This window comes from Streptomyces sp. IBSBF 2435 (assembly GCF_036815005.1).
Taxonomy (GTDB): domain Bacteria; phylum Actinomycetota; class Actinomycetes; order Streptomycetales; family Streptomycetaceae; genus Actinacidiphila.
In genome coordinates this window covers 1-56,457 of the sequence record NZ_JAJSYW010000014.1, presented here as the reverse complement: position 1 = coordinate 56,457, position 56,457 = coordinate 1, and the positions used below count along the sequence as shown (strand labels likewise).

Below are 56,457 nucleotides of genomic sequence, written 5' to 3'. Positions count from 1 at the left end.
CCCCCACCCCTACCCGTACCCCCGCCTCGCAGGCCGCGTACCCCGTACGCCCGAAAATCCGTGACCGCCGGAAGGAACAGGAAGGCGAGCATGCTGGACATCCCCGCACTGGGCCCGTCCGGGCCCTACCGCACGCGCAGGCGCGTCGCCGTGCCGGACGCCTCGGGCCTGGCCGCCCTCGAACTGGCGTCGGTTCCCGGGCTGGTCGTCTCCGACTGGATCCGCCGGCTGCGGGCCGCCGCCCCCCTGCCGGAGGCGGAGGTGCCGGGCGTCCTGCGGAAGGCGGCCGACGTCTTCGAGACCGAGGAGGTGCTCGGCGACGACCTCGCGGCCCACGAGCGGCGGGTGTCGGCGCTGACGGGCACGCCCGCCACGGTCGTCAGGGAGTGCGACGCGCTCATCGCGCGGACCCTGCGCGATGTGGCCCGGGCGCCGTCCGCCGCGCGGCCGGCGGGCTGCGCCCCGGCCGGCACCGCCCCCCGGGACGCGCCCGCGGCCGGCGCCGCGTGGTGCCGTACCGGGGACGTCTTCGCCGTGCACGCGGCGGGCAACAGCCCCGGGGTGCACGCCATGTGGCTGGAGGCACTGGCGCTGGGCTACCGGATCGTCGTCCGCCCCTCCAACCGGGACCCGCTGACCCCCTTCCGGCTCGTCACGGCATTGCGGCGGGCGGGCCTGCCGGACACGCAGGTGGTGCTGGCGCCCTGCGACCACGCGACGGCGGACGTGATCGTCGAGCGGGCGGACCGCGCCCTGGTCTACGGCGGCCAGGACGTCGTGGACAGGTACCGCAACCGCGCCGACGTGCGGGTCCAGGGCCCCGGCCGCTCGAAACTGGTCGTCGCCGCCGACGCGGAGCGGGACGCCGGGCTCGGCCTTGCCGTCGCCGGCGCGCTCCACCACGCGGGAACGGCGTGCACGGCGACCACCGGCGTGCTGGTCGAGGACGACCCCGCGGGCTTCGCCGCGGACCTGGCCGTCGCGCTGGGGAAGGCGGCGCCCGCGCGGCCCCAGGACCCGGACGCCCTGCTGCCGTGCATGCCGCGGGCCGTCGCGCAAGGGCTGGCGGCGGCGCTGCTGGAGCGGGCGGAGGGTGCGGGGGACGCGGTCGTGCACCTCGCGCCGAGGGCCGAACGGCTGCCCGGTGACGGCTCCCCGGCGGCTGTGACGCCCGCGGTGGTGGAACTGGCCTCCGCCCGGGACCCGCTGCTGTCGTACGAGATGCCCTTCCCGTGCGTATGGGTCGCCCCGTTCGAGCGCGACGCCGTGGACGTGCTCGACGGCTCGCTGGTGCTGTCGCTGCACACCGGGGACGTGGACCTGGTCGCCGAGGCGGCGGGGCTCACGGCGGTCTCCAACGTGTACATGGGCAGGCCGACGTCCTGGACGCATCCGGACGTCCCGCACGACGGCTTCCTCGGGGAGTTCCTGATGCGCGCCAAAGGGCTGGGCCACGGCGGCCGGCCGCCGGCGGCGCGCCCGTACCCCGGCTCGTCCGCCGCGACCGACGCGGCCAAGGAGAGGGAAAGGAGTGGCACATGAAGATCAACTCCCAGGCCGACCTGGACTTCATGGAGCGGATACAGGGGGAGGTGACCGCCCGCGGCGTGCGCTCCGGCGCCGGCGCCGGCACGGACTCCTACGCGGACTTCTACGCCGCGAAGCTGGCCGGCGTCTGGGACCGCGCGCGGCGGACCCGGGCCTACGCCTCGCTCGGCGCGTTCTCGACGCGGGCGTTCCTCGACCTGCCCGCGACGTCCAAGGACGGCCTCAAGGCCCGGCCGCTGGACTACGTGCGGGTGCCGGTCGGTGCGAGCCTGAAGTATTACCAGACCACGGGGACGACGGGGACCCCCACGCCCACACCGCGCACCGCCAGGGACATGATCGCCAACACCGTGTCCGTCGCCGAGGCGTGGCGCCCGATGCTGGCGGACCGCGGTCACCGCGCGCTGATCCTGCTGCCCTCGGACATCGTGCCGGTGGCCGACCTGATGGTCGGTGTGTGCGAGTTCCTGGACGTCCCGCACGCCAAGGCGTATCCGTACACCACCGGGATCTCCGACTGGGACCGCATCACCGGCCTGTGGGAGGTCTTCCGGCCCACCGCCGTGTTCGTGGCGCCCGGTGTGCTGCTGCAGTTCTCCCAGATCATGAAGAAGCGCGGCCTGCTTGACGGGCTGCGCGAACCGGTCGAACTCCTCATGCTGCTGGGGGAGGTGAGCACCCCGGAACTGCGGTCCATGGTCGGGGACTGGTGGAACGCGCGGGCCTTCGACGCGAGTTACGGCAGCACCGAGAGCGGCACGCTCGCCGCGTCCTGCGAGCGGGACCGGCTGCACCTGCTGCGCCGGGCCAACCACTTCGAGATCGCCGGTCCGGACGGCCTGGTGCCCGCGGAGGCGGGACGCGAGGGCCGGCTCGTCGTCACCCCGCTGAACAACGACGCCCGGCCGCTGCTGCGCCTCGACATGGGCGACGAGGTCACCCTGACCGGCGGCTGCCCCTGCGGCGGCGACGCCCCGGTGGTGACGGTCCACGGCCGCGGCACCGACGGCACCGAGATCAAGGGCAGCCGGGTGCGCACCCGCGACCTCGAAGGGATCGTCTACGCGAACCACGGCGTCATGGGCTACCTGATCGAGGTCGACCGGTACGGTACGTGGGCCCGGCTGCTGCTGGAGCGGGACCCCGGCGCCGACCGCGGGGCCGAGGCCGCCGGGAACGACTTCATCCAGCGGCGCACCGGCGAGCACCTGGGATTCCGCTGGGACGAGGTCCGGTTCGTCAACCGCCTGCCGGTGACGACGAAGAGCGGCGGCTCCCAGAAGAGCTGGAAGCGCTCCAACTTCCGGGTGGTCGACGAGGTGGTGCCGGTATGACGTACCAGGCGCTGCTCTCCTCGTCGGGGGTCGTCTCCGGGGAGTCCGACCTGTGGTGCACCTACGCGGCCGTACGCACCCTGGCCTGGCTCGGCCGCACCGGCGACCTGCCCTCGCCGGAGGGCGTCGCGGCCTACCTCGCCTCCCGGCAGAACGCCGACGGCGGGTTCGCGTGGTCGGCCGGCATGGCGTCCGACGCCTGGGCCACGTACTACTGCACGCAGGCGATGGCCGATCTGCCGGCCGGCAGCCGCGCCGCGACCGGCCGGCCCAGTTCCGCCTGGGTGTGGAGCACGGCGCACGCCGACGGCGGGTTCGCCATGACGCCCGGTCAGGCGTCGGACGTGTGGGCCACCTACTACGCCGTCCGCACCCTGGCCGAGATCCACGGCGAGCGGCCCCCGCCGGCGCTGTCCGACTGGCTGGCGGCGCTCCAGGCCGAGGACGGCGGGCTCGCCTGGAGCCCGGCCCACGCCAAGTCCGGCGCGTCCGACGTACGGGCCTGCTACTACGCCGTCACCGCCTGGAGCACGGCGACCGGCGGTGCGGAACCGCTGCCGTGGGACCGTGAGCGGCTCACCGGCTGGCTCAGGCGCCGGCAGAGCGCGGCGGGCGGGTTCACCTTCCAGGCGGGCGACGCCACCGACTGCCTGTGGGCGACGTTCCGGGCCACCAGCGCCCTGGCCCGGCTCGGCGAGGCCCCGCGGGACCCGGCGGGCTGCGTCGCCTGGATCCGGGCCCGGCTGGGGCCGGGGGGATCGTTCACCCGCTGGCCCGGTTACCCCGTGCCGGACGTGTGGGCCGCGTTCTGCGCGGTCGGAGCCCTGCGGGAGCTCGGCGCCGGCCTCGGCGACCTCGCCGACGGGGTGGTCGCGACGCTGCTGTCCTTCAGGACCGGGCAGGCGGGGTTCACCTACCGCGCCCCCGACGTGGCCTCGGACGTGCTCACCACCTCCGCCCACCTGCTGGCCGGCCGCCTGCCGGACGGCGGGGCGCGGGACGCCCTGCGGTGGACCGAGAGCTGCATGCTGCCGAACGAGAACGGCATCATGTACATGCCGGGTCGGGGCAGCGAGGTGCGCTGCACCCTGTGGGCACTGTCGGCCGGGGCGTTCGAGGACGACGCGACCGCCCGTACCGAGATCGCGCACTGGCTCGCCGGCGCCATCCAGAACCCCGACGGCGGATTCGGGTACTGGGAGGGCCGCGCCTCGGACATGGTCTCGACGTGCGCCGCCGCCGAGATCCTGCACCTCACCGGGGGCGACGCCGTCCCGGCCCGCATGCGCGGCATCGCCGGGTACGCGGCCTCCTGCGAGACCGCGCCCGGCCGGTACGCCAATGTGCCCGGCGGCCGGGACACGCTGCGGGCCACCCTCCAGGGGCTCAGGGCGCTGCGCCGGGCCGCCGCGGGAGCCGACAGCGCCCGCGTCCGAGACGCGCTGGACCGGCACCGGGTCCGCGGCGGCGGATACGCCAACGAGGGCAACCGGGTCCCCGACCTGCTGAGCACCTACGAGGCGGTGCTCGCCGCGGACGCCTTCGGCCTCGGCTGGGACCCCGGCCACCTGACCCGCTTCCTGGACAGTGTGCGCACGGCGGACGCCGGGTTCGCCTGGACCCCGCTGACCTCCGCGGGCGGCGGCCCGCTCGCCGACTGCCTGGGCCGGCGCCTGGAGATGCGCCTGTCGCCCGCACAGGACGCCCTGCCCCCGCTGGCCCTCTCGTGAAAGGTACGCCGCGATGCCGACCGTCGACGTGACCTCGAGTCCGCTCACCCCCTCGGCACGGCTCGGGGCCGCGCTGCGCCTCACCCGGTGGCTGGCCGCACACGGCTCCGACCCCGCGCACGTCGTGGTCTCCTTCCGTACGGCCGAGCCGATGGCGTACTACTCCGGCGGGGTGCCGCTGACGGCCTACCAGGACGTCGCGGGCGAGGAACGGCGCGCCCGGTGGGCGTACGTCGTCTGCCATGTCCACCCCGACCGCGACCACCGCTACCTGGCAGGGCTCGCCGAGGAGGTCCGGCAGACGCTCGGCCTCGACGCGGAGACCGCCCACCTGATGGTCCGGTTCGAACCCACCCGGCCCGACCAGGTGTTCTACCTGGAATCGGGATCCATGACGAACGCCGGCGCCTCGCCGGCCGGCCACGCCCAGCAGAAAGGTCCGCGCCATGCCCACCCTGCCCACCACTGACCCCACCGACATCGGCGGCCGGCTCCTGGCCGTCCTGGAGAAGCGCTTCGGCGACGCCGCCCGCGCGCTGGACCCGGAGGCGGCGCTGGCCACCGCGCTGCCGGGCTTCGACAGCCTGGCAGCCCTGGAGTACGTCAGCGCCGTCGAGGGCGAGTTCGGCATCGAGGTCGACTTCGTCGGCGACGACGTGCGCTACTGGTTCAGCACGCTGGACCGGACCGCCGGATACGTGCGCGAACGCGTCGAGGACCAGGTGGCATGACGCGCCCGGTACCCGGCACGCGCACGTCCCCGGCCGGGGCGGACGGCGGGATCCGCTTCGACACCTCCGGCAGTACCGGGGCCGCCCGCAGCTGGTTCCGGCACCCGCGGCAGATGGAGCGTGAGGTCCGGCTCATCGGCGGGTGCCTGGTCGGCCCGGTGGACCACGTGGTCACCTACGCGCCGCCGCGGCACCTCTTCGGCGCCCTGTTCGGCCAGTGGCTGCCGCGCATGGCACAGGTGCCCGTCCACGAGGCGTGGGCCGACCCCCTGCGACCGCTGCCGGTCCGCCCCGGCGAACGGGTCCTGGTCGTGTGCGTGCCGATGGCCTGGGACCTGCTGCGCCGGGGCTGGCCGGCGCTGGAGCGCGCGGGCTCGATCGTCGCCCTGCACAGCTCGGCGGTCCCGCCGCCCGCCGCCCGCGACCTCGTCCGCCGGGCCGGCCCGCTGCTGCGTGCCCACGAGATCCTGGGGTCGACCGAGACCGGGGGCATCGCCCACCGGCCCCTCGCCCGGCGGGGCGGCGCGGCGGACGACTGGCAGGGCTTTCCCGATGTGGCCTTCGTCCGGCGCGACGCGGCGCCCGCGGGCGCCGCGCAGGAACTGGTGGTCGCCGGCCCGCGGCTGGCGCGCCCGGAGAACCGGCGCCGCCCGCCCGCCCGTTGGGCCACCGGCGACCTGGTGGAATACACGGGCCCCGGGCGGTTCCGGCTGCTGGGGCGCGGCAGCCGCCTGGTCAAGGTCAACGGGATCAAAGTCCATCTGGCGAAGGTGGACGAACGGCTCGACGCCGCGCTGCCGCAGGCGGAATGCGTCGCGCTGCCGCTGTCGGGCGACGCGATCGCGGGTGAGGGGTACGCGGTCTTCTGGTCCGGCCGCGGCGGCGGAAGCGGCGGGACCGGTGTGGCCGATGTCAGGGCCGCCCTGCGGGACTTCCCGAGCCCGTCGGTGGTCGTACGGCTGGCGCGCATCCCCAGGACCGCCACCGGAAAACCGGACCGGGAGGCGCTGTTCGCGGCGCTCGGACGCCCGCCGGGGATCCCGTCCCCCCGCTCTCCTTCCACGACCTCCCGCACCGCCCCCGGACCTGCCACGTCCGGACCCGCCACCTCCGGACCCGCCACCTCCGGACCTTGCACGTCCGGACCTTCCATCCCCGGACCGAGAAAGCACGGTGACATGCCATGAACGCCCGCGAGCAGGCGGACGCGCACGTCCGCGCCATGATGCGCTGGCACTTCGGCCCGGCCACGGGCTCCCGGTACTGGCTGGAGCGCCGGAACCGGCTGGGCTTCGACCCGGTCGAGGACGTGCGCGGCGTCGATGACCTGCTGATGTTCCCCAACCTGGTGGACGAGCTGCGGGACGTCCCTGTCGAGGACCTGATCCCGCGCGGTCTGGACCCGGACGAGAAGGTGTTCGCCGTCTACGAGAGCGGCGGGACCTCGGGCGCGCCCAAGCGCTTCGTGATGTTCGAGAACTGGTTCGACCAGTACATGGCCTGGGAGAACGCCCACTACCCCGACGACGGCCAGGGGCACACCCTGGCCGTGGCGCCCAGCGGCCCGCACATGCTCGGCGAATACTCCCGGCGGATCGCCCGGGCCAGGGGTGGGATCAGGTTCGCCATCGACCTGGACCCGCGCTGGGTGAAGCGCCTGATCGCCGCGGGTGACACCGCTGGCGCGGCCGCTTACGTCGGCCATCTGGTCGAGCAGGCCGAACTGGTCCTGCGGTCGCAGAACATCGCGTTCCTCATCACCACACCCCCGCTGCTGGCCCGGATGGCCGAGCACGCCGGGGTCCGCGCGCTGATCCAGGAGAAGGTGCGCCTGGTGATCTGGACCGGGGCGCACATGGACCCCGACACCCAGGACTACCTGGCCGCCGAGTTCTTCCCCAAGGCGCAGTTCCGGGGGTCGTACGGCAGCACCTCCGTGCTCAGCGGCACGGTCCAGCGCGCCGACCCGGACGGCACCGGGGACACGGTCTTCGACTCGTACGCCCCCTTCGTCATCTACCGCGTGGTCGACCCCTCGACCGGCCTGCCGGTCGAGGAAGGCGCGCAGGGCGCGGTGGTCATGAACTACCTCACCCCGTACGGCCTGGTGCCCAACAGCCTCGAACGCGATCTGGCCACCAGGGTCCTCGGCCCCGAGGGCGTGGGTGACTCGCTGCGGTCCGTCCACCCGGTCGCCGAGGTGGACGGCCGGAAGATGATCGAAGGGGTCTACTAGCCATGCCGCGCCCACCCACGGTCCGGCACCTCGAACTCGACGGGACCGGCCTGACGCCCCGCGCGGTCGCCGCGGCCGCCCGCCGCCCCGGCGCCGACACCCGGGTCGGCCTCGCCGCCGACGCCGCCGGGCGGATGAACGCCTCGGTCGGCCTCAAGGACGCGCTGCTCGCCCAGGAGATCCCGGTCTACGGTGTGACCACCGGCTTCGGCGACAGCTGCGTCCGGCAGATCCCGCCGGAAAAGGCCCACGCGCTCCAGCGCAACCTCGTCCGCTACCACCTCAACGGGGTGGGGCCGCCCGCCGTACCGGCCGTCGCCCGCGCGACCATGCTCATCCGGGCCAACGCGCTGGCCAAGGGGGTCTCCGCGGTCCGGCCGCGCGTGGTGTCCACCCTGCTGGAGTGCCTGGACCGCGACGTCCTGCCGCTGATCCCCGAACGCGGGTCGGTCGGCGCCAGCGGTGACCTGGTGCCGCTGTGCTACCTGGCCGCGGCACTCATCGGCGAGGGGCAGGTCCTGCACCGCGGCGCCGTACGTCCGGCGCGCGACGCGCTGCGCGACGAGGGCATCGAGCCGCTGCGGCTCGCCCCCAAGGAGGGCATCGGGCTGGTCAACGGAACGTCCTTCGCCGCCGCGTACGCCGTCCTCGCCGCCTGGGACGCCAGGGAACTCGTCTGTGTCGCGGAACTCGCCACCGCCATGACGCTGGAGGCGCTGCGCGGCAACGCCTCCGCGCTGCACCCCTTCGTCCACGCGAACAAGCCGCACCCCGGGCAGGTCAGGTCCGCGGCGGCGATGCGGGCGGCGCTGGCCGGGTCCCGGCTCGCCACCTCCTTCGACGACATCCTCGTGCGGCGCGAAAGGCTGGACGGACGGGGCTGCCTCAGGCTCGCCGAACGGATCCAGGACACGTACTCGGTGCGGTGCGCCCCGCAGATCGTCGGGATCGTCCGCGACACCCTCGACTGGACGGAGGGCTGGCTCGGCACGGAGATCAACTCCGCCAGCGACAACCCGCTGTTCGACGCGGAGGAGTACGGGCTCCACCTCGGCGGGAACTTCTACGCCGGGCACGTCGGACAGGCCATGGACAGTCTGAAGACCGCGGTGGCGGGCCTGGCCAACCTCATGGACCGGCAGCTCGCGCTGGTCGTGGACGAGAAGTTCAGCCGGGGGCTGCCGCCCGACCTGATCGTCCCGCGCCGCCCAGACGATCCTGAGGCGGGACTCCACCACGGCTTCAAGGGGATGCAGATAGCGGCCTCGGCTGTCACGGCGGAAGCGCTCAAGCAGACCGGGCCGGTGTCGGTGTTCTCGCGCTCCACGGAGGCGCACAACCAGGACATCGTCAGCATGGGCACCATCTCGGCCCGTGACGCGCGCACCGTCAACGGCCTGGTGCGCGAGGTGGCGGCGATCCATCTGCTCGCCCTCGCCCAGGCGATCGACCTGCGGGGGGCCGGGCAGGCCTCGCCCGTTGTCCGCGGGGTGCACGGACTCCTCAGGGAGCACAGCGCCTTCGTCAGCCGCGACCGGCGGCTGGACGCGGACATCGAGGCGGTGACCGGACTGATCGAGACCGGCGCCCTGCGCCGCGCCGCGGGCCTCGGCGACGACGACTTCGCCGCCGGCCGTGACCTGTGCGATGTCGTCGGATCCCCGGCCGACACCGCGTTTCCCGAGCACGAGAAGGGCATCGCGGCGGGCGCGGTGCGTCACTGAGGAGGTTCATCGCATGCGGAAGAAGACCGTGGTCCTGGCCCAATCCGTCGCCGCCGCAGGGGGAGTGCTGGCGGTGGTGCTCTCCGTTGTGCCCGGAGGGTCCGCGCAGGCCGGGTCCGGCCGGATCATCGACCTGGCCGTCGGCAACGACGGCGTGGTGCACACCGACGTCGGCGACCCGGGGCTGAGCGTCGGGGACGAGTTCATCTACGCCGACAAGCTCTTCAGGAACGGCCGGCAGATCGGCCAGGACGGCAGTTCCTGCCAGGTGACCAGGCTGGTCGGCGAGGAGATCACCACCAACTGCGTGCTGTCGGTGCAGCTGCCGGACGGTCAGATCACCGCCCAGTCGCTGTGGGTCAAGGGCACCGCGTCGGTACGGATGGCCATCACCGGCGGATCGGGCGCCTACCGCGGCGCGTCGGGCGAGCTGACGTGCAACGACATCCAGACCCCGCACGAGACGTACCGCATCGTGCTGGACCGGTGAACGGCCGCCGTCCGGACGGCGGATGGACGCCCGCCGTCGCACCGACTGGTGAACGGCCCTCTTCCGGGCGCCAGCTGAACGCCCACCACTCGGAAGGCCGGTGAGCGGTCGGCGTGCCGACGACTCATGAACGGCCGCTGTCCCGAGCGGTGAACGGCCCGCGTGCGGCCCGGCGTGCGGTGCGCCGGGCCGCACGGCTGCGACCCGCCCGGTCCCGTTCCGGCGGGTGCGGGCCTCCCGCACCCGCCGGCCTCTCCCGCCCGCCGCGGACCGCCGCGAGGTGTCACCGGGTGGTGTAGGCGCCCCCGTTGACGTGGAGGGTCTGGCCGGTGATGTGCCGGGCGCCGGGCGACGCGAGGAAGTGCGCCGTCGCGGCGATGTCCTCGACCGCGCCCGGCCGCTTGTCGTGGGTCTCCTCCACGAGCGCTTGGTGGCGTTCGTCGGTCATCTTCCCCTGGAAGAAGTTGGTGCCGGCGATGTAGCCCGCGGAGATGACGTTGCACGTGACCCCGCGCGGGGCGAGCCCCGCGGACAGCGTGGCGTTCCAGGCGGCCAGGGCCGCCTTGGACGCCCCGTAGGCGCCGCCGCCCCGTTCGGCGCCGATCGAGCCGATGCTGATGACGGAGGCGCCGTCGGTGAACCGGTCCTGGACCGCGGCCGTGGTCAGTACCGCGGAGATCAGGTTCTGTGCCAGGTTGGCCTGCCACACGGCCAGCACTTCGTCCAGGGACGCACCCTCGGCGGGCGGCCTGGTCAGGCCCCCGGCGGCGTTGACCAGGACGTCCAGCGTGTCGAACCGGGCGGCGAGCGACGCGACCTGCCCGGCGTCGGTCCCGTCGCAGACGACGCCGTGCACCCCCAGTTCCTTGGCGGCCTGCCCGACGGTCTCGGGGCCGCGTCCGGTGACGAAGACCTCGGCCCCGTCCGCGGCGAACGCCGCGGCGATGGCACGGCCGATGCCGCTGGTGCCTCCGGTGACGAGAACGGTGTGAGTCAAGGAGTCCTCCTGCCGACTGCTACGTTTAGGTCTAAACATACAGCCCGCGCACCGCCACCGCTGACGGAGGATCACCCATGGCCGGTACCGTTGCCGCCTCGGGCAGGCCGGAGCCCGTCCATTCGCCGGCCGAGATCGCCGCCGCCTGGCGGCGGGAGCGCCCCGGCACCCCCACCGGGTCGATCGAGATCGTCACGCCGATCTGGTGGCTGGGCCAGCTGTTCGCCGACGACCGCGGAAGGGCCCTGCGGGAGGCCGGGATTGACGCGGCGACCCTCGACCTGCTGAGCGTCATACGCCGCTCCGGTCGGCCCTACACCCTCACCACCCGCGAACTCGCCCGGCGGACCCTGGTGACCGCGGGGGCGATCTCCCAGCGGGTCGCGCGCGCCGAACGCGAGGGGCTCGTCCGGCGCGCACCGGGGACCACCGGCCGCCGTACGGTCGTCGTGAGCCTCACCGGCGAGGGGCACGCGCTCATCGAGCGGTCCGTCGACACGGTGCTCGGCCGGGAGGCCCTGCTGGTCGGCGGCCTGTCGGCGGACGAACGCGCCTCGCTCATCGCGCTGCTGGACAAGCTGATGGCCGACGTGCGGCGCCGTACGGTCCACGAGGGCTGAACCGCGGCGCCGACGGGCCGCAGTCAGGCCGTCCCGAGGGTGGCGACGTCGATGACGTACCGGTAGCGGACGCCGGACAGGTTCTGCCACGCCTCGGGCACCCCGGCCGCCGGGATCGTCTCGATCTCCGCGGCGATGCCGTGCTCCGCGCAGAAGCCGAGCACCTCCTGCGTCTCGCGTATCCCGCCGATGGACGAGCCCGCTATCGCGCGGCGGGCGCCCAGCAGGGAGAACACGTTGTACGAGGCGACCGCGTCGCCCGGCGCCCCCACGGTGACGAAGGTGCCCCCGACCCCGAGCAGGCCCAGGTGCGCGTCCACGTCCAGCGGCGCCGGCACCGTATTGAGCAGCAGGTCGAAGTGACCGGCGAGCCGGGCCGTTTCCGCGCTGTCGCGGGTGTCGGCGAACCGGGTCGCGCCCAGCCGCAGGGCGTCGTCCCTCTTGTCCGGTGACCGGCTCAGCAAAGTGACCTCGGCCCCCATCGCGGCGGCGATCCTGACGCCGAGATGCCCCAGCCCGCCCATCCCGAGCACGCCCACCTTCCGGCCCGGCCCCGCCGCCCACCGGCGCAGCGGCGAGTACACGGTCACTCCCGCGCACAACAGCGGGGCGGCGGCGGCGAGTTCGAGCGCGTCCGGGATCCGCAGGACGTAGTGCTCCGAGACGACGATGGACCGGCTGTAGCCGCCCATGGTCACTGCCCCGTCGCGGTCCCGGTCCGCGTACGTCTTGACGAAGCCCTCGGCGCAGAACTGCTCCTCGCCCGATGTGCACGGCGCGCACTTACGGCAGGAGTCGACCATGCAGCCGACGCCCACCCGGTCGCCCACCGCGAACCGCGTCACGGCGTCCCCGACCTCCGACACCACCCCGGTGATCTCATGACCGGGCACGAGCGGGAAGGGCGTCCCGCCCCAGTCGTCGTGGCCGACGTGCAGGTCGGTGTGGCAGATCCCGCAGAAGGCGATGTCGATACGGACGTCGTCGGCGCGCGGCGGGCGCCGTTCGACGGTGGTGAGCGTGAACCGCGCTCCCTTGGCGGGAAGCGACAGCGCGAGGACGCCGGGCATGGGAATCCCTTTCCCTTCGACTCCGGTACGGGCACGGGCGGGCCGGGAAACCGGGCGTCCCCGGCGCGTCGTCCGGGGAACGGGCGGTGGCGCCGCCCGGCCTCCGCCGGAACGGCCCCCACTGAACCGGAACGCCCGCCGCGATCCCAGTGCCGCGCCGCCGCGGCCGGATGCAGCTTGTTGTGGCGCAGCTTGCTGCACGCCGGGGGCCGGGGCGGTGTCCGCCGGGGGCGTGCAGGATCCTGCCCGGCAGCTTGCTGCACCGGCCGGGGGCTGGGAGACGCCCTGACGTGTCGTCAAGCTGGTCAAGTGTCCTGCGCCACGCGGATTCTTCCGGCTCCTCCCGCCCCTCCCGCCTTCTTCCCGCGCCGCGGCACCGGACCGGCTGGGCGCGGGGAGAGGGCCGCGGGCGCGGGGCCGCGGACACGGCCCACCACCGCCACATCCACCACTCGCGGCGGGTCGGCGACGCGCGACCGGCCGCGTACCTCGTACCTCGGGGACGACTTGTGACCACCACGGAAAACAGTGCCGCACCGGCGGCACCGGCCCGCCCGCAGGACGGCGGGCAACTGCCCCTCCTGAAACTCCTGATCTTCGCCGGCGCCGGATTCCTCGCCTTCATGACCGAGACCACGCCCGCCGGCCTGCTGCCGCGGATCGCCCACGGGCTCGACGTCTCCGAGGGACTGGCCGGCCAGCTCGTCACCCTCTACGCCCTCGGCTCGGTCGTCGCGGCGATCCCGGTGATCACGCTCACCCGCGGCGTACGCCGCAAGCCGCTGCTGCTGAGCGCGATCGCCGGACTGTTCGCGTTCAACACCGTCACGGCCGTGTCGCACGACTACGCCCTGACCCTCGGCGCGCGGTTCCTCGCCGGGATGGCCTCCGGTGTCGTCTGGGGCCTGCTCGCGGGGTACGCCCGGCGGCTGGTCCCCGAGCACCTGCAAGGGCGCGCCCTTGCCGTCGTCAGCGTCGGCCAGCCGGTCGCACTGGCCCTGGGCATCCCGCTCGCCACCTGGCTCGGGTCGCTCGTCGGCTGGCAGGGCGCCTTCTGGGTCATGTCCGCCCTGGCGCTCCTGCTGCTGGCCGCGATGCGCGCCCTCGTGCCCGACTACCCGGGGCAGGCCGGCCACGAGCGGCTGCCGCTGCGCGCGATCGCCACCCTGCCCGGAATCCGGCCGATCCTTCTGATCATCTTTCTGTGGACCCTGGCCCACAACATCCTCTACACCTACGTCGCGCCCTTCCTGGACCACACAGGACTCGGCGGCCGGGTCGGCGTCATGCTGCTGGTCTTCGGCGCCACCGCCATCGCGGGCATCTGGTTCACCGGGGCACTGGTCGACCGCAAGCTGCGCGCCCTCTCCTTCGGCTGCCTCCTGGGCTTCGGCGCCGCCGCCCTGTGCCTGGGCATCGGCATCCGCTCCCCGCTCATGGTCACGGCGGGCGTCGTGATCTGGGGGCTGACGTTCGGGGGCTCGCCCGCCCTCCAGCAGACGGCACTCGCCGACGCAGCGGGCGACGGAGCCGACGTGGCCCAGTCGATGCTCGTGACCGTGTGCAACCTGGCCGTGGCCGCCGCCGGCGTGCTCGGGGGCCTGCTCCTGGAGACGGCGGGCGTGTCGTCCCTTCCCTGGGCGCTGCTGGTCCTGACCACGGTCACGTTCGCCCTCGTCGCCGCGACGAAGGAGCACGGGTTCACCCCGGGGGCCCGCGGCTCCGCGTGACGCCACTCCCCGCCCGGCCCGGCGCGCCACGTCCGCCCGGCCCGGTCACTCACCCTGCAGTCTCGGAGGCAGATGTCATGTCAGTCCAGCGCGTGCCCGTACTCGTCGTCGGCGGTGCCTACACCGGGCTCACCACCGCCTTGAGCCTTGCCGCCCGCGGTGTGCCGCCGCTTCTGGTGGAGCGGCGGCCGGCCCCCTCCACGCTGCCGAAGGCCTGGGGGCTCAACACCCGTTCGCAGGAGCTGCTCAACACGCTGCCCGGCGTGGCGCGGCGAATCCGCGCCGCCATCGCCGACGCGCAGTGGCCCCGTATGAGCCACGGCCTGAGCCTGGCCGACCCGGAGCGGCGCTACCTCGACCCGCCGACCGAGCCCGACCCGCAGGAGCTGTCTTCGGTGCCGCCGCTGGCCTGGATATCCCAGGCGCAGGTCGAGGCCATCCTGCGGGCCGGCGCGGAGGAGGCCGGCGCCGACGTACGCTCCGGCACCGAGATGGTCGCGCTCACACAGGACGAGGAGAAGGTCACCGCGACACTGCGCGAGGCGGCCACCGGCCGCGAGTACCTGGTCGAGGCGGACTACCTGGTGGCGGCGGACGGGAACACCAGCCCCACCCGGGACATGCTCGGCATCGCGGTCGAGGGCAGCGGAGTCATCGGCCACATGTACATCCTCACCTTCCGGGCCGACCTGACGCGTTACGTGAAGCCGGGCGCGGTCGAGGTCATCGGCATGCCCGGCAGCGGGTCCAGCTTCATCCTGGACGGCTCCGAGCGGCACACCCTGTGGGTCGACTACTTCCCCGAGCGCGGCGAGACGCCGGAGGACTTCACCGAGGCGCGCTGCGTGGAGCGGATCCGCAGCGCCATCGGGGACCCCGCGATCGACGTCACCTTCGTCAACGCCCGCTTCTTCCCGATCAACCACAAGCTCGCCGAGCGCTTCCGCGAGGGGCGGGTCTTCCTGGCCGGCGACGCCGCGCACGCCTGCCCGCCCAACGGCGGCCAGGGCGGCAACCTCGCCATCCAGGACGCCTACGACCTGTCCTGGCGGCTCGCGCTGGTGCTCACCGGCCAGGCGGGACCCGGCCTGCTGGACACCTACGAGACCGAGCGGCGCCCCGTCGTCGACATCACGCTGCGGCGCGAGGTCGAGCTGGCGAAGATCTCCGAGGGCCGGGTGCCCGCCAGCTACAACCCGGCCGACCCCGACGCCCCCGTCCCGATGCCGAAGGAATACCTGGGCTTCCGCTACCGCTCCCACGCGGTCCGCATCGAGGCGGACGACGACGGCAGCCGCCAGGAGGACCCGTGGAATCCCACCGGACGCCCGGGCGGACGGGCCCCGCACGTCGCACTCACCGACGGCCCGCGGGAGGTGTCCACCCACGACCTCTTCGGCCGCGGTTTCGTGCTCCTGGCCGGCCGCGACGCCCCGCGCTGGGTCGCCGCCGCCGAGAAGGTCGCCCGTGACCTGGGGGTCGTCCTGGACGCGCACCGGATCGGCGACCGCTTCCTCGACAGCGGCAGCCTCTGGTGCGACCGCTACGGCGTCGAGCCGACCGGCGCCACGCTGGTGCGCCCCGACGCCGTCGTCGCCTGGCGCAGCAAGACCGCCGCGGGCGATCCCGAGGGCGACCTCACGGAAGTCCTGACCGCGATCCTGACCCGCTGACACAATCGGCCGCATACGGCGGCCGGCGGCCGGCGACGCCATGTGCGCCGCCGGCCGCCGGTTCGTGCCCGGGACCGCTCAGGCCGCGGGGTGGTCCTCCACGGCCGCTCCCCGGCCCGACCCGAGCATGTGGTCACGCACCATCCACCCGGCCTGGAACCGGCTCTGCGCTCCCAGGTCGCCGAACATCTCGGCGATGTACTTCCGGCACGTCCGCACGCCGATGGCCAGCCGCCTGGCCACCACCTCGTCCTTGTAGCCCGCGGCGAGCAACTGGACGATCGCGGTCTTCGTCTCCTGGGTCAGGCACTCCGGGATCCGGTTGCTGCCCCCGGTCGGCTGGAAGACCGCGCTGGTGGCCCAGGCGCTCACCACCATGTGGACGATGAACTCCACCAGGGCGCCGTGCTTGACCATGTGCGCCCTGGTGGTGTCCTGCACGTCCCCCGGATCCCCCGCGCCCCCGCCGTCCGTACCGTCCGCGCCGTCCCCGGGGTCCAGCAGGAAAGCCACGGAGCGGTCGAAGACGATCAGCGCGGGCAGCGACGCGGCGGTGGTCCGTACCTCGCCTCCCGACGCCGAGATCCGGTCGACGCAGTCCCGCACCTCCGCGTCGTAGCGGGACAGGTGCGGGAGCAGCACCTGTACGCCGACGCCCGGCCGTAACTGCCCGGCCTCCCGGCGCACGACGTCCCCGGCGAGCCCCGCGGCGCCCCGTCCCAGCGGCTGCACGGCGATGACCTCCCGGGTGCTCCGGGCCGCGCAGTCCTCCAGCGCGGCCCGGACGGCCGGTACGCCCTCGACCGTGACCACGGGGCTCGGACCGCCGCCCGGGGTGCCGTCGGAGCACAGGCCGGAGAGCGCGTCGAGCTGCCCGCGGATCTCGTCCAACTGGGCCTGCCACGCGTCGATGACGCCGGAAAGGGGCCTGGCGTACTGCAGCTTGACCGCCTCCGGGTGCACCGCGGTCCAGTCGCTGCGGCCCTCGTCCTGCGAGCGTGCCAGCCGCATCCTTCCCAGCGCGGAGAGCACCCGCTCCGCCTGTCCCTCTCCCCACCCCAGACTCCGCGACAGCCGTTCCGGGGTGGCTCCGCCGGTCATGACGAGGAACCGGTAGGCCGTCAGTTCCTCGTCACCCATCAGCGGAACGATCTGGCTGATGTCCACGGTCTCTCCCTGTGCACTCGGGCAACCTCGATATAAGAATAAACACTCAGCCACAGATGTACGCAAGTCCAAATTTTGCCACACCCGGCCCTGCCTGACGTCCCGTCGCCCCGGCGGTCGAAGGCCCGGCCGGGCGGGCGGCGCAGGCGCACCGTTGCTCCCCGTCCGTGCCGGGGCCGCTGCCTGGGCCATGGGGCCATCCGGCGCGATGGCGCAAAACACCCGCCCGTGCCTGGTGGAATCACAGCCTTCTGCGAGTCCGGGTAAAAGGGAGGTAGATAATGGGCGCCAGTGTATTTTTGTATCCCGCTCTTGAGGATCACTTGACTCAGCCATGCATGAAGCCTGGAGTCCTCCATGTGCGCAGAACAGTTGCCCTCCATGCCCGTCGCCGTCGTCGGCATGGGCTGCCGATTCCCCGGAATAGGGAACATCGACGTCCTGTGGGACGTGCTCGTGGCCAACACCGACACAGTGACGCGGGTCCCGCACGAACGCTTCGACGTCGGCGATTGCTATGACCCCGCTCCCATGACCCCCGGCCGGACCGTGTCCCGGCACGGCGGATTCCTCACCGACCCCTTCGGCTTCGACGCGGCCTTCTTCGGCATCTCACCGGTGGAAGCACGCGTCATGGACCCGCAGCAGCGGCTGCTGCTGCACGTCGTGTGGGAAGCCCTGGAGTCGGCCGGCATACGCCCCTCGCTCCTCGCGGGCACCCGGGGCGGCGTGTTCGTCGGGCAGGCGACCGCCGAGCACGCGGAGACCGACCCCGTGGCCCACGAACCCGACGTACGCGGCATGGTCGGCAGCCGGCTGCGCGCCGTCACGGCCGGCCGCGTCTCCTACGCCCTCGACCTGCGCGGGCCGAGCCTCGTCCTGGACACGGCCTGCTCCTCGTCGCTGGTCGCGGTGCACGCGGCGCGGCAGAGCCTGCTCACCGGCGAGAGCGACCTGTGCATCGCCGCGGGCGTCAACCTCATCATGTCCCCGCACGACTCCATCGCCTACTCGCAGGGCGCCATGCTCTCTCCCGGGGGCCGCTGCCGGTTCGGCGACGCCGGCGCCGACGGGTTCGTCCGCAGCGAGGGCGTGGGCGCGGTCGTGCTCAAACGGCTGGACGACGCGCTGCGCGACAAGGACCCCGTGCACGCGGTCCTGCGCGGCAGCGCGGTCACCAACGACGGCGCGGCCAGCGGGCTGCTGATCCGGCCCTCCGTGGAGGGCCAGGCCGAAGCGGTGCGCCGGGCCTGCGCCAGCGCCGGCATCACACCCGCCCAACTCGACTACGTGGAGGCGCACGGCACGGGGACCCAGGTCGGGGACGCGGTGGAACTGCGCGCGCTGGCCGACTCCGCCGGTCCGGGGCGGCCGGCCGACCGGCCGTTGCTGACCGGGTCGGTCAAGACCAACCTCGGCCACACCGAGGCCACGGCCGGCATCGCGGGACTGCTCAAGGCGGCGCTGATCCTGCGGCACGGCCTCATCCCCGCGTCGCTGCACCTTGACCGGCCGCACAGCCTGCTCGCGCAGGACGGCTTCCCGGTCCGCGTGGTGACCCGGAACAGCCCGCTGGACGCGACCGGTTCCCGCGCTCTGCTCGGGGTCAGCTCGCTGGGCCTGTCCGGGACCAACGCCCATCTGGTCGTCGGCGCCCACGTGCCCGGGCCTGTGCGGCGGCGTTCCCCTGCGCGCGTGCCCGCCGCCCGCGGCGCCGCCACGGACGCGGGTGCCCACCTGCTGCTGCTCAGTGCGCGGACGCCCGGGGCCCTGCGCCGCCTGGCGCGCGACTACGCGGCCTACCTCGGCCCGTCAGGAGCCGGGCGCCCCCACCCCCTGGGCGACATCTGCTCCGCCGCCGCCACCGGCCGCGACGCCCACCCGCACCGGCTGTGGGCGGTGGGCGGCGACCACGACGCGCTGTCGGAACGGCTGTACGCCCTCGCCGACGGCGCGGCGATCCCCGACGGCGGCACCGGGGAGGCGGGCCTGTCCGGCGACAGGCGTGTCGTCTTCGTCTTCTCGGGACAGGGGTCGCAGTGGACGGGCATGGGCCGGGCCCTCTACTGCGACTCGCCCGCCTTCCGTACGGTGATGGACGCGTGCGACCGGGCCGTGCGCAAGGAGTTGGGCTGGTCGGTGCTGGACCGGCTGACGTCCGGCGACGCCGAACTCCCCGCCGACGTGGACACCGTCCAGCCCGTCCTGTGGGCGGTGCAGGTGGCGCTCGCCGCCGCCTGGCGTGAACGCGGCGTCGAGCCGGATCTGTGCGTAGGCCACAGCATGGGCGAAGCCGCGGCCTCCCACGTCTGCGGCGCCCTGTCCCTGGACGACGCCGCCGCGGTGATCTGCCGCCGCAGCAGGCTGATGCAGCGTACGGCAGGCCGTGGCGCCATGCTCGCGGTGGAACTGCCCGCGGCCACGGCGCGGCAATACGCCGAGGCGTACGCCGAAGCCGTGTGCGTCGCTGTCGAGAACGCGCCCACCACCACGGTGCTCGCCGGCGACCCCGCCGCCCTCGGCGTACTGCGCGCCGAACTGGAGCGGGACCACATCCTGTGCCGCCCCGTGAAGGTCAACGTCGCCTCGCACTCGCCGCAGATGGACGCCCTGCGCGACGACCTGCTGCGGGAACTGGCCGGGCTCTCCCCGGCCCCCGGCGCGACGGACATGCTCTCCACCGTCTACGGCACCGCGGTCCCGGGGCCCGAACTGACCGCTGCCTACTGGATGGACAACCTGCGCAGACCCGTGCGCTTCGCCGACACCGTACGGAAGGCGGCCGGGGAGGCGGACAGCGTCTTCCTCGAAATCAGCCCGCACCCGGTGCTTGTCGCGGCCATCGATGACACGCTGGCGGACGGCCCCGGGGATTCTCCCGGCTCGGCCGACCACCGCAGCCACGCCGACAGCCCGGGCCGTCCCGGTGCCGCCGCCGCGGTGGCCTCGCTGCACCGCGCCTGCGACGAGCCGGCGGACATGGCGCGGGCGGCCGGCCGCCTCTTCGCACAGGGCGCCCGGGTGGACTGGCGGCGCTGGTACGGCGGCGGCCCGCGGCACGTACCGTCGCTCCCCACCTACTCCTGGGACACGGTGCAGTTCCGGCGCGAGACGGCAGGACCGGTGGCCGCACGGCGCTCCGGCGGCGCCCGCGTACGGCACATCGACCTCGCTTCCTGGGGCGGGTCCGGCGGCTGGGGCGGGGGAGTGGCGATCCGCGGTGTCGCGCCCGTACCACCCGTGGTGTATCTCGCGGCGATGATCGAGACCGCGGAGGACGGCGATCCCGGCACACGGTTCGAACTGCGGGACGTCACGCTGGGGGACGCCCACCTGCCCGTCGAAGCGGCAGGTGACATGACGCTTCAAGTGGCGCTGGACGGCGGAGGGGACGCCCGCGCGGTGACGGTGCACGCCTCACTGCCGGGCGGGGCCGCTCCCGTGCTCTGCACCTCGGGCCGGCTCGTCCCGGCCGGACCCGCGGGGACGGACGGCGGCGGACCGGCGGCCCCCGACCTCCTCGACGCCGCGCTCGCCCGGTGCCGGGACTACCTGGGGGCCCGCGACTTCCACCGGTTCGCGCGGCGCCACGGGTTCGACATCCGGGAGCCGATGCGGGGCGTGCAGCATCTGTGGCGGTGCGACGGCGAGGCGGTCGCGCACGTACGGCTGGAGCAGCCCCTGCCGCGCCTCGGCTGGGAGGCGGGACTCCAGGCCCTGCTGGCGGCCCGGCCGGGGGCGACGGCGGCCGGCGACGACCACACCCACGTTCCCGTCTCCTTCGAGGCGGTCCGTTTCCACGCCGAGGCCGAACCGGACTTCTGGAGCCTGGCCACGGTACGGCCCGGCGGCGGCGCGGCCGGCTTCCTCGCCGACGTCGTGCTGATCGCACCCGACCGGCGCGTCCTGGCGAGCTTCTCCGGCATCCGCATGCGGCGCCTCGCGCCGGAACCCCGGGTGAGCGCCGCGCCGGTCTCCGTGCCCGCGCTCGTGTCGGCGCTCGCCCGGCCGTACGTGGGGCCGCTGGCCAGTGTGGTCAGGAGGATCGCGGAACCCCTCGGGGCGGGCTTCCTCAGCAACCTCCTGCGCCCGGCCGCGGCTCCCTGCGACGACCCGGAACGGGCGGCGTCCACGGCACTCGGCGACCGCCACCAGGCACCCGCGCCCGTCCGCCGGACGCCCGCGACGGAGCCCGCGGGCTTTCCGCGCCCGCGCTCCCGTGCCGATTCCCGGCCCCGCTCCCCGTCCCACGAGGCGGACGCCGCCGCGGAATCGCTCCTCGAACACTCCGCGGCGCTGCTCGGCCTGCCGGCCTCGGACATCGATGAGCGGCGCTCGCTCCGCGAACTCGGCCTCGATTCCCTGATGGCCTCCCAGCTCCGGCTGCGCCTGCGCCGCAGCCACGGCGTCGAGGTCACCGCCGGGCGGCTGCTGGGCGCCGAGAGCGTCGCCAGCCTGCGCGAGAGCCTGGCCCGGCCCGGCGCGCGAGGGGAGTCCGCTCCCTAGCGGCGCCCCGAACGCGCCCGCCACACCTGGCACTTCGTCCCGGCCCTGCCTGGCCTCGCCCTGCCGGGCTGTCACCTGCCGGGCCGGCCCCGCCCGGGGGAGTCCCGCCACCCGGGCGGACGTCTCCCTCGGGTGACCGCCATGTTTCGATCTGCGTACGACAATATGAGCGGCGGTTAAAGTTGCACTGTGGTATAAAAAATGCATGCGGACCGGCCGGGCCATAGACGTGCACGTCCCTGCCCGGACGGGTCCGACAGGCTCGGGTGCCCCCGTGCCGTCCGATCGTGCACTCAGGCTTGACCGACTCAACCGAACAGGGAGGGACGCAATGGGCTCGCGTGCGACGCCGCCGCCGCAGGTCGGCCGCAGGGAACGCAACAAGCAGCGGGTCAGGGAACGCCTCTACTCCTCGGCGGTCGAGCTTTTCGTGGCGAAGGGGTACGACCACACCTCGATCGACGAGATCGCGGAGCGCGCCGACGTGGCGCGGGGGACCTTCTTCAACTACTTCCAGCGCAAGGAAGACATCATCGCGGCCTGGGGCGAGCGCAGGCGCACCGCTCTGGTGACCGGCCTCGACGCGTACGGCGCGTTCACTCCCAGCGCGGTCGCTCGGCTCCAGCAGTGCATGGCGATACTCGTCCGGATCAACCAGGAGGAGCCCCGGCTCACCGCCGCCATGCTGACTGCCTGGGTGAAGGCGGGCCGGCCGATATTCGAGGAGCCCTACGTCGCCGAGGTGTTCGCCAAGATCGTCGACAGCGGTGTGGACCGCGGCGAGCTGACCCCCTGCATGTCCCCGATCAGCGTCGGCAACGTCCTGCGCGACGTCTACCTCGGAGCCCTCTACCGCTGGGCGCACCGGCCGTCCGACACCCTCGGGACCTCCCTGGCCGACGAACTCCAGCAGGTCCTGCGGCTGCTCCTCGAAGGCATGACCCCGCCCCCGGCCCGCTGAGGCCTGCCGTTCGGACCACCCGGCCGCCGGTCCGGTACGCCGTGAGGTCCGGCTGTACGAGCGGCCGGCGCACCCGCGAATCGTGCGGCTCCACGGGACACTGACCGTCGGCGACTCCGAGGCACCGCAGATCGAGGGCTCCCGCGTGCCGATGGCGGAACTCGCCGACGGGTCGGCGGCGGACACGCTGCGACGTGCCGCCGGCCGCCCGCTGCCCGACGCGCTCCGTACCGTCGGTAAATCTGTGAGGGGCTGGCGCACCTGCACGGCGCCGGACGGGCGCACGGCCACCTGAAACCGGCCAACGTGCCGCGCATGCACGACGGTCCGGTGCGGCTGGGGACTTCCGCCCCGCGGCCGAATGCCCGGTCACACCGCGCCGGCGCCCGATGCGTCGGCGTCCGAGGCCGCGAGGCCGACGCGGAGCACGGCGGCCTCGCCCACGACGCCGACCACCTGGAGCCGCAGCTTGTTGACGCCCCCGTTCGCGCCCGCGTCGCACGTCAGGTCCATGAAGCCGGCGGCGTACTCCGACGGACCGGTGATGGTCATCTCGCACCCGCCGTCGGAGGAGAACTGCGACGTGATCATCGGTGCGGTCAGCATGACCGCGTGGTCCCCGACCTCGGTCACCGTGATCCGGCCGACGCCGGACCGCTCGGGCACCGGAATGGTGGCGCCCTGGGTCACCCGGACCTCGCAGCGTCCGTCCCGGCACCGATCCGTATGCGTGCCGTCCGCCGGGTCGGGCAGTGTCGGGGCGGGCGAGGGGCCGGCGGATGTGGGTGTGGGCGACGGGCCGGCGGACGTGGGCGCGGCCGAGGGCGATGTGCGGGACGCCGGTGTCGTACGGCCCGCGCTGTCGGAACTGGCGGAGCTGTCGGGCCCGCACGACACGAGGACGGCGGCCACGGCCGCGGACAGCGCGGCGCGGACGAGGGGTCCCCGGGTGAGCGGGAGGGAACGGTCTGGGGCCGCGGAGGGCAGGCGGATCATGCGCACAGCCAAACCCACCCGCCGCGGGACCGGTCCCGAAGCCGCACGACGCGTACGAGTGTCCGACTCGCGGCGCCGCCGGTGCTACAGGATGGTCGTGACGGCGCTGTAGGCCGGATCGCTGGTCCCGGACGTGCCGTCGTGCGCAGCACGACCGCGCGGTCGGCGATCCGCAGATGGGGCAGGGCCGCGGTGAGGCGTACTTCCCGGGCCTGGGCGACCATCAGGGAGGACACCCAGACCGTGCGGAAACCCCTGCGGCCGGTGCGACTGACCGCCGAGGGCTCGGCCTCTCACGGGCCCGAGGCCAGGCGCCGCTCCGGACAGGGCCGACGAGGGGGCCGGCGGCCACCGTGAGCGTGCCCTCGGCGTAAGAGGTGCCGGGGATCTCCCCGTCCGGGGCCCGGAGTGCGAACGCGGCCTCGTCCGCAGTAGTGCCGGGGCCGCCGCTGGGGACCTGGATGTCGAAGTGCACCGGGCGGCCCGGGCCGAAGGCCACCGCGGTCCGCTGGTTGCCGTGGCGGCCGGCGGTGATTCCGCTGTCGGTGCCGTCGTGCGAGAACCGCAGGCCGGTGGGCGAGCCGGCCAGCTCGCACGGCTCGTACCCGCGCGGCGCCGTCAGCGTGACGCGGTAGTGGGGCTCGTCGCCGGACTCAGATACGCCGGGTTCGCCGTCACGGCCAACGCCGCGGTGATCGCCTACTTCGTATGCGCCGGCTACGCCCACTACCGGGCGCGATTCCGGCGGGAGCGACCTCCCCCACGTTGTGACCGTGCGGCGTCCACGGCGGGGAAAGGCCCCGGAGGCTCGCTCCTCGTCGCCGTCCTGGCCGCCCGCGGCCACGAGCCGGTCGTACGAGGGCCTGCGGTAGGTTGCCCGCCATGACTGGACTCGGCCCCGTCGCCTGGCCGCCTGCCCCGATCAGGACCGGGCGGCTCGTGCTCCGGGAGCCCGAGGCCCGGGACCGGGCGGCGATCATCGAGCTGTTCACCTCGCCTGAGGTGGGTACGTACATCGGCGGCCCTCGGCCGCGTGCCGAGTTCGAGCGCGCGGTGCCCGCCGAGCCCCGGCGGCGCCCCGGCCTTTTCGTGGTCGACCTCGACGGGGCGATGATCGGCATCGTCACGCTCGACCGGCGCGGCGCGGCGCGTCCTGGGCACATCCGTCCGGAGGCCGGCGAGGCCGAACTCGGCTACATGTTCCTGCCGGAGGCGTGGGGACACGGATACGCCGCCGAGGCGTGCGCGGCGGCACTCGACTGGTTCGCCGACGCGCTCCCCGGCGAGCCGGTGGTGCTCACCACCCAGACCGCCAACGGCCGCTCGATGCGCCTCGCGGCGAAGCTGGGCTTCACCGAGGCGGACCGGTTCGAGGAGTACGCCGCCGAGCAATGGTTCGGCCTGCGGTCCCCGGCCACACCGTCCGCCTGACCTCGCGCCGGATCCCCGAGGCCGCAGCGCGCAGGCCGTGACCGCGCCGGCGGCACGGTCTCCGCGGCATGGGGAGCGGCGGACCGTCATGGCATGGGACCGCTGGTTCGGACCAGAGGCAGGCAGGCGCGGGTCCCCCATGAGGGGCACGGCGGGCGTGGAGGTCGTTCCGCCGCGGGGACTTGCGGCTGGGCGGGTGGAGATTCCCTGGCCACGGCTGAGTAATACCAGTGGTCTATTTAGGTTACCGAGCCGTGATACCAAAGGGTTGACCAGTGGTTGCTACCAGATTTAACGTGAGTGAACTCACCCCGCTACAAATGGCTCAGAGGTGGACGAAACTCCTATGAACGTTACTTCTCATTCACGCCGCAGACGCATGGCCGTTGCGGGCGTGGCCGCGGCTGGAGCCCTCGTACTCGCTGCGTGCTCGTCGGGCGGCTCCGGCGGCACGGACGGGGCGCCCGGCTCGACCGGGAGCTCCGGCGGCGGCAAGTCCAAGAAGCCGATCGTCGCGCTGCTGCTCCCGGAGAACGCCACGGCCCGGTACGAGGCGCGGGACAAGCCGACGTTCGAGAAGCAGCTCGCGGAGAGCTGCCCCACATGCCAGCTCCGCTACTACAACGCGGCCGGGGACGCCGGCAAGCAGCTCAGCCAGGCCGAGTCGGCGTTGACCGAGGGGGCGAGCGTGCTGGTGATCGACCCCGTCGACTCCAAGGCCGCAGGGGCCGTGGTCGCCAGCGCCCGCCGCCAGGGTGCGAAGGCCATGAGCTACGACCGCGTCATCTACAGCGCGGGCGTGGACTACGGGGTGAAGTTCGACAACGTCCAGCAGGGTGCCGTCGGCATGCAGTCGCTGCTCGACAAGCTGAAGAAGGACGGCAGGACCTCCGGCAACGTCGTCATGATGAACGGCGACCCCGTCGACTCGGGCGCCAAGCCGGAGAAGGACGGCGCGCACAGCGCCGTCGACAAGTCCGGCTTCAAGGTCGCCGCCGAGTACGACACCAAGGGCTGGTCGGCCGCCAACGCGCAGAACCAGATGCAGCAGGCCATCACCAAGCTGGGCGCGGCCAACATCGCCGGGGTCTACGCGGGCAACGACGGCATGGCCACCGGTGTCGTCGCCGCGCTCAAGAGCGCGGGCGTCACCCCGATGCCGCCCGTCACGGGTCTGGACACCCAGCTCGACGCGATCCAGAACATGGTCGCGGGCGACCTGTACGAGAGCACGTACCTGCCGGTCGAGACCGAGGCGCGGATCGGCGCCAAGGCCGCCGCCGCGCTCGCCACCGGGAAGAAGCCCGACGGTGACCTGCTCAACGGCACCATCGACGACGGCGCCAGCAAGGTGCCCGCCTACCTGCTGCAATCCATCGCCGTGACGATGGACAACATGAAGGAGATCCTGCTCGACAGCGGGTATCTGACCGTCGGCCAGATCTGCACGGCCGACTACAAGAAGGCATGCGCCAAGGCAGGACTCGCCAAGTGACCTCGTTGCCCACCGGCGGTGCCGCCCAGGTCGTGGCAGTCGACCTGGGCGGTACCACGGTCCGCGCGGCGCTCGTCGACCGCAGCGGGGCCCTGACCGCCCGGCTCAAGGAGCCCGTCCGGCACGGTGCGGCGCACGAGCAGGTCGCCGACCTCATGTCCCGGATCGCGGCCGGTACGGACGCCGTCTCGGCGGTCGTCGGCCTGCCGGGGCGGGTGGACCACCTCCAGGGCCGTCTGCACGTGGCGCGGAATCTGCCGTCCGCCGACCTCGGCCGCCTGTCGGCCGCGCACCTGGGCGACGTCACAGGACTGGCCGTCGAGCTGGCCGGCGACGCCGAGCTGGCCGCGATCGGCGAGGCGTACTACGGCGCCGGAGCCACCACCGGGACGACGGCGTACCTCACCCTCTCGACGGGGGTCGGCGCGGCGGTCGTGAGCGACGGCCGCGTGTTGTCGGGACGCGTGTCGGGCTTCCAGATCGGGTTCCTGCACCTGTTCGGCGCCGGGCGCCCGATGATCGAGGACCTCGGCTCCGGGCAGCGGGTGCGCGAGGTCTCGCGCGAACTCGGCAGGGACGTCGACTACCGCGCCCTGACCGAGCTGTCCTCCGGGACCGGCACCGCCCCACCACAGCGGCACGCCCGCGAGCTGGCGTCCGGCGCCCTCGCCGACATCGCCGACGTGGCGTCCGCCGCCGCGATCCTGCTGTGCCACGTCGTCTCGCCCGACGTGCTGGTGGTCGGCGGCGGGCTCGCCCGCGCGGCCGGCGCCCACCTTCTCGACGAACTGGACCGTCGCATCCGCGACACCGCGGCCTCGCACGTCTCCTGGGACGTCGAGGTACGCGCCGCCCGGTGCGGTGACGACGCCGGCCTCGCCGGCGCGGCCGCGTGGCACCTCGCCCAGCCGGCCGCGGTCGCCGCCGCGGCGGACCGACGCAGCATGAAAGGAGACCGCCGATGACTTCGACCGTTGAAAAGGCAGGAGACAGTCCGCCGCCCGTGCTCGAACTGGAGCACATCAGCAAGAGCTTCGGCGCCGTGCAGGCGCTCAGCGACGTCAGCATGAGCGTCGCCGTAGGAGAGGTCGTGGCGCTCGTCGGCGACAACGGGGCGGGCAAGTCCACCCTGATCAAGACGATCGCCGGCGCGCACCCCCGCGACGGCGGCACCATGACGGTGAACGGCGAGCAGGTGTCCCCGCGCAAGCCCACCGACTCCACGCGCCTCGGAATCGCAACGGTCTACCAGGACCTCGCGCTGTGCGACAACCTCGACATCGTCGCCAACCTCTTCCTCGGGCGCGAGAAGCACCACGGGGGCTTCCTGAGCGCGCTCGACATGGAGCAGGTCGCCGTCGACCTGCTCAAGCGGCTCTCCGTCAGGATCAAGGACCTGCGCGCACCCGTCTCGTCGCTCTCGGGCGGCCAGCGCCAGTCGGTCGCCATCGCGCGGTCCCTGCTCGGCGACCCGCGGCTGGTCATCCTGGACGAGCCCACCGCCGCGCTCGGCGTCGAGCAGACCGCCGAAGTCCTCGAACTCATCGAGCGGCTGCGAGCCGAGGGGCACGCCGTCCTCATGGTGAGCCACAACCTCGCCGACGTCTTCGACGTGGCGGACCGGATCGTCTGCCTGCGGCTCGGGCGCAGCGTCACCGAATTCCCCGTCGAGGGGACCACAGAGGAGCAGGTCGTCGCCGCCATCACGGGCGTCGCGGACAGCAGTGCCCACAAGCGCCGGAAGCGGCGCCGCGACCGGGCCGAGGAAGGATGACCGTGACCACCGACACCGCCACCGGACTCACCCAGCCCGGCGTCCTGCCACCGGAGCCGCCGACGGAGGGGAACTGGCTGCGCGAGCGCGTCCAGCACCTGCGTACCGGCGACTTCGGGCCGCTGCCCGTCATCCTCGGCCTCATCGTCATCTCGCTGGTCTTCCAGATCGCGAACGGGCGGTTCCTCTCGCCGCAGAACCTCTCCAACCTGAGCCTGCAGATCGCCTCGACCGGCGTCATCGCGCTCGGCATCGTGTTCGTCCTGATCATCGGGGAGATCGACCTCTCCGCCGGATCGGTGAGCGGCATCACCTCCGCCTCCATGGTCGTGCTGAGCATCAACATGGGCTGGCCGCCGGTCCTGGCGATCGTCCTGGCGATCGTCTTCGGCGCCGCGATAGGCCTCTTCCACGGGTTCATCTTCACCAAGCTCGGCGTCCCGTCGTTCGTCCTGACCCTGGGCGGCCTGCTCGCCTGGCAGGGCGGCCAGCTCCTGGTCCTCGGCAACCAGGGCACGATCAACATCCCCTACAACGGCGCGATAGCCTCGCTCGCCAACACCACGCTCCCCGCGTGGATCGGCTACGTGATCGCCGTCGTCTACGCGGTGGCGGCGTTCGGCACGACCTTCCTCACCGCCAGGCGGCGGCGCGAGCGCGGACTCTCCGTGCGGCCCCTCGCCGGGGGCCTGGTACGCGCGTCCGTGGTCACGGTCGTGATCCTCGCGGCGACGATCGTCTTCGCGCAGTGGCACGGCATCCCCCTGTCGCTGATCATCTTCGTCGGGCTCGTGGTGCTGGTCGACGTACTGCTGCGCGGCACGACGTTCGGCCGCAAGCTGTTCGCCGTCGGCGGCAATGCCGAGGCGGCCCGGCGCGCGGGCATCCAGGTCGGCACGGTCAAGGTCATCGCCTTCACGATCGCCTCCTCGCTCGCCGCCTTCGGCGGTGTGCTCGCCGCTTCGCGACTGTTCGCGGTCAACCAGGCCAGCGGCGGCAGCGACATCCTGCTGAACGCGATCGCCGCCGCGGTCATCGGCGGCACCAGCCTGTTCGGCGGGCGCGGCAGCGCGTATTCCGCACTGCTCGGCATGCTCGTCATCGGAGCGGTGTCCAACGGCATGGATCTGCTCAACCAGACCTCCGCCGTCAAGTACGTGATCACCGGCGCTGTCCTCGTCGCCGCCGTCGTGATCGATTCCCTGGCGCGACGGGGAAGGGCGGCTAGCGGCCGATGAGCGTCAACGCGTTTCTGCGACAGGGCTTCGTCCCCTTCGAGGAGGGGGTGCTCGGCCAGGCCGGCCGGCTCACCGGGATCGCCCCGGTGCTGCGCGAGCGGGCGCTCGCCGCGGCGGCCCTCGTCGGCCGGCCCGCCCAGGCCACGTTCATCGGCATCGGCGCGAGCCTCGCGGCGCTCGCCGCACCGGTCGCCCACCTGTCGGCGCGCGGTATCCCCAGCGTCCGGCTCAACGCGGCCGAGGCGGGTCCGTTCGACGACAGCGCCACGCTCGTCGCGCTGTCCCAGTCGGGCCGCAGCCGCGAGACGGTCGACGTGATGCGCGCGGCCCCGGGCCGCAAGCTCGCGGTCGTCAACGTCACCGACTCGCCGATGGCCGCCGCCGCCGACTCGGTGCTCACCCTCGGCGACCTGCCCGACAGCCTCGCCTCGACCATCGGGTTCACCGCCTCGGTGATGGCCGTGTCGATGCTCGCCGAGACCTGGACCGACGGCGAACCGTCCGCGTCGTGGCTCAGCTTGGGGGAGCGGCTGGCAGAATTCCGCACGGCGACCTCCGAGCGGGCCGAGGAGATCGCGGGCCTCCTGTCGGCCGCGTCGATCATCGACCTGGTCGCGCCGGCGGACCAGCACGGTGTGGCCGAAGGCGGCGCGCTGCTGCTGCGCGAGGTGACCCGGGTGCCCGCGGCGTCCTTCGAGACGCGGCAGTATCTGCACGGGCTGATGGAGTCGACCCACCCCTCGACCCTGCACATCGTTCTCGACGGTCCCGACGACGGGCAGATCGTCCGGGCCCTCGGCTCGCTCGGCCGCCAGATCGTCGAGCTGCGTACCGGCACGCCCGTCACCCACGGCGAGCGGACCCTGGTCGTACCGATCGAGGCGCACAGCCCGCTGGAGATACCGGTCTTCGTGGCCGCGCTGCTGCAACAGGTGGCGCTGCGCTCGGCGCGGGCGCGGGGGATCGATCCCGACGAATTCCTCTTCCTCGACACCGGCACCAAGCTCGACGACGGCGAATAGCCGCCACCGGCCCGGCCGCCGGACGACCGCCTCCGCGCCGCGCGGCACGGGCCGCCCAATACGTCCTTCTCACTCAACTCCAACGGACACAATCGGGGTCATGTCTACTTCGCCAGCACTGCACCGCAAGGTGGCGCAACACCTCAGGGAACGCATCGAGTCGGGGGTGATCGCGCCCGGTTCGAGGATGCCCTCCGAGCGGGTTCTCGCCGAGCAGTTCGACGTCAGCCGGGTCACCGTCCGCCAGGCGCTGAAGGATCTGGAGGTCGCCGGCCTGGTCAAGGTCGTCGCGGGCGCCCGGTGGGTGCCGGCGGAGACGTCCGCGCCGGCCTCGCTCCGGCCCGCCGGGTACGAGGCGGATTCGATCGAGGAGGGCGCCACCGGGCTGGTGAGCTTCTCGGACCTCGCGGCCGCGAACGGCCTGACCTCCAGCTCGAAAGTGCTCAAGTGCCTCACCCGGGCCAGCTCGCTGGACGAGGCGGACCTGCTGAGCATCGCGCCGGGCGCCCCCCTTGTGGAACTGGTGCGGCTGCGGCACCTCGACGGCATCCCCACCCTGATCGACTTCTCCCTCGTCCCCGAGGGCCTGGCGCCCGGCCTGGGCGAGCACGACTTCTCGACCGCTTCCCTGTACGGCACGCTCGCCGAGCAGTACGGCCTGCACGCGGTCAGAGCCGACTGCGTCATCGAGGCGCGCGACGCGAGCGCCGAGATCGCCGAGAGCCTCGGCCTTGCTCCGGGCGGCTCCGTCCTGGAGATCGTCCAGACCACCTTCGACGAGAACCGCCGGGTCGTGCAGTGGTGCCGCAGCGTCTACCGCGGCGACCGCTACCGCTTCCGCGCCACCCTCCAGGGCCATCCCGGCGGTGCGTACCGCCCCCAAGCCGCGGAGCCGACCGGCCGCGGCGCCGTTCCCCATATAGCGAGGTTGTACCCATGAGAGTTTCCGCACGCGGCGCCGTCATCGCCGGCGCCTGGGTGAAGGGCGACATCGAGGTGGACGACGGACGGCTGGTACGCGCCGGCCTGCCGTCGACCGGTAGGGGCTACGTCCTGCCCGGCCTGGTGGACCTCCAGGTCAACGGCTACGGCGGGGTCGACTTCAACGACGCGGCGGCCGAGGACTTCGAGCGGGCGTTCGCGGCGCTCGCCCGGGACGGCGTCCTCCACGTACAGCCCACCGTCATCACCGACTCCGAGGACAACGTCGTCCGCCAGCTCCGGGTGCTCGGCAAGCTCCAGGAGTCGGCGCTGCGCGGCGCGAAGGTCGTCGGCGTGCACGCCGAAGGACCGTTCCTGTCCCCGCACCACCGCGGCGTGCACCGCACCGAACACCTCCGCGACCCCGACATCGGCATCGTGCGGCGGTTCCTGGACGCCGGGCCGCTGCGTACGATCACCGTCGCCCCCGAACTGCCCGGCGCGCTGGAGCTGATCGCCTGGGCCGCCGGGGAAGGGGTGATCGTGCAGGCCGGGCACTCGGGCGCCGACACGGCGACCGCGTACGCGGCCTTCGACGCGGGCGCCCGCGCGGTCACGCACCTCTTCAACGGGATGATCGCGTTCAGCCACCGCGCCCCCGGCATCGCGGGCGCGACGCTCAACCGGGAGGAGGTCGCCATCCAGCTCATCGCCGACGACATCCACCTGGCGCGTGAGACCTCGCTGTTCGCGCTCAAGGCCGCCGGGCACCGCGTCATGCTCGTCACCGACGCCGCGTCCCCGGCGGGGGCGGGCGACGGCGACTTCACCGTGGGCGGCTTCACCGTCACGGTCACCGAGGGGGTGCCGCGCCTGCCCGACGGCACCCTCGCCGGCAGCACGGTGACGCTGCTCCAGCAGGTGCGCAAACTGGTCGAGCACGACTGGCCGATCGACCGCGCGGTCAACCTGGCCAGCCGCGCGCCCGCCCGCTTCTACGGGCTCACCGGCGCGGGCGAACTCACCCTCGGCGGCCCGGCCGACCTGATCGTGACCGACGAGAACGTCGCCGTCGAGCGCGTCCTGGTCAGCGGAGAGGAGTTCGCGGCGTGAACCTCCTTCCCCGCGGGCTGATCGTCTCGCTCACCCCGTCACCGCAGTCGCCCTGGCAGAGCACCGAGGACGCCGTCCGGCTCGCCGCCGCCGCGCAGGCCGGCGGCGCCGTCGCCGTGAAGGTGGACGGCCCGGACGCCGTGCGCGCCGTCAAACGCGCCCTCCCCGGCTTCCCCGTGCTCGCCGTGAACATCGACGGCTCGCACGGCGGGGCCGTCCGCATCACACCGACGCTGGAGCACGCGGCCGCACTGGTGCACGCCGGCGCCGACGTTGTCGAACTGGAGGCGGACTCGGCGGCGCGCCGCCACGACGGGCAGGACCTGGCCGAGCTGGTCGCGTCGTTCGTCGCACTCGGCAGGCCGGTCAAGGCGGGAGTGCCGGGGATCGACGACGCGCGTACCGCCGTGGCGGCGGGCGCCGCGATCGTCAGCTCGTCCACGATGGGCTACCCCGCCAAGGCGAACACCGGCCCGCTGCCCGACCTCGGGCTCGTGGCGACCCTCGTGGCCGGCGCCGGGGTGCCGGTCGTCGCCGAGCGCGGCTACTCGACGCTGGACGACGTACGCGCGGCCATGGACGCCGGCGCCCACGCCGTCGTGGTCGGCTCGGCCATCGCCGACCCCGTCTGGCTGACCGCCCGTTTCGCCGGCGCGGCCTGCGCGACAGCCCCGTAGCCCGGTACATGGACCCCGGCCGGGAGCCCCGCGGCAGGGGCTCCCCGGCCGGGACCGGATCCTGGTCCTGGTCCTGGTCCTGGTCCTGCGGGACGGAAGCGGCTCAGCTCGGCGCCGCGGACACGATCAGGTGGTCCACGACGTCAAGGAGGCTGGCGCGGCGCCTGTACGCGGCGCGCTGGCGTTCGGCCCCGTTGCCGCGTCGCAGCCGCGACCAGCCGGCGCGTACGAGATCCGTATCGCCGTGGCGTCGCAGGGCGGGCTGGATCCACGTCAGGAGCCGTTCGGCCAGCGCCGGCGCGGGGATCAGGTGCGCGGAGGGCAGATCGACGCTCTGCCCGGCCAGGCCGTCGCGTGCGGCGCGCCAGCAGGCCGCGCGCAGGATCTCCGGCTGCGGACGCGGCGCCGGCTCCCCGGCGTCGATCTCCTCCAGCGCGGTGGCGGCCATGGCCCGGACGACGGCGGCGAGCAGCAGGGTCTCGTCGGCGGTGGTGGCGGCGTCGGCGACCCGGACCTCCAGGGTCGGCACATGGCTGGAGGGCCTGATGTCCCAGTACACGCGGTCGCGGTCCATGACGGCCCCGGCCTCGATGCCGCGGCTGACGAGGTCGTCGAAATGCGCCGGGGACTCGAAGTACGGCGGGGGACCGGACACCGGCCAGCGCGCCCAGGTCATGGTGCGCCAGCTCGCGTAGCCGGTGTCCCGCCCCTCCCAGTAGGGGGAGTTGGCCGACAGTGCGATCAGCGAGGGGATCCAGGGACGCAGGTGGTTGCTGACCTGGAGCGCGCGGGCCAGGTCGGGGATGCCGACGTGGATGTGGCAGGCGCAGGCGATCTGCTCGTCGTCCAGGGCGCGGAAGGCCGCGACGCTCTCGGCATAGCGGGCTCCGTCCGAGAAGAGCGGCGGAACCGGCGGGCCGAGTATGGGGGAGCCGCTGGAGATGATGCGCAGGTTCTCCCGCGCGGCAGCGGTCGCGACGACGGCCCGCGCGGATCGGATCTGCTCGCCGAGAGGGTCGATGCCGAGGTGCGGATCGGTCCGCGTCTCGACCTGATAGCAGGTCAGCTCCTTGGTGACCCGCTCGCCCAGTCCGAGGGAGGAGGCGTGCTCCACCACTTTGGGCCCCTGCGGGCTCGGCTCCCGGGACACCGGATCGACCAGGAGGTACTCCTCCTCCACCCCGACGGTCAGCAGATCCTGGGTCACCGCGCCGGCACGGCCACGGCTGCCCGGAAGGCGGCCTTTCACGCTCGCGGCGCCATCGGCTTCACCATCCATAGTCACCATGCTGCCACGGAGGGCAATAAATGCGTCTGGTGAGGCGGGAGTTTCGTCGGCCCCGGCGAGGAGCGGGACAGGCGCGAGGAGGGCGCGGGGGAGCGGCGCCCGCTGGGCAGAGATGCGCGGGCGCGTACCGCGTCAGACGATCACGACCTCGACGCCCGCGTCCTCGAAGCGCGCTGCCGCGCCCGGCGGGATGTCCTGGTCCGTGACGAGCGTGCCCACGGTCGAGATGTCGCAGATCTTCGCGAAGGCGCGCTTGCCGATCTTCGACGAGTCGGCGGCGACGATCACCCGCTGGGCCCGCTCGGCGAGCAGGCGGTTGATACTCGCCTCGTCCTCGTGGTGGGCGAAGGCGCCCTCCTCGGCGTCGATCGCCCCGATGCCCAGCACCGTCACGTCGAGGGTGATCTCCCGCAGCACACCGCTGGCCAGCGCGCCGGTCAGCTCGTAGGACAGCGGCCGGGCGACCCCGCCGGTGACGACGGTCTTGATCTGCGGCCGGACCGCCAGCTCGTTGGCGATGTTCAACGCGTTGGTCACCACGGTCAGCGTCGGCTGGCGGCCGATCCCGCCCGTGGCGTCGACGGCCATGTCACCGCGCAGCACCAGCGCGCGGGCCACCTCGGTCGTCGTCGTTCCCCCGGTGAGACCCACCACCTCGCCCACTTCCACCAGTGCGGCGGCGGCCTGGGCGATGCGCTGCTTCTCGGGGGCGTGCCGGGAGGTCTTGTAGCGCAGCGGCAGCTCGTACGAGACACCGTGGGCCACCGCGCCGCCGCGGGTGCGGTTGAGCATCCGCTGCTCCGCCAACTGGTCCAGGTCCCGGCGGATCGTCGCGGTCGAGACGTTCAGGTCGCTCGCGGCCTCTTCGACCTCCAGCCGGCCTTTCTCGGCCAGCAGATCCAACAGCGCGGCCCAGCGGGCGTCCTTGGACACGAACCTGCTCCCTCATCACGCGATCTGCGAGTGGCCAGCGTCGCACACCCGGCTACGGAGCGGGTCGCGCCGCCGTCATCTGCCACGTTGCACCTGTGCAGTATGCATGAGTGATCACTTTTACGACCGGAACGTCCGGTGCCGGCGGGCGCGCTCGCGCGGAGCGCGGCCTTCGCGCCGGCCTATGCCCGGTCCGCGGCGGTGGTCAGCCGGGCCGGCTCACCGGCGACCACCCGCAGCAGGTGCTCCGCGGTGCCGGACATCGCCTCGCGCGCCGCCCGCAGATAGCGCCGCGGGTCGACGGCGGCGGGCTGCGCGGCCAGCTGCTCGCGTACGGCCGCGGTGAAGGCGACGTTGAGGGCCGTACCGATGTTGACCTTGACCACGCCCGCGGCCACCGCCTGCCGCAGCTCCCCGTCGGGCACCCCCGAGGACCCGTGCAGGACCAGCGGCACGGGAACCGCCGTGCGCAGCGCGGCGATCAGCGGGTGGTCGAGGCGGGCCGAGCGCCGCGTCATCGCGTGCGAACTGCCGACGGCGACAGCGAGCGCGTCCACCCCGGTCGCGGCCACGAAGGCGGCGGCCTCGACCGGGTCGGTGCGGACACCGGGTGCGTGCGCCCCGTCCTTGCCGCCCACCTCGCCCAACTCGGCCTCCACCCACACGCCGTGCCCGTGCGCCCACTCGGTGACGCGGGCGGTGGCGCGGACGTTCTCGCCGTACGCGAGCCGCGACGCGTCGAACATGACCGAGTCCGCCCCGGCGGCCACCCCCGCGCGCAGCAGCTGCTCGCTCTGCACGTGGTCCAGGTGGAGCGCTACCTGGACCGAGGCCGCGCGGGCGACCGCCGCCGCACCGGCCAGCAGCGGTTCCAGCCGGCCGCCGTGGTAGGCCACCGCGTTCTCGCTGATCTGGAGGATCACCGGCAGCGCGGCGGCCTCGGCGGCGGCCGTGATCGCCTCGGCGTGCTCCAGGGTGATCACATTGAACGCGGCGGCGCCGCGGCCGGCGGCCCGGGCGGCGGTGACGAGGTCCGCGGTGGCGGCGGTGGTCATGGCGTCCTCACGGTGGCAGCGGCAGCGGGTCGTGGGCTGCCGGCGGGTGGTCGGTGGTCGTCCGGCACGGTGCGGGGCCGCGAGGGCTCAGGCCAGAACGACGGAACGCGTCAGGTTCCGCGGACGGTCCGGGTCGTAGCCCCTGCTCTCGGCGATGGCCACCGCCAGCCGCTGCACCCGCACCAGGTCGGCCAGCGGGTCGAGCGCGCCGCCGCCGTCCGCCGCCGAGCCCGCCTCCAACCGGCCGCCGACACCGGCGACATCGGCGGCCAGGCCCTCGGGCAGCGCGCCGAGGACCCACGCCACCCGGCCGGGACCGGTGATGCTGATCGGCCCGTGCCGGTACTCCATCGCCGGGTAGCTCTCCGTCCAGGCTCCGGCGGCCTCCCGCATCTTGAGCGCCGCCTCCTGGGCCAGGCCGCAGGTCCAGCCCGTGCCGAGGAAGGTGAACTGCTCGGCCGCGACCAGGTCCGCGGGCAGGTCCTGCGCGAGGGCCGGCCCGAGGTCGGCGACGGCCCGGCTCAGGTCCTCGCCGAGGTGCGCGCGGAGCAGGGCGAGCGCGGTGGTGGCGAAGCGGGTCTGCACCACGGACCGCTCGTCGGCGAAGTCCAGTACGACGACCTGGTCGACGGCGGCCGCCACCGGGGTGTGCGGGTCCGCGGTGATCGCGGTGACCGGCACGCCGGCGGCGCGCAGCCTTTCCGCGGCCCGCAGCACCTCGGTGGTGGTGCCGGACCGCGTGATGGCCAGCACCCGGTCGTAGCGGCGCCCGAAGGGGAATTCGGAGGCGGCGAAGGCGTCCGTCTCGCCGTGCCCGCGCTGTTCGCGCAGCGCCGCGTACGACTGGGCCATGAACCAGGAGGTGCCGCAGCCGACCACCGCGACCCGCTCGCCTTCGCCCGGCAGCTGCCCGGCCGCTGCCGGGACCATCGCTGCTGCCCGCTGCCAGCACTCGGGCTGGCTGACGATCTCGGCGGTGGTCGCGGAGTCAGTGGGCGGCATCGGGCTCTCCTCGGTGCGCATGGCGGCGACCACAGCACATGCTCTGATCGTTTCTGCTTGAAGAGAGACTACATCAAGCATTCTCTTGCATGAATGGCCGGGATCGCTGTCCGTCGCCCCGGATCAGCTGACCGCCCATCGCTGGAGGGCGGAGCCGGTGTCGGGCTGCTGGGTGACGAGGGCGCCGTCGGTGGCGGCGGCGGCGGTGAGCAGGAGTCCGCTCTGCGCGGACCTCACGGTGTAGGTGCCGTTGGACTGCTGGGTGAGGGTCCAGCGCTGGTTGGCGCCGCCGGTGCAGTTCCACTGGATGACGCGGGCGCCGGCCGTGGTGGCGCCGCCGCTGACATCGGCGCAGAGCCCCGACTCGGCATTGGCCAGCTGGTAGGAGCCGTCGGGCTGCGAGGTGAACCGCCAACTCTGGTTGGCGCCGCCGTTGGCGCCCCAGAGGGCGAGCTGGGTGCCGGCCGCCGTGCTGTGGTTGGGGTCGTCGAGTGCTTTGCCGCCGGTCAGGAGGGTGTGGGTGCCGTTGAGGCCGCCGGGCGGTGCGGTGCCGACCGCGGTCATCGTCAGGGTCTGCTCGGCGGCGGTCCGGGATCCGCCGACGCTGCTGCCCGTGCTGTTGGTCCAATACCGCGCCGGGGTGGTCTCGGCGGTCCTGGCGGTGTCGGCGGACAGGCCGATGACCAGGCCGCTGTAGCGGTTGACCAGCCGATAGGTGCCGGCCGCCGCGCCGCCCGCGGACGTGCCGGGAATGACGAACCACTGCTGGCCGACCGTGGGGCCGCCCGGTGCGGCCGTGGTGACGGTGGGGGCGGTGCCCCAGGCCCGGGTGGCGCTCGACGTGGCGGGTACGCCCAGCAGCTGGCCGGTGGCGGAGTTCGCGATGCGGTAGGAGCCGTCGCCGTTGCCCGTGAAGGACCACGCCTCCAGCGCCGATCCGGTGGCGGCCGGCAGGGAGGTGGTGGCGGAACCGCCGGACGCCTGGGCGAGCACCCGGCCGTTTCCGTTGGCGATCCGGTAGGACTTCGCCGGATCGAAGGGCGACGCGGCGGGCTCGGCGGCGTCGATGGTGATGTTGGCGTACGTACCTGAGGCGCCCGCGGCGCAGCCGAACGAGCAGTAGGAGCGGAAGGACTTGCCGACGATGCCGGAGCCGGTCTTGTTCGCGCTGTCGATGAACCAGCGGTACCAGGAGGCGTCGGTGTAGCTGCCGGTGTCGCCGAGCAGATACCACTTCTGCGTCGACAGGTCGTCGGTGGCGTAGAACTGCTGCGGCGCGTTGCCGCTCTGGTCGACCGCCTGCGGCTCGCCGATGTAGAGGCCGAGGTACGCGTCGTAGGTGACGTCCATGACGAACAGCGGGGACGTCGGCGGGGCCTTGCCGGCCGCGACCTGCTGGTCGACGCTGCCGGTATTGGCCGGGTCGTACTCGGCCGAGGCGGGGGTGTAGCCGGTGCTGGTGGCGCTGGCGGCCGGCACCAGGTTGCTCTCCTTGCCGCCCGCGCCGGGCTGCGACCAGGCCCCGTCGTACCACTTCTGCCAGGAGCCGGGCGCCATCTTGCCGGAGATCGGGGCCCGCGCCACGTGCTCGTAGAACGCCTTCCAGCCGCCGTTCTTGTCCACCACGCGTGAGCCGTAGTAGGCGTAGAAGTACCCGGAGGCGGTGTCCACCAGCAGGCGCTGGTCGCCGTCGCCGTAGGAGTACGTCTGGTTGGGGAAGGCCGTCGTGTCCCCGCGCTTGGTGCTGTACGGGGACGTGATGACGTGCGCCTTGACGGTCCAGGTCATGCCCTGGTCCGTCGAGACGGCGTAGTCGATGGCGTCGTAGTGGAGCCCGTCGCCGAACGGCTGCGGGGTGAACTCGTTGTGGACCAGGCCGTACCAGTCGCCGGTGTCGGGATCGACCCACACTCCGGACAGGTCGCAGTAGTTCTTCTGCGCGTAACCGGATCCGGAGGGGGCGGCGGTCGCGGTCCGGCCGGTGGGGCTGTTGTTGCACCGCCAGGTGGTGTCGTTGTTCCTGTCGCTGGAGTTGGACGGGTTGACGGCGTTGCTGATCGTGCTGGACCGGGTCGCGGTGTCGAGGTTCGCACCGGTGAAGAAGTCCCAGTACCGCGGGTCGCTCGCGCCGTACAGGGCGGCGGACTGCTGGAAGTAGAAGGTGCCGTCCTTGTCGAGGTAGGGACTGGCCGGGGTGTCGGTCGGGTGGGTCCAGGAGCCGGACGATCCGACGGTGACCGTGTAGCCGCTCGTGGGCGGTGCCGCCGACGCCGTGGAGGCGGCCAGTGTGCTGCCGCCCGCCATGGCCAGGGCTCCTGTGGTGCCCGCGACGATGAGTCGTCGAATAAAGGACAAGGTCGTTCCTTCTCTCGTGGGGGACACGGTCCTCGGCCAGGCGGGGGAGTGGGGAGCCGGTCGCTGGCAGTGGCCGGCCGGGCCCGCCGGCGTCCGGGTGGCCGGTGCGGTGCTGTGCCCAGGGGTACGGCGGAAGCCGTTGTGCCGCGAAATGCCAATCACGTGCGTGGAGATGGTTCAAACGGGCATCGTGCGAACGCCTTCGAGCAAGATGTCAGTGCCGTGGTCCACCGTCAAGGGGCTCAGGACGCTGCCGGCCGCGGCTCAGGCGGGGACGAATCTCCATTGCTGGCCGGCGGTGCCGTTGGCGGTCTGCTGCTCCACCGTGGCGAGGTCGGTGGTCGCCGCGCCGGTGATACCGAGGACCTTGCCGCTGCGGACACAGGCGATCGTCAGGTAGCCGTCGCCGGTTTCGGTGAGCCTCCACTGCTGGTTGGCGGCGTCCGAGGGGGGCCACTGGACGACCTTGGCGCCGTCGGCGGTGGTGCCGCCGGAGACGTCCCATGCCAGTGCGTCATGTGTGCACGCGATCCGGAAGATGCCGCCGCCGGTGGGGACGAACCGGAAGCGCTGGTTGGCGCCCCCGCCCGGGGTGTACTGGATCAGCGCCGCGCCCGCCGCGGTGGACCCGCCGGAGATGTCGGCGGCCTTCCCGCTGAGCCGGTTGACGACCTGGCCGACGGCCGTGGGCGCGACCGTCACCGCACCGGCGGCGGGGAGGGTGACCTGCCGGCTCCAGACCCCGGCGACGACGGTGGTGGTCGCGCCGGCCCTGCCGCGTACCGTCGCGCTGGTGGCCTGGCCCGCGCTCCAGGCCACATCGACGCTGAATCCCCCGCGCGCACCGATGCCGGTCACGGCCCCCGACGCCGCCCAGGCGGACGGCAGCGCCGGGAGCAGCTCGATACGTCCCGGGCGGGACTGCACCAGCATCTCGACCATCGCCGAGGGCGTCCCGAAGTTGGCGTCGATCTGGAAGACCGAGCTGGTGGAGCCCAGCTGGTACATGTCGAACATGTTGATGCCGGTGCCGTTGCTGTGGTTCACCGACGGCTTCATCACCGCCTGGACCAGCTGGTACGCCTTGTCGGCGTTCTTCAGCCGGGCCCAGCAGGCCGCCCGCCAGGCGCTGGCCCAGCCGAAGCTGGCCATGCCCCGGGCTGTCAGCAGGGCGGTGGCCCCGGCGACCAGGTCCGCGGGGGAGTCCTGGAGGCTGATCCGGTCGCCGGGGAAGAGACCGATCAGCGGCGACAGGTGCCGGTGCGCCGTGTCGCCGAGGTTGGCGTCGGTCATCCACTCCTCCAGCCAGCCCGTCGTGGCGCTGACCTGGGGCAGGTAGAGCCGGCTCTGGAGGCCGGCGACGGTGGCCGCGTAACCGCTGTCCTTGCCGAGCGCCGCCGCCGCGGCCCGGTAGTTCTGGAAGAGCTGCCAGACGAGTTCCTGGGCGTAGGTGATGCCCCGGGCGTCGGTGGGACCCTGCTCGGGCGACCAGTCGTGGTCGTCGACCAGGACCTGCCGGGCGGTGCCGTCGGCGCCGGTGACCGCGACGGTGACGAGCCGGGCCTCCCAGAACTGGCAGGCGCCCTTGAGCAGCGGGTAGATCCTCGTCAGGTGGGCGGTGTCCTGCGTGTACGCGTAGTGGTCGTAGAGCGCGTTGGACAGCCAGGCGCTGCCCGCCGGGTGCCACCACCAGCCGTTGCCGCCGAAGGGGTTGGTGGAGATGGCGACGGTCCACCCGGCCAGCTTGCCCGAGGTGTTGCGGAAGCCGTTGCGGGTGTCGTCGAACAGCTTGGCGGTGGTGTCCTGCCAGACGGGGTACTGGCTGAGGCAGTAGTCGGTGAAGGCGTCGAAGCACCCCGCGAGACCGGTCCTGTCCGGCAGCCAGTAGTTCATCTGGACGTTGATGTCGGTGTGGTAATCGCCCATCCACGAGGGGTCGTTGCGGTCCACCCACAGCCCCTGGAGATTCAGCGGGAGGCTGCTCCGGGAGCCGCAGATCATCAGGTAGCGGCCGAACTGCAGGTAGGACGCCTCCAGTTCGGGGTCGGGTGCGGCACCCGCGGCGGCGCGGGCGGTGAGCCGGGCGGCGGTGTCCATGGCGCGCTGGGCCGCGGTGGACACGCCGAGGTTGACGGTCATGGCCTGCTGGAGCCGCTGGTAGTCGGCGGCATGGGCGGCCAGCAGGGTGGCGCCGGCCACGGCCGCCGCCGTGCCGGCCTTCGTGCGGGCGATCGTGAGCGGGTCGGCGGTGGCGTTCTTGAAGCCGGTCGAGGCGTCGGCGGTGTAGTTGGTGCCGCCGCTGATGACCAGCAGCACCTCCTGGCAGCCGGTGAACGTCACCTTGCTGCCGGACGCCGACACGCTGCCGCCGGTGCCGGCGACCCTCACGACGGCCGCGTACCGCAGCGCGTTGGCGAGCGCGGCACTGAAGGAGACGCTCGCGGTGCCCGGGTCCGCGGAGACGGACTCGCCACGGGTGCCGGACAGCGACAGCGATCCGGTGTACGAGCCGCCGCCGCTCTGGCTGAGCCGGACGACGACCACGTCGTCCGGCGCGCTGGCGTAGACCTCGCGCCGGTAGGTGACACCGCCGAGCGAGTAGCCGGTGACGGCCAGGCCGTTGCTGAGGTCGAGGGTGCGCCGGTAGCCGGAGACCGCCGCGGTGGTGTGCGCGGGGATGTTCAGGTACGCCGTGGCCAATTGCCCGAAGGTGCCGAACGCGGTGGTGTCGTAGGGGAACTGGCCGTCGGAGCCGAGCGTGGGATTGCTTCCGCCGGTCCACAGGGTGGCGTCCGTCAGGTGGATCGCGTCCTGCGACGGGTGGCTGGTGACCATCGCGCCGAGCCGCCCGTTGCCGATCGGCAGGCCCTGCTCCATGATCACGGACTCGGTGGCGGGACTGCTGTACCAGAGGGTGACCGCGTCGGCGTCGGGGACCAGGGCGGCCGGGGTGACCGCGGTCCCAGGCGCCGCGGAGGCGGTGAACTCGGGAAGCGAGGAGAGCGCGAGTACCGCCCCCAGGACGGAGGCGGAGCGCAGGGCTTCGCGCCGGGTCATCCCCGGGGAGGGCATCGGGCAGGCGGGCGGTTCGGGGTCGGGACGCGGGGACATGGCGGTTCCTCTCTCGGCGGGGCTGCGGGTGGGGCCGGCGGCCCCGTGGGTACTGCCGGTTCGGCCCGGTTTCGCTGAACGCCCCGGACGGGGCTCGGGCGGTCTGCCGGCTGCCTCCGGTGGTGGGGCCGTGGGTGCCGTTGGGCCGGGGTCCGGCGCCGATCAGCCGGCTGCGCGTACGGACGTCGCCCGGCCCGGTGGCCCCAACTGCCCGGGTGGCCGCCGCAGGCGCCGGCGCTGATGCCCTCGCGGATGCCGAACCGCAGGCCCGGGCGCGGCTGGTGAGCCCGTCGGCGGCGTCACCGCCAGGGAACGTCCGTCAGGACCGGCTGCCGTCACCGGGGCGTCGGCCCCGGGCGCGGTGTCCGCCGGCGTCAGCCCGACGATCATGGCCACGGAAGTCGAACAGAAACGAACAGTGCGAGGTGGTCGTCGCATGGGACAGGAACTTCCGATCTCCAATACGGGACATGACAATAGTTCGGATCGCCGACAGTGCAGCGCAGGGAGCGGCCCGTGTCAACGGCTGTGCGAAATATCGGCCGACTGGGCAATAGTGCGCAGACTTATGCCCGGATTACGCAGACTGCGGCCTCGGTGCACTGCGTGCCGTCCGCTGGGGAGCGCTCTCCGCTCCATCCACGGATGGCCGCACCCTTCTGATGTGGTACCCGGTGAGAGTGCTCAGAGATCCTATGTATACCCGGGTGGCGCGCGGGCCGGACCGCTAAGGGCGGCGAGGGTCCAGTGCGAAGATCATCGCCTCATGGTGATATCCGGTCGGTTGTGGTGGTTGAAGTGGATCGGCTGTGCTGAGTGCGGTGCTGTGCGCCCGGACTCTTGACGGCCTCGGCGAGGGGTCTCTAAGGTCACCGACATGTCAGATGTAAGATGTCTGATGTCTGGTGTCCATCTCTCCGGTGCACACCCCACACCCACCGGCGGCCCTGAGAGCTCAACCCTGTCGACGTGTCCGACGACCGCCAGGACGGCGCGGGGCGCCGGCGGTCGTGGCAACCCGCCTGCCGTGTACCGCCGATAGGCCGGCTCCCCGGCCCCTTTCGCGAGGTCAACAACCGTACGAGGAGTGCGCTGTGAAACGTCTTGCCATCCGATCCGTGGTCCTGGCCGTGGCCCTGGGCGCCGGGGCCGTACTGCTTCCCGGCGCCGCGGCCCTCGCCGCCACCGGCCAGTCGGCCGTCGTCTCCCAGGACTGCGCCTCCGGCGGGCGGATCCAGGAGACCGTCGTCAACACCGCCGCGCAGGCGACCACGTTCACCCTGAACTGGCCGGGCAAGGGCACCTGGACCGCGAACGTGGCCGCGCACGACAGCGGCCACTTCTTCTTCACCCAGCCGTCCGGCACCGCCTACACCTTCCGCACCACCACACCCCAGGGCTACGACCAGACGGTCAGCGGCACCCTGAACTGCGCCGGCGCGCTGCACGCCCTGGTCGGCATGGACTGCCCGCGCAACGCGGACGGGTCCCTGCCCGCCTCGCACCGGCTGCGGATGACCCTGGACAACCGCAGCGCCACCGCGCAGACCTTCACCGTCGCCTGGCCCGGCAGGGCCGGCTCCCCGTGGACGGTCACCGTGCCGGCCATGTCCGGGGACAGCAGCCTGTACTGGACCGTCCCCAACGGCACCCCCTACACCCTGAACACCGGCGCCGGCACCTGGAGCCGTACCGAGTCGGGCACCGCCACCTGCGGCACCGCCGCCGGCACCCCCGGCATGAACTCCCGGACGGTGCTCGGCACCAGCACCGTCATCACCGGCCTGAACGGCGCCAACGGCCTCTACAACGGCACCGCGAAGTCCGTACGCATCCCCGCGCTGGCCGTCACCGGCTCCGGAACCGTCATCGCCGTCGCGGACGCCCGCGTCGACGGCAGCGCCGACCTCGGCGGCGGCACCAACAACATCCAGATCGCCATGACCCGCAGCACCGACAGCGGCGCCACCTTCACCGCCCCCGCGATCATCGCGCACGCCCCCACCACCAGCGAGGGCTACGGGGACCCCAGCCTGCTGGTGGACCGCACCACCGGCACCGTCTTCTGCTTCTTCACCTACGCCCCCAAGGCCGGCGTCGGCTACTACGGCTCCACCGCGGGCGACACCTCCGCGACCGCCACCACCAACACCCACATCCGCTACATCACCTCCACCGACGACGGAGCGACCTGGAGCGCCCCGGTGGACCTCAACCCGCAGGTGCGCGAGGCAAGCTGGGCGGGCATGTTCGCCTCCTCAGGACACGGCGTCCAGCTGTCCTCCGGCCGCCTGGTCCAGCCGCTGGTCTACCACGACTCCGCCGGCGACCACGCCTCCAACCTCTACTCCGACGACCACGGCGCCACCTGGCACGCCGGCACCTCCGCCGGGACCGGCGTCAACGAGAACAAGGCCGTCCAGCGCGGCACCGGCAAGGTCGTGCAGAACATGCGCTCCAACTCCGGCGGCAACCGCTGGTACGCCACCGCCAGCGACACCGGCGCCGCGAACGTCGCCTCGCCGTACGGCGCGAGCTGGAACTCCGGCCTGCTCGACCCGGGCTGCAACGCGGACGAGGTGTCCTACCTCAGGCCCACCGACGTCGACACGTCCGGCCGCCCGCTGCTGACCTCGACCGCCGTCCTGAGCAACGCCGCCAGCACCTCCCGCACCGACCTCACCGTGCGGGTCAGCCGCGACGACGGCGCGAGCTGGCCGCACGAGGCGCTCCTCAAGGCCGGCGCGAGCGGCTACTCCACCACCGCCGTGCTGAACAACGGCACCGTGGGCGACCTCTACGAGATCGGCGACACCGGCGGCATCGTCTTCGCCGACTTCACCCTCGGCTGGGTCGAGAACGCCTGACCTCCCCGGCCGCCGGGGGCTACGCCGGGGCGCCCTCCGAGGACGGTGCGGCGGCGGCGCCCCCGGCGGGCCGGTCGGGGACGCGGAAGGGATCGGCGGACGGCTCGGGCGTCTCGTACTGCACCGGCTCGGGCCGCACCGGATCCGAGAACAGGTCTGTCTGGGCCATGAGTCCCCCATGCGAGGTGATGATTTTCCGACGTGCTCCCGCCCGCGGGCGGGTCGGTCTGAGGTAGACCGTACGCCGACCCGGGCGGAGATCACACGCCGAGCCGCCGGGCGGGGCCGGAGCGGCCCGCGCCGAGGTCCCGAAGCGACCACCGGGAGAGGTCCGTGCGGCGGGCGGGAGACCCGGTGGTCCGGACCCCGTTCTGGACCGGGGGAGGGCCTACAGCGTGCCCACCACCGTGCCGGGGGCGGGGGAGGAGACGTCCGGGAGTGTCGGCTCCAGGCTCAGTGTGGCCTCGGGGGAGGCGCCGGTCCACCGGGCGGCCATCGACTGGTAGGCGCCCGCCATCAAGGCGGCGGCCGTGCGGTGGGTGGTCAGGTCGGAGCGCATCTGCTCGCGGGTGCGCCGCCCGTTGACGTACTCCAGGAACTCCCCCATGGCGCGGCGCCGGGAGGACTGCTGTGTCGGTACCGCCACCTGGCCCTCCGACATGGTGGTCAGCGCCTCGTGGCCGAGGCGGGTGTACGCCTTCCACGCGGGCCGCAAGCGGTTGTTGCGGAAGACGTGCACCTCGACGTGGCGGTCGCCGCCCGGCGCGTGGCGGTCGCCGGTGCGGACGCCCTCGTCCAGGGTCTGCAAGGAGTGGAAGTGCAGTGCCTGGAAGGGGCCCTGCTGGACGATGTGCGTCTCCTGCCGCACGCGTCCGTTGCCCTTGTAGAGCCCGGCTGCCGGGGTGAGGTTCCCCCGCTGGGAGAAGCCGTTGTGCACGAGGTTGAGGCTGCCGAGCGTCAGGGTGCGGCCGGCGCTCCGGAAGGCCAGCGAGATGAACGCGTCCACCTCGCCGAAGCCGTGGGCCGCGGTGTCCAGGTCCTGCGTGCTGTACAGGTTGCGGGCGGCGAAGCCGTCGAAGAGCCGCTCGTGGTCCTCGACGCCGAGCTGCGCGAGGAAGTCGGCGGGCCGGGTCACCTGGGCGTGCACCTGCACCGCGTCGGGGACCTTGCCGCCGCGCTCACCGGCGGCCAGCAGCCACGGGATGATGTCGAAGAAGTGGTAGCCGCTGTGGGCGCACTTGCCGTAGCCGCGGTCGTAGCCGTGGTAGTCCAGGTCGAGCAGTTCGTCCGGGAGCCGCCACTGCCCGTCGCTGTGGAAGGACTGCACGGAGGTCACCGGGCAGTCGGTCGCCTCGGCGACCTCCGCGATGAGCTGCCGCAGCCGCCAGAAGGCCGGGTGGTAGCGGCGCTGCGACTGCACGCTCACCATGATCTCGGGGTGCCGCAGCCGGGCGGCCTCGTACCGGGCCAGGAGGTCGTCCGCGTCGGTGAGGATGCCCGCTGCCTGCGCGGGGTCGGTGGACGCGTCGGTGCGCACGCCCAGCGGCTTGTCCAGCAGTACGCTCAGGCCGCGCTCCAGCGCCCAGCCGGTGTAGGCCAGGTGGAAAGCGGGTTCGGTGGACACCACCACCGCGTCGATGCCCCGGTGGTCCACGAGTTCGTCCAGGGTGCGCCGGACGGCGTCCGGCAGCGTCCGCTCCTCCGAGCCGAACGGCTCGACCAGGGTGACCGGTACGGATCGGGGTCCGTCGTCGGCGTCGTAGGGGACCGCGGCGTCCGCGGCGCCCAGGATGTCCACGCCGCGGACCGTGCCGACGAGGCCGGCCGCCTGTCCGGCGGCCAGGGCGGGCAGGTGGGATCTGCGAGCGTGCGGGCCAACGCCAATCACCAGCAGATTCTTCATGTCGCCCTCTGCTTGTCCTCGTGGGGGATCGGGCTTGTGCCTCAGCCGCGGCGGCGCAGGAGGGTGCCGGGCCAGGCGTCGTCGGGGGCGGCGAGGATCTTGCCGTCGTCCCGTGTCCGGTCGCCGGTGTCGGCGACCAGGTCGTAGCGCTCGGTGACCCGGGCGGACAGGGCCGCGGCGCCGGCCGCGCGCAGGGCCGCGTCCTCGCGGCGCAGCAGCTCGGACAGGGGCGCGTCGGCGTCGTGCACGCGCGCGTAGTCCTCCAGCAGAGCGCTGTAGCGGCTCTGCCCCCGGTGCACCACCACCGGCGCCAGCCCGGTGAGGGTGGACGATCCGCCGGCCGGCGCGGTACGGAGCCCCGCGTCCCGCGCGGTCCGGTCCTCGGTGGTGGCAGCGTCGGCGATCAGGGCCTGGCAGGGCACCACCGCGGACCCGAAGGCCGCGGCGCGCCCCGCGCTGAGGGCGGCGGCGAAGGCGATGATGCGGCCGGAGATCCCGATCTCCAGGATCCGCGACCCCGGCAGGTCCACGTAGTCGTGGAAGGCGTCACCGAGTTCGTAGGCGAGCATCCACGGCTCCAGCTGCCCGCCCGGGGCGGGCAGCAGCGCCGCCACGCAGCGTCGCGCGTAGTGCTCGGGCGGAGTGCGGTCTGCCAGCAGCAGGGGGATGCCGACCGCGTCGGCGAGCGCCGCCAGCACCTCGGTGATCTCGGTCCAGGTGCGCGCCACGCGCTCCTCGCACATGAGCAGGTGCATGCCGGTGAAAGGGTGGATGAACTCGTCCCGCACCAGGTTGCGGACGTCCTGCACCGGCCGGTAGATCCCGTTGTGCGAGGCGACCGCGCGTACCGCGTCCCGCCCCGGCAGGGGCTGGGCGCGCAGCCAGTCCAGGTGCGCGAGGTTGCAGTCGAACCACAGGCCGCTGCTGTCGTCGGCGCTGTAGAAGTCGAACCCTTCGGACATGGCCGCCGCGAAGCGGTGCGGCAGGGGATCGGTGAAGACCGGCGGATGGGCGACGGAGTCGACCTCCCAGTGCCCGGCCGAGGCGTCAAGGAAGAAGCCCATGATGTTGTCGGCGAGCGTCAGCCCGGCGCCGGTGAGATTGGAGACGCCGCGGGCCAGCGGGTACGGGCTCAGATAGCCGGCCGCCACCAGCCGTCCACGGTAGCCGGCCAGCCCCTTGCCCGGGTCAGTGATCAGTGAGCGGGCCCCGCGCCAGGGCGCGGAAGCGCGCGAGGTTGTCGCCGGCCTGCTGGAGGGAGGATTCGACATGGCCGAAGAAGGCATGCAGCGTCTCCAGGATCGCCTCGGGGTGGAAGGTACGGGCGCGGGCCCATCCGTCGGCCAGCAGCACGTCGGGGACGACGGCGTCCCCCACGAGCGCGTCGCCGATGGAGTAGAGCAGCTGGTCGAGGCCGCCGTGCTGGAGCCGTGCCCCGGTCACCAGGTCGAAGTCGAGTGTGGCGGTGCGCAGCGTGAACTCCCGCGTGCTCTGCCGGGAGGCGAGGGTCCGCCGGGTGGCGAACCGCGGCTGCTCGGGGACCCGCAGCCCCCGGTAGGCGCGGGTCGCGTCGCCGGCCGGTATGGCGAAGACCGGGCTCATCCGCTCCCAGCCGGCGGCTGCCAACTGCTCGACCGCTGCGGCGAAGCGGCGCGGTCCGGCGGCCGGCAGCCGCCGCAACTGGGCGTGCTGCCGGTGCTGTCCCGCGCCGTCGCCGGCGGCGCGGGACTGGTCCGCGGTCACCGCGGGACTCCTTCCCGCGGGGCGTCCCCGGGGTCGGGCAGGCCCAGTTCGCGGGCCGCCCACGGCAGCGCCGCCGCCGCCTGGGCGCGCTGGACGGCGCGGCGCTGCGAGCCGGGCTGCTGCGGCGGCAGTCCCGCCTGCGAGCAGAAGTAGCCGGCCAGCATCGCCGCGAACTCCGGCTGTCCCGGGGCGATCCGCTCCGGTCGGGGGCCGCCCTCCGCGTGCAGGCTGGGCAGCCAGGCACAGGTGTCGAAGACGGGGTTGCCGCGGCACGCCCACGTCCAGTCCACCAGCTTGACCTGGCCGCGGTGGCGGCAGATGTTGTCGCTGCGCAGGTCCAGGTGCAGCAGGGCGTCGCCGGACAGGTCGGCCCGGGCGGAGGCCGCCTCCAGGACCGGCAGCGCCCGCTCCAGCCACCGCGCGCCGGCCAGCCCGGTGGACAGGAACGGCCTGGGGTCGCGGGCCACCAGCGGCCAGCCGTGCAGCACGTCGCGGCGGTCGGACAGCGGCGGCAGCCCGGCCGGCGCGATGCGGGCGTGCACCTCCTCCAGGGTCGCCACGACGGCGGCGACCATGGTGTCCTCCCACGGGTCGGGCCACTGCGCCTCGTGCAGGTCCTCCAGCACCAGTACCGGCCCGCAGCCCTGGCCGTCGCCGGCGGACGCCACGAGGCGCGGCATCCACGGGGCGTCCACCGCCGCGTACACGCCGATCTCGGCCTCCAGCCAGCCCCAGGTCAGCGCGTCGGTGCCGGACTTGACGAACACCGACCGCCCGTCGGGCCACCGGACGATCCACTGCTGCGCCTGGGTGTAGCCGCGGTCCACTTTCCGCCACCGGCCGCCGGGCCGCACCAGGTCCGCCACGGCGGTGGCCAGCTTCTCGTCCGGCAGGTCGTCGATCAACGTTGCGCGCATATGCCGCTCCTCGGTGTGTCGGGAGGGTCGTCACGGCCGGCGGTACCACCGGCGGCCGTCGCGGGCCGGCCGGCCCTCACCCTTCGGGGGCCTCCAACTGTGCCAGCAGCCGCCGGGCCAGTTCCCGGCGCTCGGCCGACCTGTCGTGCACCGCCATCCGCTGCAGAGCCGAGACCGCGCGCCGGTCGCCGCGGCGGGCGAACTCGATCGCCTTCTCGTTGCGGGCGTCCTCGTAGGAGGTGTCGAACGGGACCGTGGTCAGCGGGCCGCGCCGCCAGAAGTAGGCCAGCTCCCGCCGTTCCCACCCGGCGTACAGCGACTCCCAGTTCAGGTCGCCGGAGTTCAGCTCCAAGCTCAGCTCGTTGATGGGTTCGCTGCGCGGCTGGAAGCGGAAGTCCATCGACAGCCGGAAGCGGTCGGTGCGGTTGGGCATGCCGCGGTGCACGGTCATGCTGTGGAAGACGAGCATGTCGCCGGCCTCGAACGGCTGGGAGCGCAGGTCCTCCTCCCGCACGTCGGTGATCTCCATTCCGCCGGTGCCGTAGGCGAGCGTGCTCTCCCGCACCCCGTCGCGGTGCGAGCCGCGCACGACGGCCAGCGGACCCTGTTCCCACGACACGTCGTGCAGCGGCACCCAGGCGGTGCAGGTCCGCGGCGTGCCCTGTACGGAGACGTAGTCCTGGTGCAGCGGAGTGGTGTAGTCCCCGCCGTCGGGCGAGTGGTCGGAGGGGAAGACGATGCGGCCGATCTGCCGCGGGTGCAGCAGCGCCTCCTCACCCAGGACCGGGGTGACCACCGTGTCCAGCAGGGAATGGGGGAGCCGGTGGAAGGCCTCCGAGCGCCAGGCGCGGTGGTAGACCCGGCGGTAGTCGGCCATCGGCTCGACGCAGAACTTCTCGGCGACCGCCCGGCGTTCCTCCCGGTCCCCTGCCAGCCAGCCGGCCTCGTCCATGGCGGCCAGGAAGTCCGCCCGGACGGCGGCCAGTTGCCGGACGTCCACCTGGCCGCGCAGGAAGAGGTAGCCGTCCTCGTCGAGCCGGGCCCGCAGCGCTTCGGGGTCCGGCAGCAGATCCGTGGAGTCGGTGAAGCGTTCGACCGCGGAAGCGGAAGGTCCTGCCATGACGCCTGCTACCTCCTGGGTGGGCGCGGTGCATCGGATGGGCGTGCGGTGGTGCCGCGGCGGCGGGCGGGGTCAGCCGCCGTACGGTGGCGGGCCGGCCGGCCCGGAGCGCGACGCGGGATCGCCGGGCAGGTCGAGCACCGCGCCGTTGAGCGATCCGAACTCCGGGCCGGTGAGCCGGACGATCAGCCGGCCGACGTCGTCGGCGGGCAGCGCGGTCCGCGGGTCGCGGTCCGGCAGCGCGGTGCGGAACATGGCGGTGTCCACCGCTCCGGGGCTGACGCAGTTGACGCGCACCCCGGCCGCGGCCAGGTCCAGGGCCAGGCACCCGGCCAGGTGCTCCAGCGCGGCCTTGGCCGTGCCGTACGCGTGGCCGTGCATACGCGGTGCCCGGCCCATCCGGGACAGCATCAGCACGACCTGACCGCGGCGGGCCGCCAGCAGGTCGTGGAACGCCCGCACCACGCGGTAGGCGCCGACGACGTGCTGGGCGAGCATCTCCGCGACGTCGTCGGGCGTGATGTCGGCCATCCTTCCCAGTACCGCCGCCCCGCCCGCGGTCACCACCAGGAGGTCGAGCCCGTCGGTCCCTGCCCCCACCCGGCCGCGCAACTCCCGCACCGAGTCCCCGTCGCGTACGTCGACGCACAGCGCTCCGGTGCCGGCCGGCAGCGGGTCGGGCCGTCGCGCGGCGGTCCACACCGTCCAGCCCTCCTTCGCCAGTTGCGCGGCGGCGGCCCGGCCGATCCCCTGGCTGCCGCCGACGACCAGGGCCGTCCGCCGCCGCTCCGGCGGGGCCTGGGGGTGCTCCTGGGCCAGTGGGGGCATCGTCTACTCCGTCGGGTGAGGGGGGGCTGCCGGCTCAGCGCACGCCGGCGGCGGTGAGTTCGAAGGTGCCCGCCGCCGCGTCGAGCCGCGCCGGGACACCGACGGGCAGCGTCAGCATCGGGTCGGTGTGGCCCAGGTCGACACCGGCGAGCACCGGGAAGCCGCGGCCCCCGTAGCGTGCGGCGACCGTGGCACGCAGCTGCTCCTCGAAGCCCTCCGGGGCGCGGAAGGACCGGCCGACCACCATGCCGGCCGGCCGCGCCGTCACCCCGGCGGCGTCCAGCTGGGTCAGCGCCCGCTCCAGCAGGGCCGGATTGCTCTCGCAGGTCTCCCAGAACAGCACCGCGCCGTCGAAGGACGGCACATAGGGAGTGCCCAGCAGCGCGCACAGGGTCTCCAGGTTGCCGCCGAGCAGCGGGCCCCCGCCCGCCCCGCCGGCCAGCCACTCCCAGCCCTGGTGCGGCACCGTGTCGCGCGGCCGGTCGTCGTCCTTGTCCCACAGCAGGAACTCCTGCGTCCACTGCTCAGGAGGACGCAGGACGCCGGCCGGCACCGCGGCGGTCAGCGCACCGAAGAGCGAGGTGTCGCTGTACTTCTGCACGTCGGGGAATTCGGCCAGTTCCGGCATGAGGGTGGGGCCGTGGAAGGTGACCACGCCCGTCCTGGCGTGCAGTCCGAGCAGCAGCGCGGTGAGGTCGCTGTACCCCACCACCGGCTTGGGATCCGCGGCGAACGCCTCGTAGTCGAGGTACGGCAGCAGCCCGTTGGCGGTGTAGCCGCCGATCGTGCAGACCACCGCGCGCACCCGTCCGTCCCGCAGGAACCCGTTCAGCTCGGCCGCCCGGGCCTCCGCGGGACCTGCCGAGTGGCCGGAGGCGCCGGACTGCGAGCCCACTTCCACCCGGAAGCCGCGGTCGCGGAGCGCCTGGAGGCCGCGGGCGAACCGGCCGGGGGCGAAGACCGCCCCCGGCCCGGACGGCGTGCACACCCCGATGACGTCGCCTCGGGCGAGCCGCCGGGGCCGGATCGCCGCCGCCCCGGCGGCCGGTGCCGTCATGTGGTCGGTCACGGCGAGGCTGTCCCGGCCGCGGGCTTGGCCAGCACCCAGGTCTCCCGGAAACTGTCCTGCGTCGCGGGCGCCGGGGTGTAGTCGTCCAGGACCTCCAGCACCCGGAAGCCGGCCCGGTCGGCGGCGGCCCTGATCTCCTCGTGGGAGAACCACCGCTGGCGGTGGTGCTCCTCGTAGCGGGCGAAGGCGTCGCCCTCCCGCAGGAAGAGGGTGATGAGGAAGTCCACCGACTGCTGTTCCGGGTGGTGCCGGTTGCGCCACACGTAGGCGAAGTCACCGCAGTCGTCGCCGTAGTGGCTGTCGCCGAAGATGTTCTCCAGCTTCCCGCGGGTGTTGACGTCGAAGAGGAAGACGCCCGTGGGGGAGAGCGCCGCCGCCACCGACTCCAGCAGCTGGACGAGGCCGCCCTCGCCCGCCATGTAGTTGACGCTGTCGAAGGTGCACACCGCGGCGTCGAACCCGCCGGGCAGTGCCGCCGCCGGCAGGTCCGCCCGGACCAGCCGGGTTCCGTCGGCGACATTGCCGCGGGCCTTGTCCAGCATCCCCTCGGAGCTGTCCACCCCGGCGACCCGGTAGCCGCGCTTCTGCAGCCGGGCGGTCAGCAGACCCGTACCGCAGCACACGTCCAGCAGGTCCGCGGCGCCGGGGGCGTGCTGGCGCAGCCGGGCGTCGATGAAGTCGGCCCACGCGTCGTAGTCGTTGTTCGCCGTCCAGGCGTCGTACACCGCGGACAGCGCCTCGTACGGCTTCAGCGGCCCGTCTGTCCGCGTCCGGGTCCCCATCAGCCGGCCTTGCGTACGTGCACCATCAAGTTGACGCCCCGGTCGGCCCACTCCGGATGCTCGGACGCCTTCAGCTCCAGGTCGAGGAGGGTCTGGAAGTACTCCTCCTCCTGGAGCCGCTTGGAGACCGCGCTGATCGTCTGGTACGGGTAGCCGAAGTCCTCGGGGCCGGGCTGGGCCAGCGTGGTGACGCCGAAGACCCGCTCCACCTGGAGGCCGGCGTTCTCGCCGAGGTCACGCAGGTCCTGCGAGGAGTAGACGCGCAGTGGCGGGACATGCGGAGCCCACTTGACGATCCCGGTGTCCATCAGCTCGCGCAGCTCGGCCGGGTCGGCGCCGTCCCGGTTGATCTTGGAGTGAACGGCGTTGGACAGCGAGTGGCTCATCAGCAGGCCGTGCGCGCCGGGCTTCATGACGCGGTGCAGCGTCTCGAAGGCCGCGGCGGGGTTGTCGAGGAAGCTGAGGACGCCGTAGGTGCTGATGACGCCGTCGTACGCGGCGTCGGGCAACTGCGGAGCGTCTTCCAGGTCGCACTCGACGAGGTGCACCTTGTCGCCGGCCCCGGCCGCCGCGACGTTGGAGGCCGCCGTCTCCAGCATGCGGGAGGACTTGTCGGCCACGGTCACCTCCACGCCCAGCGCCTCCGCGCACCACAGCCCCCACCGGCCGGTCCCGCCGCCCGCGTCGAGGATGTGCTGGCCCGGCCGCACCTGGAGGTGGCGCCGGAAGAGCTCCTGCACGAGGGCGTCGCTGAGCTTCCAGTAGTCCGCTTCGTAGAAGCCTTCCACATTGCCCGCGTAAGGCTCGAAGAATTCCTCGTACTGTTCGTCCGTCATGAGGGACACAGGCGGTTTACCTTTCTTTCCGGGAATGCCGCCGGACAGTGCGGAGCAGCACTGACCACAGCTCGACAGGGACACCTGCCCGTATGGACGGGAAGGGAAGGGGGCGTGGGGGCGACGCCCCCTAAGGGGCGATGGCGACACCATTCAGTCGCGGCGCCAACTGGAGGTCGCGAATATCCGAATGGCTCAGCACCCACATGAGCCATCGTTCGATCCCCATACCGAAACCGGAGGTCTGCATGGGAGTGGCGTCCTTCATGGCGACATACCAGCGGTACGAGTCCTCGTCCACCGAATGGTGGGCCAGCGCGCTCCGGCATTCGTCACCGGTGACATGGCGCTCGCCGGCGCCGACCACCTCACCGATACCGAAGAGCAGGTCGGCGTTGAGCGCGCTGCGCCGGCCGGAGGGCGCGTACGCCTGGTAGAAGGGGACCGACAGGTGGTCGAAGTGCGTCACCCAGAGCACCGGGCTCACCTCGGCCAGCAAACGCCGCTCACCGTGCCGGGTCAGGGAGCGCCACTGGCCGGAGTCGTGGACGGCGAGCGGGTCGCCCGCGAGGTGCTCGACCGCCTCGTCCATGGTCATCCGGGGAAAGTCGGTACGCTCGGCCATGTCCTCGATGTGCTCGATGCCCGCTGACCTGGCACTGAGCGCCTTGCCGCACTCTTTCAGCGCCGCGTCGGCCAGCACGCGCATGTACGACTCGACGCTCGCCATCACGTCGGCGAGGTCGCCGCGGATCTCCGCCTCGCTGTGGAAGAACTGGTTGAGGTGCGTGGCGTCCGCGTCCTCGCCGCGGAAGCTCGGCATCAGGTACCAGGCGCCCTCCTCGTTGAAGCGGCAGCCGTACTCCAGCATGAACTGCATGGAGTCGGCGAGGTAGGTGCGCTGGCCGAACAGGTCGATGCCGACCGGGGAGGAGTCGCTCCCCAGGCCCATGGGGCTCGACACGCTGTCGGTGGTTATCGGCAGGTGCAGTGCCTTGACGCCACGGCTTCGCCAGAATCCGGTGGTGGCCACAGTCACCGTATCCTGAAGGTCGACCAGAGTCCGGTAGAACGACTGGCCGACTATCTCTAAGAAGCGGTTCGGAGCTGGTCGCCAGCCCCCATGTGAAATCTCGCCGAGCGCGCTCAAGAAGCCCTCACCATCCTTTTCTCAGCAGTGCAATCCCTTGTTTTGAACGGTGGGCGGACGCACATTTTCGGCAATGCCGAAAATATAATTCTTCGTTCGTACGGAATTAACTCTAGCGGGTGTGCGGCTTGTTCGTAAGAGTCCATCAAGCAGATTTTTTGAATTTCCGGTCCGAGTGCTGCCCGGCTATTGCGGAATCACCGGTGCGACAGGCTGGACGACGATGTTGACCAGTTTCGGCGCGCGCACGATCACCTTGCGGACGCTGGCGCCGGCCAGGGCCGCGGCTACGGCGGGGTCGGCCAGTGCCAGGG

General features: G+C 73.1%; 46 protein-coding genes. 25 read left to right on the top strand and 21 right to left on the bottom strand.

Features of this window, described 5'->3' with window-relative positions; translation table 11 throughout:
• The first annotated feature begins 90 nt into the window (after positions 1-90).
• From V7E46_RS05010 to V7E46_RS04970, 9 genes are read left to right on the top strand one after another with little or no spacing between them, the layout of a single operon-like run.
• Positions 91-1,542 (top strand): aldehyde dehydrogenase family protein, encoded by a 1,452-nt coding sequence (locus V7E46_RS05010; protein WP_333767267.1) that lies wholly within the window; start codon positions 91-93, stop codon positions 1,540-1,542.
• Positions 1,539-2,882 carry a phenylacetate--CoA ligase family protein gene (locus V7E46_RS05005; RefSeq protein ID WP_333767266.1) on the top strand — a complete coding sequence of 448 codons (1,344 nt, stop codon included), beginning with the start codon at positions 1,539-1,541 and terminating at the stop codon, positions 2,880-2,882. Before V7E46_RS05010 ends, V7E46_RS05005 begins: the two co-directional genes overlap by 4 nt.
• Positions 2,879-4,612 carry a prenyltransferase/squalene oxidase repeat-containing protein gene (locus V7E46_RS05000; RefSeq protein ID WP_333767265.1) on the top strand — a complete coding sequence of 578 codons (1,734 nt, stop codon included), beginning with the start codon at positions 2,879-2,881 and terminating at the stop codon, positions 4,610-4,612. The genes V7E46_RS05005 and V7E46_RS05000 overlap by 4 nt, the downstream gene beginning before the upstream one ends.
• Before the next feature lie 13 nt (positions 4,613-4,625).
• Entirely contained in the window at positions 4,626-5,081 is a 456-nt protein-coding gene (locus tag V7E46_RS04995; protein ID WP_329172916.1) for a hypothetical protein, read from the top strand.
• Positions 5,059-5,343, top strand: a complete 285-nt coding sequence (locus tag V7E46_RS04990) for an acyl carrier protein (protein ID WP_329172914.1) — start codon at positions 5,059-5,061, stop codon at positions 5,341-5,343. The genes V7E46_RS04995 and V7E46_RS04990 overlap by 23 nt, the downstream gene beginning before the upstream one ends.
• Positions 5,340-6,530 (top strand): class I adenylate-forming enzyme family protein, encoded by a 1,191-nt coding sequence (locus V7E46_RS04985; RefSeq protein ID WP_333767264.1) that lies wholly within the window; start codon positions 5,340-5,342, stop codon positions 6,528-6,530. Before V7E46_RS04990 ends, V7E46_RS04985 begins: the two co-directional genes overlap by 4 nt.
• On the top strand, positions 6,527-7,579 hold the full coding sequence (locus V7E46_RS04980) for an AMP-binding protein (RefSeq protein WP_333767263.1): 1,053 nt from the start codon (positions 6,527-6,529) through the stop codon (positions 7,577-7,579). Before V7E46_RS04985 ends, V7E46_RS04980 begins: the two co-directional genes overlap by 4 nt.
• 2 nt (positions 7,580-7,581) lie before the next feature.
• Positions 7,582-9,303 (top strand): aromatic amino acid ammonia-lyase, encoded by a 1,722-nt coding sequence (locus V7E46_RS04975; RefSeq protein ID WP_333767262.1) that lies wholly within the window; start codon positions 7,582-7,584, stop codon positions 9,301-9,303.
• A 13-nt stretch (positions 9,304-9,316) separates the two neighbouring features.
• Entirely contained in the window at positions 9,317-9,793 is a 477-nt protein-coding gene (locus V7E46_RS04970) for an allene oxide cyclase barrel-like domain-containing protein (protein ID WP_333767261.1), read from the top strand.
• A 283-nt stretch (positions 9,794-10,076) separates the two neighbouring features.
• Here V7E46_RS04970 and V7E46_RS04965 read toward each other — a convergent pair whose 3' ends face one another.
• Positions 10,077-10,790, bottom strand: a complete 714-nt coding sequence (locus V7E46_RS04965) for an SDR family NAD(P)-dependent oxidoreductase (RefSeq protein WP_333767260.1) — start codon at positions 10,788-10,790, stop codon at positions 10,077-10,079.
• A 77-nt stretch (positions 10,791-10,867) separates the two neighbouring features.
• On the opposite strand from V7E46_RS04965, the gene V7E46_RS04960 reads away from it, so the two are divergent.
• Positions 10,868-11,410: a MarR family winged helix-turn-helix transcriptional regulator gene (locus V7E46_RS04960; protein WP_333767259.1), complete on the top strand. Its 543-nt coding sequence runs from the start codon at positions 10,868-10,870 to the stop codon at positions 11,408-11,410.
• A 23-nt stretch (positions 11,411-11,433) separates the two neighbouring features.
• On the opposite strand, the gene V7E46_RS04955 is transcribed toward V7E46_RS04960, so the two are convergent.
• Positions 11,434-12,480 (bottom strand): NAD(P)-dependent alcohol dehydrogenase, encoded by a 1,047-nt coding sequence (locus tag V7E46_RS04955; RefSeq protein WP_333767258.1) that lies wholly within the window; start codon positions 12,478-12,480, stop codon positions 11,434-11,436.
• 509 nt (positions 12,481-12,989) lie between these two features.
• Between V7E46_RS04955 and V7E46_RS04950 the strand changes: the two genes are divergently transcribed.
• On the top strand, positions 12,990-14,210 hold the full coding sequence (locus V7E46_RS04950) for an MFS transporter (protein WP_333767257.1): 1,221 nt from the start codon (positions 12,990-12,992) through the stop codon (positions 14,208-14,210).
• Between the two features lie 77 nt (positions 14,211-14,287).
• Positions 14,288-15,883, top strand: a complete 1,596-nt coding sequence (locus V7E46_RS04945) for an FAD-dependent monooxygenase (protein WP_333767256.1) — start codon at positions 14,288-14,290, stop codon at positions 15,881-15,883.
• A gap of 78 nt (positions 15,884-15,961) precedes the next feature.
• Here the strand turns inward: V7E46_RS04945 and V7E46_RS04940 are convergent, their stop codons facing one another.
• Positions 15,962-17,050: a hypothetical protein gene (locus V7E46_RS04940; RefSeq protein WP_333767255.1), complete on the bottom strand. Its 1,089-nt coding sequence runs from the start codon at positions 17,048-17,050 to the stop codon at positions 15,962-15,964.
• A 357-nt stretch (positions 17,051-17,407) separates the two neighbouring features.
• Here V7E46_RS04940 and V7E46_RS04935 point away from each other — a divergent pair, with 357 nt between their 5' ends.
• The 3 genes from V7E46_RS04935 to V7E46_RS04925 all read left to right on the top strand — a co-directional run bounded on the left by V7E46_RS04935 (position 17,408) and on the right by V7E46_RS04925 (position 22,812).
• Positions 17,408-21,556 (top strand): type I polyketide synthase, encoded by a 4,149-nt coding sequence (locus V7E46_RS04935; protein WP_333767254.1) that lies wholly within the window; start codon positions 17,408-17,410, stop codon positions 21,554-21,556.
• Between the two features lie 331 nt (positions 21,557-21,887).
• Complete coding sequence (locus tag V7E46_RS04930; protein WP_333767253.1) at positions 21,888-22,517, top strand: TetR/AcrR family transcriptional regulator; 630 nt, start codon at positions 21,888-21,890, stop codon at positions 22,515-22,517.
• 82 nt (positions 22,518-22,599) lie between these two features.
• Entirely contained in the window at positions 22,600-22,812 is a 213-nt protein-coding gene (locus tag V7E46_RS04925; RefSeq protein WP_333767252.1) for a hypothetical protein, read from the top strand.
• Positions 22,813-22,886: 74 nt separating this feature from the next.
• Here V7E46_RS04925 and V7E46_RS04920 read toward each other — a convergent pair whose 3' ends face one another.
• The gene (locus tag V7E46_RS04920; protein WP_333767251.1) at positions 22,887-23,207 is read right to left on the bottom strand and encodes a hypothetical protein; all 321 of its coding nucleotides are present in this window, start codon (positions 23,205-23,207) and stop codon (positions 22,887-22,889) included.
• Positions 23,208-24,395: 1,188 nt separating this feature from the next.
• Between V7E46_RS04920 and V7E46_RS04910 the strand changes: the two genes are divergently transcribed.
• From V7E46_RS04910 to V7E46_RS04870, 9 genes are all read left to right on the top strand, one after another.
• Entirely contained in the window at positions 24,396-24,944 is a 549-nt protein-coding gene (locus V7E46_RS04910) for a GNAT family N-acetyltransferase (protein ID WP_333767250.1), read from the top strand.
• Between the two features lie 379 nt (positions 24,945-25,323).
• Positions 25,324-26,439, top strand: a complete 1,116-nt coding sequence (locus V7E46_RS04905; RefSeq protein ID WP_333767249.1) for a substrate-binding domain-containing protein — start codon at positions 25,324-25,326, stop codon at positions 26,437-26,439.
• Entirely contained in the window at positions 26,436-27,404 is a 969-nt protein-coding gene (locus V7E46_RS04900; protein ID WP_333767248.1) for an ROK family protein, read from the top strand. The genes V7E46_RS04905 and V7E46_RS04900 overlap by 4 nt, the downstream gene beginning before the upstream one ends.
• On the top strand, positions 27,401-28,213 hold the full coding sequence (locus V7E46_RS04895) for an ATP-binding cassette domain-containing protein (RefSeq protein ID WP_333767247.1): 813 nt from the start codon (positions 27,401-27,403) through the stop codon (positions 28,211-28,213). The genes V7E46_RS04900 and V7E46_RS04895 overlap by 4 nt, the downstream gene beginning before the upstream one ends.
• A complete protein-coding gene (locus V7E46_RS04890) occupies positions 28,210-29,451 on the top strand; it encodes a sugar ABC transporter permease (protein WP_443053986.1) in 1,242 nt (413 codons plus the stop codon). The genes V7E46_RS04895 and V7E46_RS04890 overlap by 4 nt, the downstream gene beginning before the upstream one ends.
• Entirely contained in the window at positions 29,448-30,473 is a 1,026-nt protein-coding gene (locus tag V7E46_RS04885; RefSeq protein ID WP_333767245.1) for an SIS domain-containing protein, read from the top strand. The genes V7E46_RS04890 and V7E46_RS04885 overlap by 4 nt, the downstream gene beginning before the upstream one ends.
• 100 nt (positions 30,474-30,573) lie before the next feature.
• Positions 30,574-31,413 carry a GntR family transcriptional regulator gene (locus V7E46_RS04880; RefSeq protein WP_333767244.1) on the top strand — a complete coding sequence of 280 codons (840 nt, stop codon included), beginning with the start codon at positions 30,574-30,576 and terminating at the stop codon, positions 31,411-31,413.
• Entirely contained in the window at positions 31,410-32,507 is a 1,098-nt protein-coding gene (nagA, locus tag V7E46_RS04875; RefSeq protein WP_333767243.1) for an N-acetylglucosamine-6-phosphate deacetylase, read from the top strand. Before V7E46_RS04880 ends, nagA begins: the two co-directional genes overlap by 4 nt.
• Positions 32,504-33,184: an N-acetylmannosamine-6-phosphate 2-epimerase gene (locus V7E46_RS04870; RefSeq protein WP_333767242.1), complete on the top strand. Its 681-nt coding sequence runs from the start codon at positions 32,504-32,506 to the stop codon at positions 33,182-33,184. The genes nagA and V7E46_RS04870 overlap by 4 nt, the downstream gene beginning before the upstream one ends.
• Before the next feature lie 103 nt (positions 33,185-33,287).
• On the opposite strand, the gene V7E46_RS04865 is transcribed toward V7E46_RS04870, so the two are convergent.
• From V7E46_RS04865 to V7E46_RS04840, 6 genes are all read right to left on the bottom strand, one after another.
• The gene (locus V7E46_RS04865) at positions 33,288-34,391 is read right to left on the bottom strand and encodes a carboxylate-amine ligase (protein ID WP_333767241.1); all 1,104 of its coding nucleotides are present in this window, start codon (positions 34,389-34,391) and stop codon (positions 33,288-33,290) included.
• Positions 34,392-34,604: 213 nt separating this feature from the next.
• Positions 34,605-35,405 (bottom strand): DeoR/GlpR family DNA-binding transcription regulator, encoded by an 801-nt coding sequence (locus V7E46_RS04860; RefSeq protein WP_329172868.1) that lies wholly within the window; start codon positions 35,403-35,405, stop codon positions 34,605-34,607.
• A 182-nt stretch (positions 35,406-35,587) separates the two neighbouring features.
• Positions 35,588-36,460 carry a class II fructose-bisphosphate aldolase gene (locus V7E46_RS04855; RefSeq protein ID WP_333767240.1) on the bottom strand — a complete coding sequence of 291 codons (873 nt, stop codon included), beginning with the start codon at positions 36,458-36,460 and terminating at the stop codon, positions 35,588-35,590.
• Between the two features lie 87 nt (positions 36,461-36,547).
• Positions 36,548-37,462, bottom strand: coding sequence for an SIS domain-containing protein (locus tag V7E46_RS04850; protein WP_333767239.1), 915 nt, complete (start codon positions 37,460-37,462; stop codon positions 36,548-36,550).
• A gap of 123 nt (positions 37,463-37,585) precedes the next feature.
• Positions 37,586-39,817, bottom strand: coding sequence for an RICIN domain-containing protein (locus tag V7E46_RS04845; RefSeq protein WP_333767238.1), 2,232 nt, complete (start codon positions 39,815-39,817; stop codon positions 37,586-37,588).
• 264 nt (positions 39,818-40,081) lie between these two features.
• Positions 40,082-42,928, bottom strand: coding sequence for a glycosyl hydrolase family 95 catalytic domain-containing protein (locus V7E46_RS04840; RefSeq protein WP_333767237.1), 2,847 nt, complete (start codon positions 42,926-42,928; stop codon positions 40,082-40,084).
• Between the two features lie 1,094 nt (positions 42,929-44,022).
• Between V7E46_RS04840 and V7E46_RS04835 the strand changes: the two genes are divergently transcribed.
• Entirely contained in the window at positions 44,023-45,795 is a 1,773-nt protein-coding gene (locus V7E46_RS04835) for a sialidase family protein (protein ID WP_333767236.1), read from the top strand.
• Between the two features lie 19 nt (positions 45,796-45,814).
• Here the strand turns inward: V7E46_RS04835 and V7E46_RS04830 are convergent, their stop codons facing one another.
• The 11 genes from V7E46_RS04830 to V7E46_RS04780 form a co-directional block, all read right to left on the bottom strand.
• Positions 45,815-45,964 (bottom strand): hypothetical protein, encoded by a 150-nt coding sequence (locus tag V7E46_RS04830; protein ID WP_329172858.1) that lies wholly within the window; start codon positions 45,962-45,964, stop codon positions 45,815-45,817.
• A gap of 219 nt (positions 45,965-46,183) precedes the next feature.
• Positions 46,184-47,698 (bottom strand): Gfo/Idh/MocA family oxidoreductase, encoded by a 1,515-nt coding sequence (locus V7E46_RS04825; RefSeq protein WP_333767235.1) that lies wholly within the window; start codon positions 47,696-47,698, stop codon positions 46,184-46,186.
• A gap of 41 nt (positions 47,699-47,739) precedes the next feature.
• Positions 47,740-48,849, bottom strand: a complete 1,110-nt coding sequence (locus tag V7E46_RS04820; RefSeq protein WP_333767234.1) for a hypothetical protein — start codon at positions 48,847-48,849, stop codon at positions 47,740-47,742.
• A 37-nt stretch (positions 48,850-48,886) separates the two neighbouring features.
• Complete coding sequence (locus V7E46_RS04815; protein WP_333767233.1) at positions 48,887-49,441, bottom strand: hypothetical protein; 555 nt, start codon at positions 49,439-49,441, stop codon at positions 48,887-48,889.
• On the bottom strand, positions 49,438-50,358 hold the full coding sequence (locus V7E46_RS04810; RefSeq protein ID WP_333767232.1) for a hypothetical protein: 921 nt from the start codon (positions 50,356-50,358) through the stop codon (positions 49,438-49,440). The genes V7E46_RS04815 and V7E46_RS04810 overlap by 4 nt, the downstream gene beginning before the upstream one ends.
• Positions 50,359-50,434: 76 nt before the next feature.
• Positions 50,435-51,478 (bottom strand): phytanoyl-CoA dioxygenase family protein, encoded by a 1,044-nt coding sequence (locus V7E46_RS04805; RefSeq protein ID WP_329172853.1) that lies wholly within the window; start codon positions 51,476-51,478, stop codon positions 50,435-50,437.
• Positions 51,479-51,550: 72 nt separating this feature from the next.
• The gene (locus tag V7E46_RS04800) at positions 51,551-52,306 is read right to left on the bottom strand and encodes an SDR family NAD(P)-dependent oxidoreductase (RefSeq protein ID WP_333767231.1); all 756 of its coding nucleotides are present in this window, start codon (positions 52,304-52,306) and stop codon (positions 51,551-51,553) included.
• Between the two features lie 34 nt (positions 52,307-52,340).
• Positions 52,341-53,375: a S66 peptidase family protein gene (locus V7E46_RS04795; protein WP_333767230.1), complete on the bottom strand. Its 1,035-nt coding sequence runs from the start codon at positions 53,373-53,375 to the stop codon at positions 52,341-52,343.
• Positions 53,372-54,157 (bottom strand): class I SAM-dependent DNA methyltransferase, encoded by a 786-nt coding sequence (locus V7E46_RS04790; RefSeq protein ID WP_333767229.1) that lies wholly within the window; start codon positions 54,155-54,157, stop codon positions 53,372-53,374. The genes V7E46_RS04795 and V7E46_RS04790 overlap by 4 nt, the downstream gene beginning before the upstream one ends.
• Positions 54,157-54,993, bottom strand: a complete 837-nt coding sequence (locus V7E46_RS04785) for a class I SAM-dependent methyltransferase (protein ID WP_333767228.1) — start codon at positions 54,991-54,993, stop codon at positions 54,157-54,159. Before V7E46_RS04785 ends, V7E46_RS04790 begins: the two co-directional genes overlap by 1 nt.
• A gap of 130 nt (positions 54,994-55,123) precedes the next feature.
• Positions 55,124-56,143, bottom strand: a complete 1,020-nt coding sequence (locus tag V7E46_RS04780) for an amino acid--tRNA ligase-related protein (protein ID WP_329172842.1) — start codon at positions 56,141-56,143, stop codon at positions 55,124-55,126.
• Positions 56,144-56,457: the final 314 nt, after the last annotated feature.

Coding starts and splice junctions, on each gene's coding strand:
- V7E46_RS04855 (WP_333767240.1), bottom strand. CDS start 36,460: ATGACCACCGCCGCCACCGCGGACCTCGTCACCGCCGCCCGGGCCGCC.
- V7E46_RS04975 (WP_333767262.1), top strand. CDS start 7,582: ATGCCGCGCCCACCCACGGTCCGGCACCTCGAACTCGACGGGACCGGC.
- V7E46_RS04910 (WP_333767250.1), top strand. CDS start 24,396: ATGACTGGACTCGGCCCCGTCGCCTGGCCGCCTGCCCCGATCAGGACC.
- V7E46_RS04825 (WP_333767235.1), bottom strand. CDS start 47,698: ATGAAGAATCTGCTGGTGATTGGCGTTGGCCCGCACGCTCGCAGATCC.
- V7E46_RS04830 (WP_329172858.1), bottom strand. CDS start 45,964: ATGGCCCAGACAGACCTGTTCTCGGATCCGGTGCGGCCCGAGCCGGTG.
- V7E46_RS04990 (WP_329172914.1), top strand. CDS start 5,059: ATGCCCACCCTGCCCACCACTGACCCCACCGACATCGGCGGCCGGCTC.
- V7E46_RS04840 (WP_333767237.1), bottom strand. CDS start 42,928: ATGTCCCCGCGTCCCGACCCCGAACCGCCCGCCTGCCCGATGCCCTCC.
- V7E46_RS04970 (WP_333767261.1), top strand. CDS start 9,317: ATGCGGAAGAAGACCGTGGTCCTGGCCCAATCCGTCGCCGCCGCAGGG.
- V7E46_RS04945 (WP_333767256.1), top strand. CDS start 14,288: ATGTCAGTCCAGCGCGTGCCCGTACTCGTCGTCGGCGGTGCCTACACC.
- V7E46_RS04810 (WP_333767232.1), bottom strand. CDS start 50,358: ATGCGCGCAACGTTGATCGACGACCTGCCGGACGAGAAGCTGGCCACC.
- V7E46_RS04880 (WP_333767244.1), top strand. CDS start 30,574: ATGTCTACTTCGCCAGCACTGCACCGCAAGGTGGCGCAACACCTCAGG.
- V7E46_RS04895 (WP_333767247.1), top strand. CDS start 27,401: ATGACTTCGACCGTTGAAAAGGCAGGAGACAGTCCGCCGCCCGTGCTC.
- V7E46_RS04980 (WP_333767263.1), top strand. CDS start 6,527: ATGAACGCCCGCGAGCAGGCGGACGCGCACGTCCGCGCCATGATGCGC.
- V7E46_RS04955 (WP_333767258.1), bottom strand. CDS start 12,480: ATGCCCGGCGTCCTCGCGCTGTCGCTTCCCGCCAAGGGAGCGCGGTTC.
- V7E46_RS04935 (WP_333767254.1), top strand. CDS start 17,408: ATGTGCGCAGAACAGTTGCCCTCCATGCCCGTCGCCGTCGTCGGCATG.
- V7E46_RS05010 (WP_333767267.1), top strand. CDS start 91: ATGCTGGACATCCCCGCACTGGGCCCGTCCGGGCCCTACCGCACGCGC.
- V7E46_RS04800 (WP_333767231.1), bottom strand. CDS start 52,306: ATGCCCCCACTGGCCCAGGAGCACCCCCAGGCCCCGCCGGAGCGGCGG.
- V7E46_RS04850 (WP_333767239.1), bottom strand. CDS start 37,462: ATGCCGCCCACTGACTCCGCGACCACCGCCGAGATCGTCAGCCAGCCC.
- V7E46_RS04805 (WP_329172853.1), bottom strand. CDS start 51,478: ATGGCAGGACCTTCCGCTTCCGCGGTCGAACGCTTCACCGACTCCACG.
- V7E46_RS04905 (WP_333767249.1), top strand. CDS start 25,324: ATGGCCGTTGCGGGCGTGGCCGCGGCTGGAGCCCTCGTACTCGCTGCG.
- V7E46_RS05000 (WP_333767265.1), top strand. CDS start 2,879: ATGACGTACCAGGCGCTGCTCTCCTCGTCGGGGGTCGTCTCCGGGGAG.
- V7E46_RS04960 (WP_333767259.1), top strand. CDS start 10,868: ATGGCCGGTACCGTTGCCGCCTCGGGCAGGCCGGAGCCCGTCCATTCG.
- V7E46_RS04985 (WP_333767264.1), top strand. CDS start 5,340: ATGACGCGCCCGGTACCCGGCACGCGCACGTCCCCGGCCGGGGCGGAC.
- V7E46_RS04785 (WP_333767228.1), bottom strand. CDS start 54,993: ATGACGGACGAACAGTACGAGGAATTCTTCGAGCCTTACGCGGGCAAT.
- nagA (WP_333767243.1), top strand. CDS start 31,410: ATGAGAGTTTCCGCACGCGGCGCCGTCATCGCCGGCGCCTGGGTGAAG.
- V7E46_RS05005 (WP_333767266.1), top strand. CDS start 1,539: ATGAAGATCAACTCCCAGGCCGACCTGGACTTCATGGAGCGGATACAG.
- V7E46_RS04930 (WP_333767253.1), top strand. CDS start 21,888: ATGGGCTCGCGTGCGACGCCGCCGCCGCAGGTCGGCCGCAGGGAACGC.
- V7E46_RS04995 (WP_329172916.1), top strand. CDS start 4,626: ATGCCGACCGTCGACGTGACCTCGAGTCCGCTCACCCCCTCGGCACGG.
- V7E46_RS04885 (WP_333767245.1), top strand. CDS start 29,448: ATGAGCGTCAACGCGTTTCTGCGACAGGGCTTCGTCCCCTTCGAGGAG.
- V7E46_RS04890 (WP_443053986.1), top strand. CDS start 28,210: ATGACCGTGACCACCGACACCGCCACCGGACTCACCCAGCCCGGCGTC.
- V7E46_RS04790 (WP_333767229.1), bottom strand. CDS start 54,157: ATGGGGACCCGGACGCGGACAGACGGGCCGCTGAAGCCGTACGAGGCG.